The organism is Aeromonas sp. R5-1, assembly GCF_040908265.1.
GTDB classification, from domain to species: domain Bacteria; phylum Pseudomonadota; class Gammaproteobacteria; order Enterobacterales; family Aeromonadaceae; genus Aeromonas; species Aeromonas caviae.
Genome location: NZ_JBFODJ010000024.1, coordinates 1 through 57,671 on the forward strand (window position 1 = coordinate 1; position 57,671 = coordinate 57,671).

At 61.4% G+C, this 57,671-nt stretch carries 38 protein-coding genes and 1 tRNA gene (1 of these 39 running past the window's edge); 15 read left to right on the forward strand and 24 right to left on the reverse strand.

From position 1 onward, the window contains the following. The coding region (locus AB5Y64_RS03190; RefSeq protein ID WP_368203264.1) for a type I secretion C-terminal target domain-containing protein at positions 1 to 6,807 on the forward strand (6,807 nt) is incomplete at its 5' end. 316 nt (positions 6,808 to 7,123) lie between these two features. Here AB5Y64_RS03190 and glpC read toward each other — a convergent pair. From glpC to AB5Y64_RS03215, 5 genes are all read right to left on the reverse strand, one after another. Then, positions 7,124 to 8,326, reverse strand: coding sequence for an anaerobic glycerol-3-phosphate dehydrogenase subunit GlpC (glpC, locus tag AB5Y64_RS03195; protein WP_010674925.1), 1,203 nt, complete (start codon positions 8,324 to 8,326; stop codon positions 7,124 to 7,126). Positions 8,327 to 8,377: 51 nt separating this feature from the next. Further along, positions 8,378 to 8,515 carry a hypothetical protein gene (locus tag AB5Y64_RS03200; protein ID WP_158657322.1) on the reverse strand — a complete coding sequence of 46 codons (138 nt, stop codon included), beginning with the start codon at positions 8,513 to 8,515 and terminating at the stop codon, positions 8,378 to 8,380. A 1-nt stretch (position 8,516) separates the two neighbouring features. Beyond that, positions 8,517 to 9,794, reverse strand: a complete 1,278-nt coding sequence (glpB, locus tag AB5Y64_RS03205) for a glycerol-3-phosphate dehydrogenase subunit GlpB (protein ID WP_319894515.1) — start codon at positions 9,792 to 9,794, stop codon at positions 8,517 to 8,519. Continuing rightward, positions 9,784 to 11,463, reverse strand: coding sequence for an anaerobic glycerol-3-phosphate dehydrogenase subunit A (glpA, locus tag AB5Y64_RS03210; protein WP_041215061.1), 1,680 nt, complete (start codon positions 11,461 to 11,463; stop codon positions 9,784 to 9,786). Before glpA ends, glpB begins: the two co-directional genes overlap by 11 nt. Positions 11,464 to 11,684: 221 nt before the next feature. Further along, a complete protein-coding gene (locus tag AB5Y64_RS03215) occupies positions 11,685 to 12,140 on the reverse strand; it encodes a YchJ family protein (RefSeq protein ID WP_081844109.1) in 456 nt (151 codons plus the stop codon). 128 nt (positions 12,141 to 12,268) lie between these two features. Here AB5Y64_RS03215 and AB5Y64_RS03220 point away from each other — a divergent pair, with 128 nt between their 5' ends. The 4 genes from AB5Y64_RS03220 to AB5Y64_RS03235 all read left to right on the forward strand — a co-directional run bounded on the left by AB5Y64_RS03220 (position 12,269) and on the right by AB5Y64_RS03235 (position 17,498). Next, entirely contained in the window at positions 12,269 to 13,936 is a 1,668-nt protein-coding gene (locus AB5Y64_RS03220) for a methyl-accepting chemotaxis protein (protein ID WP_161469887.1), read from the forward strand. 104 nt (positions 13,937 to 14,040) lie between these two features. After that, positions 14,041 to 15,252 (forward strand): ROK family transcriptional regulator, encoded by a 1,212-nt coding sequence (locus tag AB5Y64_RS03225; RefSeq protein WP_029314606.1) that lies wholly within the window; start codon positions 14,041 to 14,043, stop codon positions 15,250 to 15,252. After that, a complete protein-coding gene (locus tag AB5Y64_RS03230; protein WP_161469886.1) occupies positions 15,249 to 16,832 on the forward strand; it encodes a sensor histidine kinase in 1,584 nt (527 codons plus the stop codon). The genes AB5Y64_RS03225 and AB5Y64_RS03230 overlap by 4 nt, the downstream gene beginning before the upstream one ends. After that, positions 16,833 to 17,498 carry a response regulator gene (locus tag AB5Y64_RS03235; RefSeq protein WP_161469885.1) on the forward strand — a complete coding sequence of 222 codons (666 nt, stop codon included), beginning with the start codon at positions 16,833 to 16,835 and terminating at the stop codon, positions 17,496 to 17,498. A 137-nt stretch (positions 17,499 to 17,635) separates the two neighbouring features. Here the strand turns inward: AB5Y64_RS03235 and AB5Y64_RS03240 are convergent, their stop codons facing one another. From AB5Y64_RS03240 to AB5Y64_RS03265, 6 genes are all read right to left on the reverse strand, one after another. Continuing rightward, positions 17,636 to 19,165, reverse strand: coding sequence for a tripartite tricarboxylate transporter permease (locus AB5Y64_RS03240; protein WP_045524545.1), 1,530 nt, complete (start codon positions 19,163 to 19,165; stop codon positions 17,636 to 17,638). A 9-nt stretch (positions 19,166 to 19,174) separates the two neighbouring features. Beyond that, on the reverse strand, positions 19,175 to 19,636 hold the full coding sequence (locus AB5Y64_RS03245) for a tripartite tricarboxylate transporter TctB family protein (protein ID WP_368203268.1): 462 nt from the start codon (positions 19,634 to 19,636) through the stop codon (positions 19,175 to 19,177). Positions 19,637 to 19,693: 57 nt separating this feature from the next. Then, positions 19,694 to 20,659, reverse strand: a complete 966-nt coding sequence (locus tag AB5Y64_RS03250; RefSeq protein ID WP_010674916.1) for a tripartite tricarboxylate transporter substrate binding protein — start codon at positions 20,657 to 20,659, stop codon at positions 19,694 to 19,696. Between the two features lie 171 nt (positions 20,660 to 20,830). Then, positions 20,831 to 22,363, reverse strand: coding sequence for a lytic transglycosylase F (locus AB5Y64_RS03255; RefSeq protein WP_201957004.1), 1,533 nt, complete (start codon positions 22,361 to 22,363; stop codon positions 20,831 to 20,833). 176 nt (positions 22,364 to 22,539) lie between these two features. Then, positions 22,540 to 24,225: an aspartate:alanine antiporter gene (locus AB5Y64_RS03260; RefSeq protein WP_029314601.1), complete on the reverse strand. Its 1,686-nt coding sequence runs from the start codon at positions 24,223 to 24,225 to the stop codon at positions 22,540 to 22,542. A gap of 772 nt (positions 24,226 to 24,997) precedes the next feature. Further along, positions 24,998 to 25,073: transfer RNA gene (locus AB5Y64_RS03265), tRNA-Asn, on the reverse strand. Positions 25,074 to 25,205: 132 nt separating this feature from the next. On the opposite strand from AB5Y64_RS03265, the gene uvrB reads away from it, so the two are divergent. From uvrB to AB5Y64_RS03280, 3 genes are all read left to right on the forward strand, one after another. Next, positions 25,206 to 27,218 carry an excinuclease ABC subunit UvrB gene (gene uvrB / locus AB5Y64_RS03270; protein WP_052814371.1) on the forward strand — a complete coding sequence of 671 codons (2,013 nt, stop codon included), beginning with the start codon at positions 25,206 to 25,208 and terminating at the stop codon, positions 27,216 to 27,218. Continuing rightward, positions 27,215 to 27,472 carry a DUF1232 domain-containing protein gene (locus tag AB5Y64_RS03275; RefSeq protein WP_041215068.1) on the forward strand — a complete coding sequence of 86 codons (258 nt, stop codon included), beginning with the start codon at positions 27,215 to 27,217 and terminating at the stop codon, positions 27,470 to 27,472. The genes uvrB and AB5Y64_RS03275 overlap by 4 nt, the downstream gene beginning before the upstream one ends. A 147-nt stretch (positions 27,473 to 27,619) precedes the next feature. Further along, positions 27,620 to 28,282 (forward strand): DedA family protein, encoded by a 663-nt coding sequence (locus AB5Y64_RS03280; protein ID WP_010674909.1) that lies wholly within the window; start codon positions 27,620 to 27,622, stop codon positions 28,280 to 28,282. Positions 28,283 to 28,526: 244 nt separating this feature from the next. Here AB5Y64_RS03280 and dsbB read toward each other — a convergent pair whose 3' ends face one another. Beyond that, positions 28,527 to 29,048, reverse strand: a complete 522-nt coding sequence (gene dsbB, locus AB5Y64_RS03285) for a disulfide bond formation protein DsbB (RefSeq protein WP_010674908.1) — start codon at positions 29,046 to 29,048, stop codon at positions 28,527 to 28,529. A gap of 86 nt (positions 29,049 to 29,134) precedes the next feature. Continuing rightward, positions 29,135 to 30,709: a Na(+)/H(+) antiporter NhaB gene (nhaB, locus tag AB5Y64_RS03290; protein WP_010674907.1), complete on the reverse strand. Its 1,575-nt coding sequence runs from the start codon at positions 30,707 to 30,709 to the stop codon at positions 29,135 to 29,137. Between the two features lie 333 nt (positions 30,710 to 31,042). Here nhaB and fadR point away from each other — a divergent pair, with 333 nt between their 5' ends. Further along, on the forward strand, positions 31,043 to 31,756 hold the full coding sequence (fadR, locus tag AB5Y64_RS03295; RefSeq protein WP_010674906.1) for a fatty acid metabolism transcriptional regulator FadR: 714 nt from the start codon (positions 31,043 to 31,045) through the stop codon (positions 31,754 to 31,756). A gap of 59 nt (positions 31,757 to 31,815) precedes the next feature. Here the strand turns inward: fadR and AB5Y64_RS03300 are convergent, their stop codons facing one another. The 4 genes from AB5Y64_RS03300 to AB5Y64_RS03315 all read right to left on the reverse strand — a co-directional run bounded on the left by AB5Y64_RS03300 (position 31,816) and on the right by AB5Y64_RS03315 (position 39,060). Then, the gene (locus AB5Y64_RS03300) at positions 31,816 to 33,336 is read right to left on the reverse strand and encodes a SpoVR family protein (protein ID WP_039040868.1); all 1,521 of its coding nucleotides are present in this window, start codon (positions 33,334 to 33,336) and stop codon (positions 31,816 to 31,818) included. Positions 33,337 to 33,346: 10 nt separating this feature from the next. Then, positions 33,347 to 34,618 (reverse strand): YeaH/YhbH family protein, encoded by a 1,272-nt coding sequence (locus tag AB5Y64_RS03305; RefSeq protein WP_010674904.1) that lies wholly within the window; start codon positions 34,616 to 34,618, stop codon positions 33,347 to 33,349. A gap of 24 nt (positions 34,619 to 34,642) precedes the next feature. Then, on the reverse strand, positions 34,643 to 36,565 hold the full coding sequence (locus AB5Y64_RS03310) for a PrkA family serine protein kinase (protein ID WP_010674903.1): 1,923 nt from the start codon (positions 36,563 to 36,565) through the stop codon (positions 34,643 to 34,645). A gap of 572 nt (positions 36,566 to 37,137) precedes the next feature. Continuing rightward, positions 37,138 to 39,060: an ATP-dependent DNA helicase RecQ gene (locus tag AB5Y64_RS03315; RefSeq protein ID WP_161469929.1), complete on the reverse strand. Its 1,923-nt coding sequence runs from the start codon at positions 39,058 to 39,060 to the stop codon at positions 37,138 to 37,140. Positions 39,061 to 39,392: 332 nt separating this feature from the next. Between AB5Y64_RS03315 and sstT the strand changes: the two genes are divergently transcribed. After that, entirely contained in the window at positions 39,393 to 40,643 is a 1,251-nt protein-coding gene (gene sstT / locus AB5Y64_RS03320; RefSeq protein WP_161469930.1) for a serine/threonine transporter SstT, read from the forward strand. Positions 40,644 to 41,377: 734 nt separating this feature from the next. On the opposite strand, the gene AB5Y64_RS03325 is transcribed toward sstT, so the two are convergent. The 3 genes from AB5Y64_RS03325 to pabB all read right to left on the reverse strand — a co-directional run bounded on the left by AB5Y64_RS03325 (position 41,378) and on the right by pabB (position 44,872). Next, the gene (locus tag AB5Y64_RS03325) at positions 41,378 to 42,676 is read right to left on the reverse strand and encodes a serine/threonine transporter (RefSeq protein ID WP_161469931.1); all 1,299 of its coding nucleotides are present in this window, start codon (positions 42,674 to 42,676) and stop codon (positions 41,378 to 41,380) included. Between the two features lie 215 nt (positions 42,677 to 42,891). Next, positions 42,892 to 43,458: a CoA pyrophosphatase gene (locus AB5Y64_RS03330; RefSeq protein WP_161469939.1), complete on the reverse strand. Its 567-nt coding sequence runs from the start codon at positions 43,456 to 43,458 to the stop codon at positions 42,892 to 42,894. A gap of 43 nt (positions 43,459 to 43,501) precedes the next feature. Beyond that, complete coding sequence (gene pabB / locus AB5Y64_RS03335) at positions 43,502 to 44,872, reverse strand: aminodeoxychorismate synthase component I (protein WP_161469932.1); 1,371 nt, start codon at positions 44,870 to 44,872, stop codon at positions 43,502 to 43,504. A 210-nt stretch (positions 44,873 to 45,082) separates the two neighbouring features. On the opposite strand from pabB, the gene AB5Y64_RS03340 reads away from it, so the two are divergent. Continuing rightward, positions 45,083 to 46,606 (forward strand): fumarate hydratase, encoded by a 1,524-nt coding sequence (locus AB5Y64_RS03340; protein WP_010674897.1) that lies wholly within the window; start codon positions 45,083 to 45,085, stop codon positions 46,604 to 46,606. A gap of 291 nt (positions 46,607 to 46,897) precedes the next feature. Here the strand turns inward: AB5Y64_RS03340 and AB5Y64_RS03345 are convergent, their stop codons facing one another. Then, positions 46,898 to 47,377 (reverse strand): cell division inhibitor, encoded by a 480-nt coding sequence (locus tag AB5Y64_RS03345; protein ID WP_010674896.1) that lies wholly within the window; start codon positions 47,375 to 47,377, stop codon positions 46,898 to 46,900. Positions 47,378 to 47,611: 234 nt separating this feature from the next. Between AB5Y64_RS03345 and AB5Y64_RS03350 the strand changes: the two genes are divergently transcribed. Then, positions 47,612 to 47,809 (forward strand): DUF4250 domain-containing protein, encoded by a 198-nt coding sequence (locus AB5Y64_RS03350; protein ID WP_005323525.1) that lies wholly within the window; start codon positions 47,612 to 47,614, stop codon positions 47,807 to 47,809. A gap of 393 nt (positions 47,810 to 48,202) precedes the next feature. Next, on the forward strand, positions 48,203 to 50,677 hold the full coding sequence (locus AB5Y64_RS03355; RefSeq protein ID WP_043155186.1) for a glycogen/starch/alpha-glucan phosphorylase: 2,475 nt from the start codon (positions 48,203 to 48,205) through the stop codon (positions 50,675 to 50,677). Positions 50,678 to 50,741: 64 nt separating this feature from the next. Here AB5Y64_RS03355 and AB5Y64_RS03360 read toward each other — a convergent pair whose 3' ends face one another. The 3 genes from AB5Y64_RS03360 to trxC all read right to left on the reverse strand — a co-directional run bounded on the left by AB5Y64_RS03360 (position 50,742) and on the right by trxC (position 53,493). Then, entirely contained in the window at positions 50,742 to 51,308 is a 567-nt protein-coding gene (locus AB5Y64_RS03360) for a cytochrome b/b6 domain-containing protein (RefSeq protein ID WP_081844077.1), read from the reverse strand. Positions 51,309 to 51,509: 201 nt separating this feature from the next. Continuing rightward, positions 51,510 to 52,898, reverse strand: coding sequence for a DASS family sodium-coupled anion symporter (locus AB5Y64_RS03365; RefSeq protein ID WP_043155181.1), 1,389 nt, complete (start codon positions 52,896 to 52,898; stop codon positions 51,510 to 51,512). Positions 52,899 to 53,052: 154 nt separating this feature from the next. Next, on the reverse strand, positions 53,053 to 53,493 hold the full coding sequence (trxC, locus tag AB5Y64_RS03370; RefSeq protein WP_010674892.1) for a thioredoxin TrxC: 441 nt from the start codon (positions 53,491 to 53,493) through the stop codon (positions 53,053 to 53,055). 153 nt (positions 53,494 to 53,646) lie between these two features. Between trxC and AB5Y64_RS03375 the strand changes: the two genes are divergently transcribed. Next, positions 53,647 to 56,445 carry a response regulator gene (locus tag AB5Y64_RS03375; protein ID WP_045524566.1) on the forward strand — a complete coding sequence of 933 codons (2,799 nt, stop codon included), beginning with the start codon at positions 53,647 to 53,649 and terminating at the stop codon, positions 56,443 to 56,445. A gap of 139 nt (positions 56,446 to 56,584) precedes the next feature. Next, a protein-coding gene (locus tag AB5Y64_RS03380) for an ABC transporter transmembrane domain-containing protein (protein ID WP_041211502.1) crosses the window boundary here: on the forward strand, positions 56,585 to 57,671 show its 5' portion. Its footprint extends 650 nt past the window's final position; the window shows 1,087 of its 1,737 coding nt (coding positions 1-1,087); it begins with the start codon at positions 56,585 to 56,587; its stop codon lies beyond the right edge, outside the window.

Genomic DNA, 57,671 nt, shown 5'->3' on the forward strand with positions numbered 1-57,671 from the left:
CACGGGGCTGACGACAAGCTCAACCTGAGCCTGCCGGTCAAGGTGACCGACAGCGACGGCAGTGTGATCACCGGCAGCACCACGGCGGTGATCACCGATGCGGCGGATCCCGTGATCACCGCCATCGAGGGGGTGACCGTCAAGGAGTCGGACCTCAACGGGGGCAGTGGCCAGCATGGGGGTACCAGCCCGTCAGGCACGGGAGAGGTTGCCATCGGCCAGGTGACGATCGCCGCCGGGAGTGACCGGGTGGTTTCCCTGCAACTGGATGTAGCCCGCTTCAACGCCCTCAATACCCTGACGTCGGGGGGCAAGGCGGTCACCATAGGGGCAGACAGCCAGCCGGGTGTCTACCTTGGCAAGGACAGCGCAGGCAAGCTCATCTTCAAGCTGACCCTGGATGTGTCCGGCCGCTACACCTTCGAGCTGACCGGCAATCTGGATCACAGCGTCCAGGGCAAGGATCTGCTGGATATCCAGCTGCCATTGCAGGCACGGGATAGTGACGGGGATCTGAGCGCCGAAGTGATCGGTCATGTGAGCGTGCAGGACGACGTGCCGGTGGCCGTGGACGCGAGCAAGACCCTGAATGAAGGGGCGAAAGTGACCGGCGATCTGCTGGCCACTGCCAGCGAGGGGGCGGACGATGCGGTGGTGAGATCGGTGACCATCAATGGCACCGAGCACCCCATCGCCGCCAGCGGCAACACCAGCATTGCAGTCACCGACAGCACGGGACAAGTGATCGGCACCCTGGTGATCAGTGCCGAGGGCAACTACAGCTTCACGGCGACATCCGGCGTTAATCACAGCAACAATACCCTGGTGCAGACCATCGACTTCCACCTGGTGGACGGGGATGGGGACACCGATGACGGTGTCTTGACCCTGACCATATGGGACGAGGCGGGCAAGCTCACCGTGAGCGCAGTCACCGGCGCCGAGGATGCGGGGGCCAGTGATCCCACTCATGGCATCCCCATCACCATGGCCCTGGACATCGGCGACTACGATCGGGGCGAGTTCGTCGAGAAATTGCTGATCCAGGCGCCGGCCAATGCTCACGGCACCTTCTATTTCAACGGCGTCGCACTGACCACCATCACCCAGGGGGGCAAGACCTGGTATGAGGTGCCGCCCGCGGCCATGGTGGCGGTGGCCAACACCGATGACAAGTTCCAGCTCACCGGTGTCACTTTTGTGCCAAACCACGACTACTCGAGCTACAACAACGGAGGTGCTCCGCTGCGCTTCCCGGTGCAGTTGCAGGTGGGGGTCACCGAGGGGAGCAAGCCCCCGGTGCTGACCGGCAATCTGGACATCACGGTGCAGGGCATTGCCGACAAACCCCTGTGGGATGCGGGCAGCACGCACCAGCACTACACCACGGACGAGGACAGCAGCGGCATCGCCCTCAACGTCAAGGCGGGTCTCACCGATACGGACGGCTCCGAGACCCTGAGCTACCAGATCAAATGGGCGTCCGGCCAGGGCTCGCTGACCCTGAACGGCAAGGTGCTCACCCCGGGGGCGAACGGCCTCTATACGGTGGCCGGTGGCGACATCAACAAGGTGACGGTGGTGCCCGGCAAGGACTACAGCGGTGACATCAAGCTCATTGTGACCCCGGTGAGCACGGAGAAGACCCCGGTGGTGACCGGCAAGGAGACGGCCCTCGGCGATCCGCTGGAGGTGATTGTCAACGTGAACCCGCTGGCGGACGACGCCAAGCTGACGGTGCGCGAGATCCAGGGCAAGGAAGATACCCTGATCGATCTGGGCAGCAAGATTGGGCTCGCCCATCTGGGAGACACCACAGATGGCTCCGAGCAGCTGTTCGTGCGCATCAGCGGCCTGCCCGCCGGTGCCACCCTGCTGCTGGGTGGGGTGGCGGTCACCCTGGATGCCAACGGTTACTACGAGGTGCCCTATGACCGCATCAATGACCTCAAGCTGCTGCCGCCCAAAAACAGCAACGTCGATTTCGATCTCACCATCAAGGGGGTGGTGAAGGACACCGCCATTCTGACCGATGCCAGCGGCCAGACCCACACCGTGGTGAACGAGAAGGAGACCGGCAGCCAGAGCCTGCACGTGGATCTGGTGGGGGTGGTGGATGAACCCCATTTCGATCTCAATACCACCGACTGGACCCAGGATGGCAACGGCTACAGCATCACCATCCAGGAGGATGGCCGGGCGCCCCTTGACTTCAAGCTCACCTCGGGGGAGTGGACGGATACCCCGCTCGATCACTCGGAAACCCTCAACCTGGTGCTGGAAGGGCTGCCGGAAGGGGCCAAGGTATTCGACGGCAGTGGCAAGGAGCTGACCCTGACCTTCGCCGGGCTCGATGGCAAGGGCAATCCTCTCTATCAGGTGGATGTGACCAGCCTTGGCAACCTGGAGATCCAGCCACCCCCCAACAGCACCGCCGATCTGCACCTGGTCGGCCACGTGGTGGTGACCGAAAATGACGGCGACCACAAGAGTTTCGACGTGCCCCTCACCATCAAGGTGGAGCCGGCCATCGACGCTACCGACTACGCCAAGACCAGCCATGGCCTGGAGGATCAGTTCACCGTCCTCGACTGGCAGCCTGACCTGACCGACGGCGCCGAGAAGGTGACCCACCTCAGCCTCTCCGGTATCGAACCCGGGTATGAAGTCTGGATCCGCGTGGGTGGGGTCGAGACCCAGCTGACCGTGAGCGGCGGCGCCGTGGACTTGAGCGACGCCGAGCTGCAAAGCCTGCTCGGCGGTGGCCAGCTGCTGGTGAAAGGGCCCGAAGACAGCGACAGGGACACCACCCTCCAGAGCCATGTCACGGTGACACAAGTGGATGTGGACTCCAGCGCCACTGCCCAGAAGGTGATCGACGGCACCCTGCATGTGGATATCCAGGCGGTGGTGGAGCCCGATGGCAACCTGGTGCAGACCGGTCAGCTGGAGAGCCCGGACGGGCACGACATCCCGCTGGACGGCGTCTTCGTGTTCGAGGATCTGGACCCCAGCAGCGATGAGGTCATCGACTACCTGGTGATCAGCGATCTGCCCCCCGGCTTCGTGGTGGTGGGCGGCATCAACGATGGCAAGGGCAACTGGACGGTTCCCCACGACGCCCTCGGCAGTTATGCCTTGCGCTCGCCGGATGGCTTCACCGGCACCGTCACCTTCAAGGTGAGCGCCAGGGTGGTCGACCTTGGTGACAACAACGAGGGGGATGTGAGCGCCCCGGCCTATCGGGAGATCACCGCCAGCGCCGACTTCCATGGCGCGACCCACTCGGGTCAGGTGGCCGCCGATGTCGATTTTGACAACAGTACCCCCATCACCGGGGTGGAGGATCACGGCGTCAACTTCGGCAGCCAGCTCAAGCAGATGGTGACCCTGGGCACGGCGGACATCGGGGACGACGAGCTCAGCATCGTCATCACTGGTCTCCCTCCGGGCGTCAACGTACAGGGGCTCACCTATGACTTCGTCAACGGCGAGTACCTCATCAAGTTGCCGGGCGGCCTCGATGATCTCGACCGCCTGACCCTGACCCTGACCCTGCCGCAAGACTATGCCGGTGACGGCCTGCACTTCAATGTGCGCCTGGTCAACACCGACACCGTGAGCGGTGACACCAAGATGGTGGAGAAGGACGTCACCCTCTCCATCACCCCGGAGGTGGACATCAACGGCGGGGCGGACGGCCTGCCGGAGCTGCAACTGAACGTGAAGGACGTAAACGGCGACGGCCAGCCTGACAACCTGGAAGACACCGACATTCATCTCGATCTCTCGGTCAAGCTCGCCGACATCAGCCCCTCGGTGGCCGATGGCGGTCTCGAGACCGTGGAGCAGGTGGTCGTGACCGTGGATCCCCAATATGGTCACTTCCTCGACAAGAACGGCCAGCCGGTCTCCACCCTCACGGTGAACAACCCGGCGGATCTCAAGGATCTGGTGTTCGTGCCCAAAGAACACTTCAGCGGCAAGGTGCCGCTGGCGGTGACGGTGGATATTCTCGATACCGCCACCACGGGCACGGTTCGGGGGAGCTGGAGCGGCAACGTGAGCTTCGAGGTGCTGCCGGTGAACGATCCGGCCAACCTCACGGTCCAGAACGTCACGGGCCAGGAAGATGGCAGCGTGAGTCTGGGGGGGCTGGGGGCCAGCCTCATCGACAACGATGGCTCCGAGCAGATCGTCGGGCTGCAGATCAAGGGGGTGCCGGATGGCTTCACCCTGTCCGCCCCGGCGGTCAACAACGGCGGCGGGGTGTGGCAGGTGCCTGTGGGCACCGACTTCTCCAAGCTGACCCTGATCCCGCCTGCGGACTTCAGCGGCACCGTGGATCTGACCCTGAGCGCCTTCACCCTGGACAAGGGGCTGACCCTGCCCCTTGAAACCAGTGCGGGCTTCACCGTCACCGTCAATCCGGTGGGGGATGCAGTCATCACCGACATGCAGGAGCAGGCGAGCGGCACCGAAGGGGATGTGATCACCCTGAACCTGGGGGTGGAGACCCGGGATACCCATGCTACCGGCGGCAATGCCGGCAATGTGCACGAGAACGGGCCCGAGCAGGTGCGCGTCACCCTGGAAGGGGTGCCGGACGGGGCAGAAATCCGCCTGCCGAGCGGGGTGAGTGGCACCGTAGTGGATCTCGGCGGTGGCCGCTGGCAGGTCACCACGGATGGGGGCAAGCTCGACGCGGTGGAGCTCGTGACCAACGACGCCAACGGCGCCATGGCGATCAAGGTGACGGCCCAGAGCCTGGACAACGGCGCCCTCGGCCCGGAAGTGAACGGCACCATCCATCTCGATGTGAGCCCGGTCAACGACTCCCCCGTCAACGTGCTGCCCGATGATCCCCAGGTGGCCCAGGAGGACGAGCCGTTCGTCATCCAGGGTCTGCAGGTCAAGGACGTGGATGCGGGCAACGGCATCATGGAAGTGCGCCTCTCGGTGGAGCACGGCACCCTGACCCTGCCGGCCGGGAGCGGCGTGACCCTGACCGGCAACGGCACCGGCGATGTGGTGCTGACCGGCACCCTGGCGGATCTCAATGCCCTGCTCTCGGGCGGCGTCACCTATCAGGGCGACCCGGACTTCCATGGCAATGACGCCTTGACCATGGTGACGGACGATCGGGGCAATACCGGCAGCGGTGGCGCCCTGAGTGACACCGATGTGCTGCCCATCCTGGTACAACCGGTCAACGATGCCCCCGTCAACCAGCTGCCGACGACGCCCCAGGTGGCGCAGGAAGATCAGCCTTTCACCATTCACGGGCTGCAGGTGAGCGATGTGGATGCGGGCAACAGCCCCCTCTCTGTCACCCTCTCCGTGCTGCACGGCACCCTGGAACTGGCGGCGGGCAGTGGCGTGACGGTGAGCGGCAGCGGCAGCAACACCCTGGTGCTGAGCGGTTCCCAGGATGCCATCAATGCCTTGCTCGCAGGGGGCGTGACCTATCAGGGCGAGCAGGACTTCAATGGCCAGGATGCCCTGACCATGGTGACCAATGATCTTGGCAACACCGGCAGCGGTGGCCCCCTGAGCGATACCGACGTGCTGCCCATCGAGGTCGAGCCGGTCAATGATGCCCCTGTCACCCAGGTGCCGGGCTCATTGCAGGTGAAAGAGGATGGCTCCCTGTCGCTCACCGGGATCAGCGTGAAGGACGTGGATGCGGGCAGTGCGCCCATCTCCATGGTGCTGCGGGTGGAGCACGGTGTGCTGACCCTGCTGGGGGCGGCAGGCGCCGTCTCGGTGCAGGGGGCGGGGACCAGCGTGGTGACCCTGGTCGGGTCGCTCGATGATCTCAACGGCCTGCTGGCAGGCAACCTGCACTACGAGCCAGCCAGGGACTTCTGGGGTCAGGACAACCTGAGCATCACCACCTCGGATCAGGGCAATACCGGTGCCGGTGGCGTCCTGACCGACAGCGCCCAGATTGCCATCCAGGTGACGGCCGAGCCGGACGATCCCCAATTGGGGGTCGGTACCCACGATATCCTTGCGTTGCAAGGGGCCTGGGTGCCGCTCAACCTCAGCGCCAGCGTGGTCAATCCGGCCCCGGGTGAGCTGTCGGTGCGGATCCAGAACCTCGGCAGCGCCCAGGTGGTGGACGAGCACGGCCAGAGCGTCGGCCACGCGGATGGCAACGACTGGTTGCTGCCGATGGACCAGTCCGTGCCCATCTACCTCAAGGATCTGCCGGCGGGGGATCATGCCCTCACCCTGAGTGCCGAATCCAGCCTGGGTGGCGGCACCCTGAGCTCGGCCACGGAGACCATCACCATCCACAGCCAGAGCGGTCACGATCTGCTGGGCTCGGATCAGGGGGACTGGCTGTTCGGCTCCTCCGGCAATGATCGCCTCCTGGGCGGCATGGGAGATGATGTGCTGCGGGGCGGTCAGGGCAACGACATCCTGACCGGTGGCGCCGGCAGCGATCTCTTCGTGTGGGGCAGTGGTGACGAGGGGACGACGGCCTCTCCGGCGATAGACACCATCACCGACTTCCGTCCCCAGGAGGGGGACAGGATCGATCTGGCGGACCTGCTCAAGGGGGTGACCGACAACAGCGTGGATGGCCTGCTGGGTCATCTCCAGGCATCGGTGACCAGCACCGGCAATGGCCTGAGTGACGTGAGCCTGTCGGTCTCCCCGGCGGGGGATGGCAATGTCACCCAGCAGATCACCCTGAAGGACGTGGATCTGAGTGGCTGGAACCTGAGCGGCTCCTCCTCTCACGACATCCTGCAATCCATGCTGGATCAGCACAGCCTGATCATCCAGCACCCCTGATGGGGTGAGATGATGCAAAGAGCCGGCGAATGCCGGCTCTTTTGTTGGCTGAATATGCTGGCTTGATATTTCCCGGTGGTGGTAATGGGAGATGGATTTTAACGGGGTGGGTGTTGTTGCTGCTTTTTACTGTGTGGGTGGTTCAAACAACCAAAGGAATTTGCCGCCCGGGCCTCCCATCGGGCTGCCCGGGCGGCGTCAGGGCCTTGCCGCGCCGATCCCGGTCAATGCCGGCCAGAGGGGGCGCAGGTATTGACCGGGGCGTGTCGCTTCCAAGCCGGTGCCCGTGATGATGGGCGGACCGGGGGGATGGCGGTCAGGCCAGCGCCCGTGCCAGCAGGTGCACCGGGTGTTCGCAGCGAAACGCCGTGCTCATCTCGATCTGCCACTTGCAGGTCTCGCAGTCGGTGATGACCAGATCGGGTTTGAGCCGGTTTATCTGATCAAACAGCCCCTGACCGATGGCCTGGCTGGTGTCGTAGTTTTCCGACTTGAAGCCGTAGGTGCCGGCGATGCCGCAGCACTGGGAGTCCAGCACCGTCACCTTGACCCCGGGGATGGCCCGCAGCAGTTCGAGGGTATAGATGACCCCCCCCATCTTCTCCAGGTGGCAGGGGGTGTGGTAGGCGATGTGCAGATTGAGGGGCTTCATGGCCGGTTTGTTGCCCCGATCGAACTCGTTCCACAGGAAGCGGGTCACCAGGGAGATGCGATCGCGCACCTTGTGGTTGTCCTGCTCCAGCAGGTGGGGATATTCGTCCCGCAGGGTGAAGCCGCAGGTGGAAGAGGTGGCCAAGAGCGGCATCTCGTTGCCGAGCAGGGTGTTCTCCAGCTGCTGGATGTTGAAGGCCGCCTGCTGCCTGGCCTTGTCCATGAAGCCGTTGGCAATCAGCGGCACGCCGCAGCACTTCTCCCGCGCAAGCAATTGGACACCGATGTTCATGGCGTTGAGCACCTGCACCAGCTCCTTGCCAAGCTGCGGGTGGTTGTAGTTGACATAGCAACCGTGGAAGTAGGCGATCTGGCGCGCAAAGCGGGCCTGAGTCGTTTTCTGCTTCTTGTACCAGCCGCGGAAGGTGCCCTGGGAGTATTTGGGCAGGTCCCGGTGGGAGGAGACCCCCAGCGCCTTGTCCAGCACCTGCTTCATCGGCTTGAGGCCGGTGGTGAAGTTGACCACCGGGGCCATCAGGGTGGACATGCTGCCCATCAGATCCGTGTGGGAGAGCACGAACTCGCGGATCCCCGGTTTGAAGCCGCTGTACTGGTGCTTGGCCTTGGCGATGATGTCGCCGATGCGCACCCCGCTCGGGCAAGCCACTTCGCAGCGCTTGCAGTTGGTGCAGTACTTGAGGGCGCTGTCAAAGAGCTCGGGACTCTTGATGCGCAGCCGCTCCCCATCCGGGCCCGCCTGCTTGGGGCCGGGGTAGGCCGGGTTGGCCTTGGCCACCGGGCAGTAGGCGGTACAGACGGTGCATTTGATGCACTGATCGAAAGTCTGGTTGGCATGATCCAGTAGCATGTCAGTTCTCCTCCCGTTGGGTGTGAAGGCACGGGATATGGGGCGAAATCATCATTGGGCTGAACTCAAAATGTGACCGGCGGCCTGCCAGCCGGTGGCGACCGCGACACCTGAGCCAGAGCCCTCTTTGGATTGGGCATCGTCGTGGGCCAGCACGCCGTGTCGTTGGAGTGGGAATATGTGATTCATCTCAGCCCTCCGCCAGAATATGGCCAGCGGCTTGCCAGCCGGTGGCAACGGCCACGCCGGAGCCGGAACCTTCTTTAATGGGGTCATAGTGCGCCAGCACGCTGCCGGCGCCGTAAAGGTTGGTGAGGGGCCTGCCGCCGCGCAGCACCCGCAGCCGCTCGTCGGTCTTGACCCCGAAGCCCATGAAGGGGTGGTGGTCGAACAGGCGGCGGCCGGCCCAGGCGTCGCGCTCGGCAAGGCTCAGTACGTCGGCATCGAAGATGGGTTCACGAATGCCTCCGAGGCGCGACTCCAGCCCGCGGCTGAAGAAGCTGCCGGAGGCGAGCACGAAGTGGTCCGCCTCGAACAGCTGATCCTCCCCGTGCTGGCTGTGCACCCCGATCACCTTGTCGCCGTCATAGCGAGCGCCCAGCACCCGCTCGCTGGTGAGGAAGGTGCCGCCAAGGGCCATGAAGCGGCGCTTGAGGGCCTCCTGCATCCGCATGCCGATGAGGGACGGCGGCATGGTGGCCACCTCCTTGATGGTGCAGCCGGTGCGCCGTTCCAGCTCGCTCAGACGCGGGCCGACCAGCCCCAGCGACAGGCAGGCGGGCAGCACGATATGGCGACAGCCGGGCACGCCGCATCCCTGCACCATGCGGCTGATCTCGCGGGCCAGATCCGCCAGCAGGTCCTGCTGGCCAGGCCCCTGCTTGTCGAACAGGCGGGCGATGTCGGCGGAGCGAAACTCGTGGGGATTGCGGCTGAACTGGGCGAGCTGGGGCAGGCGAATTTCCCCGGTCAGGATGCGGCTGTGGGCAAAACGGGCGTGGGTCGCGAGATTCGCCGCCGCGAGCGCCGGGTGAAAATCGCGAAACCCTTCCAGGGTGGCGAGCAGGATGGCGTCCGGGGCGGGGGCATCGGTCACGCAGGCGCAAGTGTCGGGGGAGAGCCAGGTGGCTTTGAGGGTGCCGATGGGGGTCAGCCGCTGGTGGTTGTGCTCCTGGTGCATCAGGGGCAGCCCCTCTTCTGCGCAGTGGCGCTGTAGATCATCGAGGCTCGCCGCGATATGGGTCAGCCCCACCTTGCTGTAAGGGTGATCCGGATGGGCCGCCATGAAGGCGGGCAGGGCGGCGCGGGGATCCCCGTCGCTCTCCAGCAGATCCACCGAGCCGGAGGAGAAGTGCAGGGCGCTCTGGCCGGAGGCCATCAGCAGGGTCTTCTGGCCCGCCTCGGCGAGGCGCAGGGCTGCGGAGAGGCCCGCCATGCCGCCGCCGATCACGATGCTGTCAAATTTCATGGCTGCGCTCCTTGGTGGAATTGGCGGTGCTGGCATCGAGCGGGAAGGGGGGCTCGCTCACCAGGTGGGGGGCCGTCCACTCGCCAAGGCCGAACAGCCCTTCGTAGATCCAGTAGGTAAATTCCGCTTCCCGCAGGGCATCGCCCCACAGCACCGGCCGGGTGCCCTTGTAGCGCTCCTCCAGGAACTGGCGCAGCATGACGCAGGCCTGACGACCGTCCGCCTTGCCATACTCCTGCATCAGGCCGGCGGCGCGATAGGCGCACAGCTCCCCCTGACAAGGGCCCATACCCAGACGAGTGCGGCGGCGCAAGTCCACCAGGTTGTCCACGTCGAGCTCCCGCAGGGCGTATTCAATCTCGCCCGCGGTCACCATCTCGCACTCGCAGATGAGGGCGTTGGCCTTGGGATTGTCGCGGAAAAAGGCGATGACCCGCTCGCCGTGGCGGTACTGGGCCGAGCCTTCGGCGGGTACCGAGAGACCGGGGGCGGAGACCTTCTCCGGATCCCGCGAGCCGGGCAGGCTCAGCTCGGCGGTGCGGCAGGGCTTGCTGTTGCCAAGCTTTTTGGCAAGCAAGTCGGTGGCCCATTCGGCCATCAGCCGGTAGGTCATCAGCTTGCCGCCTGTGATGGTGTTGAACCCCTGGAGGCCATCTCGCTCGGCGTGATCCAGCAGCACGATGCCACGGCTGATGTTGCGGCCGGACTCGTCGCCATCCACTGCCACCAAAGGGCGAACGCCGGCGTAGGCGCGCAGCAATCGGGTGCGGGCCATGATGGGGGCCAGTTTTATCCCCTCGCGCAGCAGCACCTCCACCTCTTCGGGCTCGACGGTGAGCTGGTCAATCTTGTGGTAATCGATGCGACTCGATGTGGTGCCGATGAGGGAGATGGTATCGCCCGGCACCAGAATGTCCGCGTCCGCCGGTTTGCGGCAGCGGTTGAGCACCAGCTGGTTGAGGCGGTAATCCATGATGAGCAGGGAACCCTTGGCGGGGAACATGCGGATGCCGAGGTCGGCATACTCGCAGATTTGCTGGCCCCAGATGCCGGCGGCGTTGATCACCTCCTGGCACTCCACCTCGAACGCTTCGCCGGTGCGGGTGTTGATGGCCTTGACCCCGTGCACCCTATCCTGGGTGCGCAGAAGCCCCAGCACCTTGCTGTGAGTGAAGATGCGGGCGCCGTGCTCCTTGGCGTCCAGCACGTTGGCAGCGGCCAGGCGGAAGGGGTCGACCGTGCCGTCCGGCACCTGGATGGCACCGATCAGCGCCGGGTTGACGTTGGGTTCAAGGCGCAGCGCCTCGGCGGGATCCAGCTGGCGGGCGTCGATGCCCGCCAGGGCGCAGGCGTCCATGAAGGTATTTTGAAAATGGATGTCATCTTCCGGCAGGGTGATGAAGAGGCCGCCGGTGTCCTCGACGCAGTGGCTGGCGATCCGCTTGAGGATGCGGTTCTCCTGAATGCATTCGCGGGCGGACTCCTGATCCGTCACCGCGTAGCGGGCGCCGGAGTGGAGTAGGCCATGGTTGCGGCCCGTGGTGCCGGCGGCGATGTCGTCCCGCTCAAGCAGGATGCAGTCGATGCCGCGCAGCGCGCAATCGCGCATGATGCCGGCGCCGGTGGCGCCCCCCCCTATGATGACGACTTGTGTGGTGATTCTTTTCATTCGTGCCCGTCTCATCTCTTCCAGATGAGGCCAGTGTGGCGCCTCCACGACGTAAAATGTTTGATATGGGCCAAATTAATGTTCGTAAACGCTCATTAAGTGTGAGGCGATGAGCGAAATGTGATGAACCTCACGTCACCGTCGAGGCGGGCAGGGGAAAGCATGACGGGAGGGGAGAAGGCCAGCCCGGGGGCTGGCCAGAGGGCGGCGTGGGGGAAACCTCAGCCGCAGCACTTCTTGAACTTCTTGCCGCTGCCACAGGGGCAGGGGTCGTTTCGCCCGACCCGCAGCGGCGCCGGATCCTGCTCGCCGTCGGTGTAGACCCAGCGCCCCTGATGGCGCACGAAGCGGGAGCGCTCATGGAGGCAGTGACGTTCGTCCCCCTCCAGGAACCAGGCCTTGAATTCCACCATGCCGAGGGTGTCATCGGGGCCGCCCTGGCTGGCGATGATCTCGAGGCCATCCCAGCGGGTGTCGGTCGATGAGAGGTCGGCCGCGGTCAGTCCGTTCAGATAGTCCGGGTGCCAGCTGTGTACCAGATATTCTCCCAATCCCAGCATGAAGGCGCTGTAGCGGGATCGCATCAGCTGCTCCGGGGTGGCGGCGGGCTGGCCTGCGTGGAGTACACCGCAGCACTTGGCAAGAAAAAGAGAGGAACCGCAAGGACATAGGTTCATGAGTCAGCTCATCTGGTCGATAATTAAAGGTGGCGGGATTGTAGCGAACGCACTTCCCTTTCGGCCAGCTTCCCATGCCGTTTAGGCAGACATCATGCAGCAATGAACACAGCACAAAGGGTGACACAATGACACTTAAGCAGAAGATCCTGTTACTGGGGGCCATCCCCGTGCTGCTGATGGCCCTGGTGGTCAATCTCAGCAACTACCTGGTGGCCAGGAGCGATCTGGAATCGGATCTGGTGGTGGCGCGGGAGAGGGCAATCAAGGAGCGCAAGGCGCTGCTCAGCAGTTATCTGATGCTGGCCAAGACGGCCATCGAGAGCAGCTACGGCAAGCCTGACAGCCCCGAAGTGCGCCAGCAGGTGAAGGAGATATTGCGGCCGCTGCGCTATGGCAGCGACGGCTACTTCTTCGTCTACGACTATCAGGGCAATACCGTGCTGCTGCCGACCCGGCCCGAGATGGAGGGGAAGAACCGCTGGCAGGACAAGGATACCAAGGGTGCCTTCCTCATTCAGGGGATCATCAAGTCGGCGCGGGAAGGAGATGGCTTCTCGGAGTACTGGACCAACAAGCCCTCTATCGGGCGGGATGCCCCCAAGCTCTCCTTCAACCTGGTGCTCGACAAGTATCAGTGGGTCGTGGGCACGGGCTTCTACATCGACGACATCGACAATGAGCTTGCAACCCTGCGCAGCGAGCGGGAGGAGACCATGTATGGCTCCCTGAAAACCGGGGTGCTGTTCATCCTGGTGATCCTGGGGGTGACCCTGGCGGCCACCGTGGTGATCGGCAACCGGGTCACCCGCCCGCTGGCGGATGCGGTTGCCGCACTCAACGACATCGCCGACGGGGACGGGGATCTGACCCAGCGCCTCAAGGTGCAGAGCAAGGACGAGGTGGGGCAGCTGGCCGCCGCCTTCAACCGCTTCGTCGAGCGGATCCAGTCGGTGGTGAGCCAGGTGGGGGAGACCAGCCACCAGTTGCTGGGGGCCGTGGATCGGCTGCATAGCCTGAGCGAGCATGCGGACAGGCAGATGCAGGGCCACGGCAAGGAGACGGATCAGGTGGTGACCGCGGTGACCGAGATGAGCTCCACCGCCCAGGAGGTGGCGGCGAGCGCTTCCAACGCCGCCAGCGCCACCAGCGATGCGGCCCGCGAGTCCGATGCGGCCCGCGGCGTGGTGAACAGCGCCATCGGCAGCATCAACCGGCTGGTGGACGAAGTGCATGTGGCGGCCGGGGTCATCGAGCAGCTCGCCCACGAGACCGGCAAGATAGGCTCCGTGGTGGAGGTCATTCGCGGCATCGCCGATCAGACCAACCTGCTGGCCCTCAACGCCGCCATTGAGGCGGCCCGGGCGGGCGAGCAGGGGCGCGGCTTTGCGGTGGTGGCGGATGAGGTGCGATCCCTCGCGGGCCGTACCCAGCAGAGCACCAAGGAGATCAACGAGATGCTCCAGCGCCTGCAGGGCGGGGTGAAGCAGGCGGTGGAGGTGATGCAGGCCAGCGAGGCACGCAGCCAGGAGACGGTGCAGGAGGCGAGCCACATCGCCAGCTCCCTGGACAGCATGGTAGCGGCGGTCGGGACCATCAACGACATGAACATCCAGATCGCCACGGCCGCCGAGGAGCAGCACGCGGTCTCCGAGGAGATCAACAAGAACCTGGTGGCCATCCAGCAGATCGTCAGCGAGCTGACCGAGGCGTCCGGGGAGTCCAGCACCACCACCCGCGCCCTGGCAGGCACGGGTGACAAATTGCGCCAACTCGTCTCCCGCTTCCGTTACTAATCACATTTTTGCCGTCTGGACAGGATTTCCAGACGGCAAATTTGGGGATCGGCGCAGAATGTGTGAAAATCGCGCCATTCGTTCCTTTCGTTAGCCCCAACCCTATGAATGAGATCGTGAAAGGCAGTATCGATTTGATCCGTCAGCTCAACTACGGCCTGGTGTATGCCAGCCTGGAGGAGCACAAGGAGCTGTCCCGTACCGATCTGTCCCGTCTGACCGGCCTGTCGCCGGCCAGCATCACCAAGATCACCCGCGAGCTGCTGGACGGCGGCCTGGTGGTCACCTGCGGCGAGAGCTCGGTGGGGCGTGGCCGTCGCCAGACCCTGCTGCGCATCAACGAGCGCCGCTTCCAGTTTCTCTCCATGCGCCTGGGGCGCGGCTATGTGGACATGGCCCTGTTCGATCTCGCGGGTCACTCCCTGGCACGCCATCGCCATGTCTTCAACGAGGCGGAGCGTGCCGAGCTGCTGGCCAGCCTGGTGCGGGCCATCGAGGGCTTTTTGCCCAAGAAGGCGCTGCGTCTGGCCTGCATCGCCCTCTGCCTGCCCGGCCAGGTGGAGCGCCACTCCGGCATGGTCAAGCATTTTCCCTATTACGATCTGCGCAACTGGCCCCTCGGTCCCACCCTGCAGGAGGCCTTCTCGGTACCCGTGCTGGTGAGCGGCGACGTGCGCACCTGGATCCAGGCCGAGCGGGAGTGGGGCGCCGCCAGGAACTGCTCGGATGCGGTGCTGGTGTTCGTGCACAACGACATCGGGGTCGGCATGGTGGTCAATGGCCAGCTCATCGAGAGCGAGTCGGCTCTGCTCGGGGATCTCAGCCACCTGCAGCTCGAACCTTATGGCCAGCGCTGCTACTGCGGTGGCTTCGGTTGCGCCTGCACCCTCGTGACCAATCAGGCGCTGGAGGCGCAATATCGGGAGCTGCGCGAACGGATGCAGGAGTTCGATCTGCCCGAAAGCGTCACCATCCGCGAGCTGTGTGAGCTGGCGCTGGCGGGCAACAGCCTGTGTCAGGACATCCTGCACCAGGCGGCGGGCCGCCTCTCCCGGGTGCTGGCGAACCTCATCTGCTTGCTCAACCCGGGCAAGCTGCTGCTCGGGGGGGAGATCACCCGGGCCGATCGACTGCTCTTCCCCATGTTGCACCAGTCCCTGGCAAGCCAGTTGCCCGCCGAGTACCTGGTGCGCCTGCAGATTGAATCCACCCACTTCTACGAAGATCCCACCAAACCCACCTCGGTGCAGGTGCACAAGGCCCTGCGCGATGGCAGTCTGCTGCTCGACTTGTTGCGAGGCGACAAGGAGGCATGAGGCTCGGGTTGCAAGGACGCTTCCTGCTCATTCTCTGTCTGGTCAGTCTGTTGCAACTGGTGTTGCTGAGCGGGGCCAGCTACTACTATGTCGCCGAGCAGCGCTACCGTGAGGTGGGGGATCAGGCCCTGGATGTGGCACGGCTGGTGGCGCGGGAGTCCGGCGTCATCGCCGGGGTGAAGCGGGCGGATACGGTCCGCCTCAATGCCCTGGTGGAGCGGATCCGCGCCGAGGTCGGGGCCAGCTACATCGTCATCGGGGACAGGCAGGCACGCCGCCTGGTGCACCCCAATGCGGACCGGATTGGCAAAGCCATGGTGGGGGATGATCCCGAGCGTGCCCTGCAGGGAGAAGCCTATATCTCCAGGGCCCAAGGGTCCCTTGGGGTCTCGGTGCGCGGCAAGGGGCCCATCCGGGACGAGATGGGCAAGATCATCGGGGTGGTGTCGGTCGGCTATCTGGTGCGGGACATCGATGCGGATCTGCAGGGCTATTTGCGCTTTGGCCTGGCCATGACCTTGCTCATCGTGCTGCTCAACAGTGTCGCCGCCGCCTGGCTGGCCCGGCGCTACAAGAAGGCGATTTTCGGCTTTGAACCCGAGCAGATGGGGCGTCTCTATGCGGAGCTCGACTGTACCCTGCGCACGGTGCGCGAGGGGATCCTCACCATCGACGAGCAAGGGCGCCTCACCTCCCTGAACCCCAACGGCATCAAGTTGCTGCGCCTGGACGACACCACCGCCAGGAGCGCCATCGGACAGCCCATCGGTCACCTGCTGCCGGGCAGTCGCATGCTCTCCATCCTGCAAGAGCAGACCCCCCAGTTTGACGAGGAGATAGTGCTCAACGGCCAGTCCCTCATCGTCAACCGCTTGCCGCTGGTGCGCGAGGGCAAGCTGATCGGCGCCGTGTCGAGTTTTCGGCGCAAGGACGAGCTGGCGGAACTCAGTGCCCAGCTCTCCCAGGTGCAGGCCTACAGCGATCTGCTGCGGGTGCAGACCCACGAGCACAACAACCAGCTCGGGACCATCGCCGGCCTCATCGAACTCGGGGCCACCCGGGAGGCGCTCGCCTTCATCGGGCGGGAGGCGGCCACCGAGCAGACCCTGCTCGGCTTCCTGATGGGGGCCATCGCCAAACCCAAGGTGGCGGGGTTGCTGCTCGGCAAATACCACAGGGCCCACGAGCTCGGTCTTGAGCTCGTGATCGATCCCGATGCCTGTCTGCACGACATTCCTGCCCGTGTCAGCGGTTCCCAGCTGGTAACGGTGCTGGGCAATCTCATCGACAACGCCTTCGAGGCGACCCGCCGCCACGGTGCGCCCTATCAGCCCATCCGGGTTTCCCTGAGCGATCTGGGGCAGGATCTGGTGCTGGAGGTGGAGGATGGGGCTGGCGGCATCGACCCGCAGTTGGCGGACAGGTTGTTCGAACAGGGGGTCAGCAGCAAGCCCGAGCCAGGACACGGTATCGGGCTCTCCCTGGTGCGCAAGACCCTGGATGCCCTGCAGGGGGAGATCACCATCGAAGCCACGACGCAGGGAAGTTGCGTCGTCTGTTACATTCCCAAGGAGGTGTGAGTGATCAAGATCCTGATCGTCGAGGATGATCCCGCCATTGCCGAGATCCACCGCCGCTTCGTGCAGCGCCTCGCCGGTTTCGAGGTGCTGGGGGTAGCGTTGACCCTGTTCGATGCCAGGGAGCAGATAGGGATCCTCCGGCCCGATCTGGTGCTGCTGGATGTCTGGTTGCCCGATGGAGAGGGGTTCTCGCTATTGAGAGAGCTGCGCCAGGCGGGGGCGAGTCTGGATGTGATCCTGCTCACCGCGGCGCGGGAAGCTGCTGCCCTGCAGGAGGCGATGCGCCTCGGGGTGGTGGATTTCATCTTGAAGCCCGTGGTGTTCGAGCGGCTGCGCGGCACCCTGGAGAAGTACCGTCAGAGCATCGCCGCCCTGGCGGCGTTGGCCGACATCGACCAGCAGGCGGTGGACACCCTGTTCGGTACGCCGTTGCAGCAGGTGGCGGCAGAGGGCCTGCCCAAGGGCATCGATGCTCTCACCCTGCAGCGGGTGCTGACGGCCCTGACTCCGGAGGCCGCCAGTGCCGAGGAGATAGGCAGCCGGATAGGGGTGAGCCGGACCACGGCACGCCGCTATCTGGAATTTCTGGTGGGGCAGCAACTGGCGAGCCCCGAGCTCGAATATGGCACCGTCGGGCGGCCGGAGCGGCGTTACCGCAAGCCGTGATCCGGTCGCCCGGAACCTGTCGTCCAGACAAGAAAAGAGCGCCTTTCGGCGCTCTTTTTATCAGGGTTTGCTTCCCGTGGGCATCAAGGTCTCTGCGCGTGATGGTCAGGGTTCAGAGGTGGCAGAGGCTCATCGATTCAGTGGCTGGTGGCAGGCTCCCCCTTGGGGGCCCGGCGAGCCTGCCACCACTGCCAGACGGGCAGCAGCAACATGGTCAGGGTGATCACCGTGAAGGCGAGGGTGATGGGGCGCTCCCACAGGAAGCTCAGGCTGCCGTCGTTGATCACCAGGGCCCGGCGCAGGTTGTCCTCCAGCATGCCCCCCAGGATGAAACCGAGCAGCATGGGGGCCATGGGGAAGGTGAGCAGGCGCAGGCCGATGGCGATCAGTGCAACGATGGCCATCACATGGATGTCCATGGTGTTGAAGGAGACCAGATAGACCCCGGTCAGGGAGAACAGCAGCACCATGGGGATGAGCACGGGGCGCGGCACCGCCAGTACCCGGGCCAGGTAGGGGATGAGGGGGAGGTTCAGGATCAACAGCACCACGTTGCCCAGATACATGGAGATGATCACCGACCAGAAGACGTCCGGATGCTCCATGAACAGACGTGGGCCCGGCTGGATGCCGTAGGCCACCAGAGCGCCCAGGATGAGGGCCGTGGTGCCGGAGCCCGGGATCCCCAGGGTCAGCAGGGGCACGAAGGAGCCGGTGGAGGCGGCGTTGTTGGCCGCTTCCGGGGCGGCCAGGCCGCGCAGGCTGCCCTTGCCGAACTGCTCCTGGCGCTGCTTGCCGGCGATGTTGCGCTCGGCCCCATAGGCCATGAAGGCGGCGATGGTGGCACCGGCTCCCGGCAGCACGCCGATGAGAAAGCCCAGCACCGAGGAGCGGGCGATGGGAGGCGCGATTTCCCTGACCTCTTCCTTGCTCAGCTTGAGGCTGCCGAGCTGCTGCATCTGCCTTGCCTCTTCCTCGCTGTTGTCCTTGCCGGGGCGTAGCACCGCCATCAGGATCTCCGCGAGGGCAAAGGTGGCCATGGCCAGCAGCAGGAAGGAGAAGCCGTCACGCAGGTCCGGCAGGCCGAAGGTAAACCTGTCCACCCCGACGCTGCGGTCGATGCCGATGGTGGAGATCATGATGCCGAACAGCGCCATGATCAGCGCCTTGAGCACCTGCCCCTTGCCGGCAAAGGCCGCCACGGCGGAGAGCCCCAGCACCATGAGGGCGAAGTAGTCCGCCGACTGGAAGGAGAGGGAGACCTTGGCGAGCAGGGGCGCCGCCACCATCAGCATGATGGCGGAGAGGGTGCCGCCGGTGAAGGAGGCGTAGGCGGCGATGGCCAGCGCCTTGCCCGCCTGTCCCTTGCAGGCCAGGGGATAGCCGTCGAAGGCGGTGACCACGGTGGCGGAGCAGCCGGGGGCGTTGATCAGGATGGAGGAGGTGGAGCCCCCGAAGATGGCGCCGTAATAGACCCCCGCCATCAAGATGATGCCGGAGGCCGGATCCAGGCCATAGGTGATGGGGATCATCAAGGCGATGGCGGTGACCGGGCCAAGGCCCGGCAACATGCCGATAAAGGTGCCGATGAAGCAGCCAAGCACCACCATCATCAGGTTGACCGGCAGCAGTGCGGTGCCGAGTCCTTGCAAGATTCCGTCTAACATGGTGACTCCTTAGAAACCGAGCAGGGTGAACAGGCGACCCGGCTCCAGATAGACGTTGAGCCCCTTGGTGAGCAGGGCCCAGAAGCCGATGGAGAAGGGGACGCTGATCATCAGGCCGTAGCGCAGGCTGGGCTCACCGAGCACCCGGATGCTCACGCTCAGGAAGGCGATGGTCGAGAGCACGAAGCCAAACCAGGTGAGCCCCAGTCCGTAGATGACCATGAGCCCGAGCAGGATGAAGACCCGGCGCCAGTCCCCCTCTTCCCGGCGCAGGGGCTCGCCCCCGGGGAAGAGCACCAGCAGCAGGGAGAGCAGCGCCCCGATCCCGGCCAGGGCATAGGGCAGGGTGCTGGCGGTGAAGGGTTCGTATTCGTCGCCGGGGTAGCCCGGTATCTCGGTGGCGTAGTAGCCATAGGCGAGGGAGAGCAGCAGAAACAGCAGGCCCCCCAGTCGCTCCTTGGTAATGTTCATCTTTTGACTCCAACATGAGCGGCGGGCCTGCGCCCACCTGCGATGGGACAGCGAGGGTTATTTGATGAAGCCGAGCTCGCGCATCAGGCCGCCAATCTGTTGCTCCTGGCCGTCGAGGAAGGCGGTGAACTCGGGACCTGACTGGTAGAGGTTGGTCCAGCTATTACGGCTGCGGACCACTTCCCACTCCGGCTTGTCGTACATCTGCTTGAGCAGGGCGGCAAACTCGGCGGATTTCTCCGGGCTGATGGTGGGGGAGGCGAAGTAACCGCGCCAGTTGGCGAAGACGGTGGGGTTGTTCTGCTCGCTGAAGGTGGGGATCTGCTCCGCCCCCGGCAGGCGTTTGTCGGAAGTGACCCCGAGGATCCGCATCTGGCCCGACTTGACCGCTTCCATTGCCTCGCCAAAGCCGGTGGAGATGGCCTGGGTCTCTCCGGCCAGCACGGCGGCCATGGCGCTGCCACCGGCATCGTAGGCGACGTAGCGCAGCTTGCTGGCGTCGGCCCCGGCGTTCTTGAAGGTCAGGGCGGCGACCAGGTGATCCAGGCTGCCACGGGCGGAGCCTCCGGCGATCTTCACCTTGGCCGGGTTCTCCTCGTAGGCGGCCAGCAGCTGGGCCCAGTTCTGATAGGGGGAGTCCGCTTTCACCGCCAGGGCCTGGTAGTCGGCGATGATGGCGGCCACTGGCGTCAGGTCACGGAAGGACTGGGGCAGCTCCTTGGAGAGGGATTTGACGATGATGGGGGTGGAGTTGACCATCAGGGTCTTGTCGGACTGGGCCGAGGTCTCGATGAGGTGGGCGATGGCCTTGGCGCCGCCACCGGCGGACATGTTCTGGTAGGAGACGGTCTTGACCAGACCGGACTTGGCCAGCACTTCACCGGTGCCGCGGGCCGTGGTATCCCAGCCGCCGCCAGCGCCGCCCGGGATCAGGAAGTGGACTTCGTTGATCTGGGCGTGGGCGCCGACGCTCAGTGCGAGCAGGCTACCGATCAGGGTGCGTTTGAGGGTTCCTTGCAACATGGTGATCTCCTTGTGATTGTTGCAGGAAGGTTAATTAATCATGTCTGATTGGAAAACAATCTGACCGTAATGGCTATTAAGGCTGTTGTGCCCATTGTGTTCATTCTGGTCACGGGCCACAGAAGGATGTGCACAGAGACGAGGCGCCATGGGCGCCTCGTCCGGCAAGGATCACTGGGTCGGTTTCGCCGCCGATGTGCTGACGTCCTCCTTCGCCTCCTGTTTCAGGGCATCGCTCGCCTGCTGGCGAAGAGCCACCTGCTCCATCACCAGCTTGTAGGCGATGTAGTACTTATAGATGTTGCCCACATAGGTGACCGTCTCGGGGCCAATCTTCTCCGCCGCCACGTACTCGACATTGTGGAACCAGACGTTGGGATCCAGCCCCCGTTTCCTGGCCTCAGCGCGGAGCCGCGCCACCCTGGCGGGGCCGGCATTGTAGGAGGCGAACGAGAAGAGGGCCTTGTCGAGGGCGGTCATGGGCTCGTCCGCATAGTAGTGATCGATCATCCAGCGCATGTATTTGACGCCGCCGTGAATATTGGGCTCGAGCTGGCGTATGTCGCCGACCTTCAGCCCCTTGCCGGTGGCGGGCATGATCTGCATGATGCCGATGGCGCCCACATGGCTGCGGGCATGGTGGTTGAGGGCGGACTCCTGGTAGCCCTGAGCCGCCATCAGCAGCCAGTCCATGTCATAGCGTTCGCCATATTCACGGAACAGCTCGACTACCTGCAGGAATTTCTTGCGCTCCGCCTCGGCGGCGGCGCTTTTGACGAACTTGTTCTGCTTGAGATAACGGGCCAGGATCTCGTCTCCCGTCGCCTTGCCGCGCAGCGCCTTGAGCTGCTCGTTGAGCATGGCGAGCAACTGGGGGCTCTCCTTGCGCACCGCCCAGGCGATGACGCCCCCTTCCCGGAACACGGGGGCGTCGTGAATGGTGATCCCGGGGAAAATCTTTTGCCAGAAGCGGGCCTTGTGCTCGTCCATGACGATGAAGGGGAGCAGTCCTGCGTTAACCATCTCCACCAGATCTTCATCTTCGAGCACCTCCGAGGCGGGCTGGAGGTCGATGAGGGGCTCTCCCGCCGACTTGCGGGCCTGGTTGTAGGCGAGCAGGCTCTCGTAGTAGCTTGAGGAGGGGCGCACGAAGACGCGCTGGCCCCCGAGATCGGCGGCGCTTTCCACCTTGGGGGAGAGGGGGCCGGAGACGAGCAGCTCCCGCACGTTTTCAAGCAGGGGATCGGTGAAGGCGATACCCTGTTGCTTGCGCTTGTCCGTGATGGTGAGATTGGCGGCGGCGATGTCGCCTTTGCCCTCGATGAGGGAGCTCAGCAGGGCTTCCCGGGCCACGGGAATGAAGACGAAGTGCACCTTGAGGTGGCGTTTGATCGCCTTTTGCTTGCGCAACTGTTCGTTGAGGCGCTTTTCCACCTGCATGAAGGCATCGTAGGTGGCCCCCCGTTGCACGCCCTTGGTGATGAAAAATCCCGTCTTGTTGTAGGTGGTGAGCACTCGGATGGTGCGCTGCTCCAGCATGACGTCGAGATCTCCCAGCCTGGGTTTGGCAAGCTCGTCGTTTGCAAAGCTCAGGGCGCTTTTCTCCGTCTCTGCCTCGGGGGCCACCTGCTTGCCGGATTCGGCCCCCCAGGCTGGCGTCAGGGAGCAGAACCACCAGATCACAATCATCCATGCGCGTTTCATCACTTACACCTCACTCGTTTTATTGAGTGTAAGTGGCGACTTGTGGGGGATTTAGCTTATTGGGTTTGATAGACCCGTCCCCATAGCACGATTTTCACTATTCCATCCAGGAGTGCCCGCCCATGAAAACAGGAGCCCGAGGCTCCTCTTTTTCTGCGTGTTGCGGGCCCGTTTGGCTAGAACCAGAAGCCGATGATGAAGGAGCCCGCCAGGGTCAGCATCACGTTGGCCACCGCATAGGTGCCGGCGTAGCCGAGCGCCGGGATGGAGCTGTTGGCCGCCTCGTTCACCACGTCCATGGCCGGGGCGCAGGTACGAGCCCCGGTGATGGCGCCGAGCAGCAGGGCCGGGTTCATTTTGAGCACCCAGACACCGAACAGGTAGCCTACCAGCACCGGCAAGGTGGTCACCAGCATGCCGGAGAAGAGCACCACCATCCCCACTTCGCTCAGGTGATCGAGGATGCCGCCCCCCGCCTTGAGGCCGGTGCTCACCATGAAGACGGCAAGACCGAGATCCTTGGCAAGGCGCAGGGCCCCCGGCGGCACATAGCCCACCGTGGGGTGGTTGGCCCGCAGGTAGCCCATCAGGATCCCCGCCAGCAGCAGGCCGACGGCATTGCCGAGGCCGAACTCTATCTGGCCGAACACCAGGGAGACGGAGCCGATGAGCAGCCCCAGCACGAAGAAGGTGGCAAAGGCCACCAGATCCGTGGTCTGGCTGTGGATGCTGATGAAGCCGATCTTGTTGGCCAGCAGCTTGACCCGCTGCTTCTCGCCGCTGATCTGCAGCACGTCACCCTTTTGCAGCATGATATTGCGATCGAACGGCATCTCGATCTGGGAGCGCACCACCCGGTTCAGGAAGCACCCCTTCTCGGTGAGGTTGAGCTCCACCAGGTGGCGACCCACCACGGCATCGTTCTTCACCACGATCTCTTCGGTGACGATCTGGAGGTCAAGCAGGTTGCGATCGAACACCTCTTTGCCGTTGCGGTAGTTGACGTCGAGCTTCTCGTGGCTCTCGGGGTAGCCCACCAGAGCTATCTCGTCCCCTTCCTGAATGACGGCATCACCGTCGGGGCTCGCCAGAATGCCGTTGCGGCGAATGCGCTCCACATAGCAGCCGGTGTGGGGATAGATGCCGGTCTCCCGCAGGGTACGCCCCCCGATCCAGGCGGCGAGCTCTGGGCCGACCCGATAGGCGCGGATGATGGGCAGATAGGTCTTGCGGCTCTCGCTGTCGGAGAGCCCCCGCTCGCGGGCGATCTTCTGGGCCTCGGTGTTGAGATCCAGCCTGGCCAGGGAGGGGAGGTAGCGCACCACCAGCATCAGCCCCACCAGCCCCACCAGGTAGGTCAGGGCGTAGCCGATGCCCATGTTGTCCAGCACCGACTGCATGTCGGTCTGGTGGGGCAGGTTGAGCAATCCGCTTCGCAGGGCGTCCTGCGCCCCCACCAGGGCCGGCGTGGAGGTGAGGGAACCTGCCAGAATGCCGGCGGCCATGCCGGGCCCCAGATTAAAGAACTTGGCGAGCCCCACGGTCAGCAGCAGGGCCGACAGCAGGATCACCAGGGTCAGGGTGATGTAGTGGATGCCGTCGCGAAGGAAGACGCTGAAAAAGTGCGGCCCCGCTTCAATTCCCACACAGAAGATGAACAGCATGAAGCCGACGTTTTCAGTGGAGGTGGAAAACTGGAATCCCATCTGGCCAAACAGCAGGGCGGTGAAGAGCACGCCTATGGTGTTGCCTATCTGGAAGTTGCCGATGCGTACCTTGCCCAGCAGCAGCCCGAAGGCTAGTACCACGAACAGCAGCAGGGAGTCGCTTTGATGTAGCAGTGTCACGAAATCTATGGTCATGCCCGGAAAAACCGAGGATAAAAGTGAGGCCGATATTGTGCCGGATCCTGTATCAAGAAAGAAGCGCCAAAGCGGATTAACAGCCAGTTAAGTGCTGGTCTCTTCGATGAAGATAGGGATGCGAGGGGGGGGCTGGGGAAAACACCTCTATTTTACGCTGCAAGGCCCGCTGTCAATGAGTGAAATATGCTGTTGAGCAGAGAGGGGATGACGCTCCTGTGGACAATTTATTACCTGCTGCATGGGGAGCAAACGGGCATGTTTTTCAGCATTTTCCACTGAGGAAATTGAAGGGTAACAAAAGAGACTCATGACTCATCCGGCGAGGGCTGACCCGCAGGACGCGGCATAGCGAAAAAAAATCCCCCACAGGCAGCACCGCGAGTCGATTCATCCCATTTAGGGGGGAAGGGAAAAACAGCAGAAAATGGGGAAGAGCGGGGGCAGCCATCGCAAACCGGGGACAATGGCTGCCAGCCCAGATGAACCGTGGCTTTGGTCAAGTTACCCACAGAAACTGTGGATAACCCTGTTTATGAAACTTGGCGATCAGGCTGAAAGCCGCGCCAATACTGGGCTGCAAGGACTGTTCAAAAAATACCTGCAATAAATTGTTTCTATAAAAATCAAATAGTTATACGCAGCAGAACAAAACGCTGCTGGTCAGTAACGGGAGATCAAAAGGGAGTCAGGCCGCAGGGGAGGGCTTGTGCATTAAAATTGGAAGAGGAAAGCACTAAAGTGGATAACTTGCACCGAGATGGTGAGGAATTGGCTCCCCCGACTGGACTTGAACCAGTGACATACGGATTAACAGTCCGCCGTTCTACCGACTGAACTACGGGGGAACATCAGGCAAGGAGGTGCATCATACAGAGGTCGTATTTCAGGGTCAATAGCCATCAGGGAGGGTGAGCGGATACCCAGCTCCTTCAACTCGGGGTACACTGCTCCCTTGCCGTTTTTTGCCGGGAGTCGTCATGAGCAAGTTATTCCAGTTGGCCAGCCAGTTTCAACCCGCCGGGGATCAGCCGAGGGCCATCGCCCAGCTGCTCGATGGCATCGAGTCGGGACTGGCCCACCAGACCCTGCTCGGGGTGACCGGTTCGGGCAAGACCTTTACCATGGCCAACGTCATCGCGACTCTTAATCGTCCCACCATGATCCTGGCCCCCAACAAGACCCTGGCGGCCCAGCTCTATGGGGAGATGAAGGAGTTCTTCCCCGACAACGCGGTGGAGTATTTCGTCTCTTATTACGATTACTACCAGCCCGAAGCCTATGTGCCGACCACGGACACCTTCATCGAGAAGGATGCCTCCATCAACGATCACATCGAGCAGATGCGGCTGTCAGCCACCAAGGCGCTGCTGGAGCGGCGCGACGTGGTGATCGTCGCCTCGGTATCGGCCATCTATGGTCTGGGGGATCCCCAGGCCTACCTCAGCATGATGCTGCACCTCAAAGTGGGGGACGTGATCAATCAGCGGGATATCCTGCGCCGCCTCGCCGAACTGCAGTACACCCGCAACGACATGGCCTTCCAGCGCGGCACCTTCCGGGTGCGGGGGGAGGTGATCGACATCTACCCCGCCGAATCGGACAAGCTGGCCCTGCGGGTGGAGCTGTTTGATGAAGAGGTAGAACGCCTCTCCCTGTTCGATCCCTTGACCGGCGCCATCGAGCAGACGGTGGTGCGTTACACCATCTACCCCAAGACCCACTACGCCACCCCGCGGGAGACCATTCTGGGTGCCATCGAGCACATCAAGGAGGAGCTCAAGGGGCGGCGCGAGCAGCTGATGAACCTCAACAAGCTGGTGGAGGAGCAGCGCATCAGCCAACGCACCCAGTTCGACATGGAGATGATGCAGGAGCTGGGTTACTGCTCCGGTATAGAGAACTACAGCCGCTACCTCTCCGGCCGCGCACCGGGTGAGCCGCCGCCCACCCTGTTTGACTACCTGCCGGGGGACGGCCTGCTCATCATCGACGAATCCCACGTCACGGTGCCGCAGATCGGCGCCATGTTCAAAGGGGACAGATCCCGCAAGGAGACCCTGGTGGAGTACGGCTTCCGCCTTCCCTCGGCGCTGGACAACCGGCCCCTCAAGTTCGACGAGTTCGAGGCGCTGATGCCCCAGACGGTGTTCGTCTCGGCGACCCCCGGCCCCTACGAGCTGGAGAAGTCAGGCGGTGACGTGGTGCAGCAGGTGGTGCGTCCCACCGGCCTGCTCGATCCTGAGGTGGAAGTGCGGCCGGTCAGCACCCAGGTGGACGATCTGCTCTCCGAGATCCGCAAGCGGGTGGCGGTGGAGGAGCGGGTGCTGGTCACGACACTGACCAAGCGGATGGCGGAGGACTTGACCGAATACCTGGCGGATCACGAGGTACGGGTGCGCTATCTGCACTCGGATATTGATACCGTGGAGCGGGTGGAAATCATCCGCGACCTGCGCCTTGGCAAGTTCGACGTCTTGGTGGGCATCAACCTGCTGCGCGAAGGACTCGACATGCCGGAAGTCTCCCTGGTGGCCATTCTGGATGCGGATAAAGAGGGCTTCCTGCGTTCCACCCGCTCCCTCATCCAGACCATCGGCCGGGCAGCGCGCAACCTCAACGGCAAGGTGATCCTTTACGGGGATACCATCACCAACTCCATGAAGGTTGCGATCGAAGAGACCGAGCGGCGCCGCGCCCTGCAACACGCCCACAACCTGGAACACGGCATCGTGCCGAAGGGGCTCAACAAGGCCATCGGCGATGTGATGGACATGGGGGGCAGCCGCACGGCGGGCAAGGCGGGCAAGGGGAGTCGCAAGGCTGCCGAACCGCAAGGGGAGTACCATGCCCGCTCTGCCAGCGAGATCAGCAAGGAGATCAAGCGGATGGAAGAGCAGATGTTCCAGCATGCGCGGGATCTGGAGTTCGAACAGGCGGCGGCGCTGCGGGATCAGATCCAGCGGCTGCGCGGCGAGCTGATCGAGTCATGAGCACCAGACGCTGGCTCATCTGGCGGCGTTTGCGCCGCCTCTATCAAGGCTTTCGCCACCCAGGCACGCCCTGGTGGGCGAAGGGGCTGGTGATCCTTATTCTGCTCTATGGCATCAGCCCGGTGGACGTTGTCCCCGATGTGGTGCCTCTCCTTGGCTGGCTTGACGACGCTACCTTGTTGCTGCTCCTCTTGTGGGGCTGGGAGAAATGCTTGCCCGGCGAGGTGCTGGCCGCTCTGGACAAGGCCGAGTGAGCAGAAGCCTACGTTCAGGGAGAGGGGAAAAGAAGGGGGGACTGAATGACTCCCTTCATGGGATTCGAAAAAGGGGACCATGGGGAGATTGTGAGCCAGGTCTCATTGGCGTAGACTCCACGCCGTTCACTTCATGGGTACCAAAAAATGGATCTGATCCTCTTTGCCATCGACTTTATTCTGCACGTTGACGTGCATCTGAAAGAGCTGTTCGAGAACTATGGCGTCTGGGTATACGCCATCCTGTTTCTCATCATCTTCTGTGAAACCGGGCTGGTGGTGACTCCCTTCCTGCCGGGGGACTCCCTGTTGTTTGCTGCAGGTGCCCTCACCGTGGGCAGCGTGTTGGACGTGCACACCCTAGCCGCCGTGCTGATCATCGCCGCGGTGCTCGGCAACGTGGTGAACTACACCATAGGCCACTTCTTCGGTGAGCAGCTGTTTCGCAACCCCGATTCCAAAATCTTTCGCCGGGACTATCTGGTCAAGACCCATGCCTTCTATGCCAAGCATGGCGGCAAGACCATCATCATCACCCGCTTCCTGCCCATAGTGCGGACCTTCGCCCCCTTCGTGGCGGGCATGGGGGCCATGACCTATCCCCGCTTCCTGGCGTTCAACCTGGTGGGGGGGCTCTTGTGGGTGCTCTCCTTCGTCTATGCCGGCCACTTCTTTGGCAATCTGCCGGTAGTGCGCCACAATTTTACCCTGCTCATCTTCGGCATCATCGCGGTCTCCTTGTTGCCCATGGTGATCGGCATGGTGAAGGCTAGGAGAAGTGCCAGCAAGGCTACCTCCGAAGGCGCGTGACATCGCCGTGCACGACATGAAAGAAGGGAGCCGATGGCTCCCTTCTTGTTGGTTGGCTGAGTGGCAGGTCGCCGCTGCGCCCTTTGACCCGCTTGTGGTCTGTTACGATGATGCACACCCGCAGGCAGCCACTTCATTGGCAGAACAGGGAGAAGGGGAGCCGGCCCCCTGGGCATGGGGTCGTGAGGCGATAAGAGGAGATAAAAAGGGAGCCATGGGCTCCCTTTTATGGTCGATTGAACGACTAGTTGCAGCAGCGCCCTTTTATCAGGTTGCCAGCAGCCACGATGACGAACACCAGCAGGTAGGCGGCAAAGATGACCACGAGCCACTGCGGCATGGAGAAACCGAGGAACTGCCAGCTGATCTCGCTGCAGTCGCCGTCCGGGTAGAACATCCAGGGAACCCATTTATCCAGTGGTGCCCAGGCAGGGAAGTCAACAAACCCTTCGCATACGTTGAAGGGGGAGGGGTTCATCTGGTAATCCACGTGCTTGAGCGCCAGTTTCAGGCCCCAGAAGGCGCTGTAACCCCACAGGAGCATGGCACTCCAGCGCAGGTACCAGCGCTCTGGCGCGACCATGCCGAGGAGCCCGGCGGTGAGCACGCCGAGGAGGGCGATACGTTCATAGATGCACATCACGCAAGGGTGCAAACCCAGCACGTGCTGGAAGAAGAGGGCGCAGAGTTCCAGCGCGAAAGCGGAGGCTGCCAGCAATCCCCAGGCCAGGCGATGACTGGCAATGCGGCGAAGATACTCGATCATCTGATTGATCTCTCAGAGAAAAATAGTGGCTGAATTAGAGCAGAGCCCCATCTGAAAAGAAAGGGGCCGAACAGCCCCTTTCATGATCAGTGTGTGGACGGGGTGGGCAGTGGCAGTGCCCCATGATCCAGCAACCACCCTGCCTGATAGAACCATTCGGTTGCAGGACCGAGGAGCAGTTCCACGGAGAAAAAGCCGACAAGCCCCAGCACCAGGGTATAGGGCAGCGCCATCCAGACCATGCGGCCATAAGAGAGGCGCAGCAGGGGAGCGAGGGCCGAGGTGAGCATGAACAGGAATGCGGCCTGGCCATTGGGGGTGGCGACCGATGGCAGGTTGGTGCCGGTATTGATGGCCACGGCCAGCAGATCAAAATGCTCCCGGCTGATGGCGCCGTTGATCAGGGCGGTCTTCACCTCGTTGATGTAGACGGTGCCGACGAAGACGTTGTCACTGACCATGGAGAGCAGACCGTTTGCCAGGTAGAAGAGGGCAAGCTGATCCTCCGGCTTGGCCGCCAGTACCCACTGGATCACCGGCTTGAACAGCTGTTGATCGATGATGACGGCGACCACGCTGAAAAAGACGGTGAGCAGGGCGGTGAACGGCAAAGCCTCCTGGAATGCCTTGCCAAGCGCGTGTTCTTCGGTCACGCCGGTGAACGCCGTCGCGAGCACGATGACCGTCAGGCCGATTAGCCCAACAGCAGCCAGATGGAGGGCAAGACCCGTGATAAGCCAGGTGGCAATCAGCGCCTGGACGATCAGCTTGGCCTTGTCCTGCGGGGTACGTTGTGCGTCTTCGTCGCGCTCGTAGGATTCCATGATGTGACGCACGGGCTCGGGCAAGCGGGCGCCATAACCGAACCAGCGGAATTTTTCGACCAGGATGCAGGTCAGCAGGCCGCAAATGAAGACCGGAATGGTGACTGGCGCCATGCGAATGGCAAATTCACCGAAGTGCCACCCCGCCTGTTCACCGATGATGAGGTTCTGGGGTTCGCCGACCAGGGTGCAGACGCCCCCCAGGGCGGTACCGATGGCGGCGTGCATCATCAGGCTGCGCAGGAAGGCACGAAATTCGTTCAGATGCTGGCGGGAGAGCTCGTCAATCTCTTCGTCATCATGATGCAGATTGCCGGACTCATCCCGAGAGGCCACCTTGTGGTAGATGGCGTAGAAGCCGGTTGCGACGCTGATGACCACGGCGATCACGGTCAGGGCATCAAGGAACGCGGAGAGGAACGCAGACACCAGACAGAAGGCGAGAGAAAGCAACGTCTTGGAGTGAATGCGCACCAGCATCTTGGTAAAGACGTACAGTAGCAACTGCTTCATGAAGTAGATGCCGGCCACCATGAAGACCAGCAGCAGGAGTACTTCGATATTGGCCACCAGCTCATGCTTTATCTGGTTGGCGGAGGTCATGCCGATGAGCACGGCTTCGATGGCCAGGAGTCCGCCCGGTTGCAGCGGATAGCACTTGAGGGCCATGGCCAGGGTGAAAATAAACTCGACAACCAGCAGCCAGCCGGCCAGGAAGGGATCAACGTAGAAAATGATCGGGTTGATCAGCAGGAATAGAACGATGGCAATTTTGTACCATCGCGGAGCATTGCCCAAAAAGTTCTTTGTAAACGCGCGCCCTAGGCTGATTGGCATAATGATGGTTCTCTGTTCTGTTGTTGATATCTGCGTCTATGCAGTCGAGCCCGACCCGAGCCGAACATCCGGATATTCACCTGTATCAGATTGATTGCACATGATTTTAATCAAGGGAGCGATAACTATAAATAAGCTCGCTGAACTTGCCCAGCGAGCAAACGCTTATATTCCCATCATTTGGTGTTGGTTGACTCCCCACTTGTTGGCGCATACATATTTTTAACAAAAAGATCGGGGTAATGTGAGCAGAGGACCGACCTTCTGCTTGCCAGCATGACCGGCTTTGCTATTATTCGGGGGCCTTTTTACGCACTACAACAGAGTCATTACATGGTCATTAAAGCGCAAAGCCCTGCCGGGTTTGCCGAGGAATACATCATCGAGTCCATCTGGAACAATCGCTTTCCTCCTGGATCCATTCTGCCGGCGGAGCGCGAGCTGTCCGAATTGATCGGCGTGACTCGCACTACCTTGCGTGAAGTGTTGCAGCGCCTTGCCCGTGATGGCTGGCTCACCATCCAGCATGGCAAACCGACCAAGGTCAACAATTTCTGGGAAACCTCCGGTCTCAACATCCTGGAGACCCTGGCGCGTCTCGATCAGGACAAGGTGCCTGATCTGGTGGCACAGCTGCTCTCCGCCCGGACCAACATCTGCACCATCTTCATCCGTGGCGCCATTCGTAACAACCCGGAACAGGCCGCCGAGATACTGCGTGGTGCCGATGATGTGGAGAACACGGCCGAGGCCTATGCGGACTTCGACTACCGTTTGCATCACCAGCTTTCATTTGCCTCGGGCAACCCCATCTATGCCTTGATTCTCAACGGTTTCAAGGGCTTGTACAGCCGGGTTGGCCGCTACTACTTCTCGGACAAACAGGCGCGGGAAACCGCAGATGCCTACTACAAGACGCTGCGCAAGCTGGCCGAAACCAAGGATCACGAAGCCGTGTTCATGACGGTACGCCAGTACGGCATCGAGTCTGGCAAGCTTTGGACCCGTCTGCGTCAGGACATGCCAAGCAACCTGTGTGACAATTGATTGCCCTGATCCAAGAAAAACGCGCCTGATGGCGCGTTTTTTTATGCCCGGCACTGACGTCAGGTCATGCTCTTACGGTCCGGACAACGGCCGATGATATCTGCGGATAGCTCGCCATTGTCCTGCTCCAGCACCACATCGAAGCCCCACAGCTGATGCAGATGCTTGAGCACCTCGTGGCGTGACTCGCCAAGGGGGATGCGGTTGTGGGGAACATAGCGCAGGGTCAGGGAGCGATCGCCTTTCACTGCCACGTTGTAGACCTGAATGTTGGGCTCCAGGTTGCTCAGGTTGTATTGAGCGGACAGGGTGCTACGCACCAGCCGGTAGCCCTCTTCATTGTGAATGGCGGACACCTTGAGGTAGTTCTTCAGATCGTCATCATCGATGGCAAAGAGCTTCATGTCGCGCATCACCTTGGGACTGAGGAACTGGCTGATGAAGCTTTCGTCCTTGAAGTTCTGCATGGCGAAATGCAATGTCTCGACCCAGTTGGTGCCAGCGTAATCGGGGAACCAGTATCTGTCCTCCTCGGTCGGGTGTTCGCAGATGCGACGCAGGTCCGTGAACATGGCAAAGCCAAGGGCGTAGGGGTTGATCCCCGAGTAATACCGGCTGTTGTAGGGGGGCTGATAGACCACGTTGGTGTGGCTGTGCAGCACCTCCAGCATGAAGCGATCGCTGATTTTTCCCTCGTCATAGAGGTGGTTGAGAATGGTGTAGTGCCAGAAGGTGGCCCAGCCCTCGTTCATCACCTGCGTCTGCTTCTGCGGGTAGAAGTACTGACTGATCTTGCGCACGATACGTACCACCTCGCGCTGCCAGGGCTCGAGCAGGGGGGCATTCTTTTCGATGAAATAGAGGATGTTCTCCTGAGGCTCGGCAGGATAGCGCCTGTCTTCCACCCCGGCAATCTTGTGCTGCTTGGGCAGGGTACGCCACAGCTCATTGACCTGGGTTTGCAGATAATCTTCCCGCGCCTTCTGGCGTCGCTTCTCCTCGGCCAGAGAGATCTTCTGGGGCCGCTTGTAACGATCCACCCCGAAGTTCATCAGGGCATGGCAGGAGTCGAGCAGTTTCTCCACCGCATCAATGCCGTGTTTTTCCTCGCATTCGGTGATGTAGTTCTTGGCAAACAACAGGTAGTCGATGATGGAGGAGGCATCGGTCCAGGCCTTGAACAGATAGTTGTTCTTGAAGAAGGAGTTGTGACCATAGCAGGCGTGGGCCATGACCAGCGCCTGCATCGGCATGGTGTTCTCTTCCATCAGATAGGCGATGCAGGGGTCCGAGTTGATGACGATCTCGTAGGCGAGTCCCATCTGGCCGCGCTTGTAGTTGCGTTCGGTGTGGATAAAGCGCTTGCCGAATGACCAGTGTTGATAACCGATGGGCATGCCCACGCTGGAGTAGGCATCCATCATCTGCTCTGCAGTGATCACCTCGATCTGGTTGGGATAGGTGTCGAGCCGATAGAATTTGGCGACCCGGGCTATCTCCTGGTGATAAAGCTCCAGCAGATCGAAGTTCCAGTCAGGACCATCGTCCAGCGGCGCTATCTTTCTTGCGGTTTCTACCATATGTGATCCCTCAAGCCGCTTGCTTCTTGAACAATTCCCGGAACACCGGATAAATGTCCTCGACCTTGCGAATGTGCTCCATGGCGAAGTGGGCGTATTGCTCTGCCACCGCCTCATATTCGTGCCACAGGGTCTGGTGGGCGCGGGTAGTGATCTCGATGTAGGAGTAGTAGCGCACCCTTGGCATGATGTCGCGCATCAGGATCTCCCTGCACTGGGGTGAGTCATCGGCCCAGTTGTCACCATCAGAGGCCTGCGCCGCATAGATGTTCCACTGGTTGGCAGGATAACGTTCGTTGATGATGTCGTTCATCATCTTGAGCGCACTGGAGACGATGGTGCCGCCGGTCTCCTGGGAGTAGAAGAACTCGTGCTCGTCCACCTCCTTGGCCTGGGTGTGGTGGCGGATGTAGACCACCTCGACATTCTTGTAAGTCCGGCTCAGGAATAGATAAAGCAGGATATAGAAACGCTTGGCCATCTCCTTGGTAGCCTGATCCATGGAACCGGAGACGTCCATCAGGCAGAACATCACCGCCTGGCTCGAGGGGACGGGCCGTTTGACAAAGTTGTTGAATTTGAGGTCGAAGGTGTCGATAAAGGGGACCGCATCGATCCGCCGTTTCAGCTCCCTGATCTCTTTTTCAAGTTGCGCCATTTCGGCGAAATGGTCGTTGGGCTCGCAGGCCAGCTGGGCCAGGCGCTCCTCCAGTTCACGCAACTGACGTTTCTTGCCTGCCTGCAGCGCCATGCGCCGCGCCAGCGAATTTTGCAGGGAGCGCACCACGTTGATGTTGGCAGGCACCCCGTTGGAGGTGTAGCCGGCCCGGTAGGTCTTCATCTCCATCAGCTGGTTGAGCTGGGTCTTTTGCAGCCGCGGCAGTTCCAGATCCTCGAACAACAAGTCCAGATACTCGTCTTTGGAGATCTGGAAGACGAAATCATCGACGCCCTCTCCTTGATCCGAGGCCTGGCCCTCGCCACTCCCCTGGCCGCCGCCACCCCCTTTGGGCCGGTCAATCTTGTCACCGGAGACAAACTGGTCGTTGCCCGGATGCACCATCTCCCGTTTGCCGCCATGACCCTGATGAAAATGGGGTTCCCCGATGTCCTTGGTCGGGATGCTGATGCTCTCGCCCTTGTCCACGTCCTGAATGCTGCGCTTGGAGACAGCATCCGAGACCGCTTGTTTTATCTGCTTCTTGTAGCGGCGGATGAAGCGCTGCCGATTGACAGCGCTTTTGTTTTTGCCGTTGAGCCTGCGGTCGATAAAATGCGCCATAACTCCCCCTTGAACACGGCAGGGTCAGGATGACTTGCGTACCCTGAGATACCACTCGGAGAGCAGTCGCACCTGTTTGCGGGTGTAGCCTTTCTCCATCATCCGTTCGACAAAGTTATCGTGCTTCTTCTGCTCCTCGGCCGAGGTTTTGCTGTTGAAGGAGATAACCGGCAGCAGCTCTTCCGTGTTGGAGAACATCTTCTTCTCGATCACGGTGCGCAGCTTCTCGTAACTGGTCCAGTTGGGGTTACGGCCTGCATTGTTGGCCCGGGCACGCAGCACGAAGTTGACGATTTCGTTACGGAAATCTTTCGGGTTGCTGATCCCGGCAGGTTTTTCAATTTTCTCCAGCTCGCTGTTGAGAGATGCTCTGTCAAACAGCTGGCCGGTTTCGGGGTCACGATACTCCTGATCCTGGATCCAGAAGTCGGCGTAGGTGACGTAGCGATCGAAGATGTTCTGACCGTACTCTGAATACGACTCGAGGTAGGCGGTCTGGATCTCCTTGCCGATGAACTCGACGTAGCGCGGAGTCAGGTAACCCTTGATGAACTCCAGATAGCGATCGTGCAGCTCTTGCGGGAACTGCTCGCGCTCTATCTGCTGCTCCAGCACATAGAAGAGGTGCACCGGGTTGGCTGCCACTTCCGCGTGGTCGAAGTTGAAGACGCGGGAGAGGATCTTGAACGCGAATCGGGTGGAGAGGCCGTTCATGCCCTCGTCGACACCGGCATAGTCGCGATACTCCTGGTAGCTCTTCGCCTTGGGATCCGTGTCCTTGAGACTCTCGCCGTCATAGACCCGCATCTTGGAATAGAGGCTGGAGTTTTCCGGCTCTTTGAGTCGCGACAGCACCGAGAACTGGCCCAGCAGCTCCAGAGTACCCGGTGCGCATTTGGCCTCGGTCAGCTCGCTGTTGAACAGCAGTTTTTCGTAGATCTTCACCTCTTCCGACACCCGCAGGCAGTAGGGCACCTTGACGATGTAAACCCGGTCGAGGAAGGCTTCGTTGTTCTTGTTGTTGCGGAACTGCTGCCACTCGGATTCGTTGGAGTGGGCCAGCAGGATGCCGTCGAAAGGGAGGGCGGAGAGCCCCTCGGTACCGTTGTAGTTCCCCTCTTGTGTCGCTGTCAGCAGCGGGTGCAGCACCTTGATGGGCGCCTTGAACATCTCGACGAACTCCATCATCCCCTGGTTTGCCTTGCACAGCGCACCGGAGTAGGAGTAGGCATCGGCATCATCCTGGGCGAAATGTTCCAGCATGCGGATATCGACCTTGCCGACCAGGGAGGAGATGTCCTGGTTGTTGTCGTCCCCCGGTTCGGTCTTGGCGATGGCGATCTGATCGAGGATGGAGGGGTTTACCTTCTCCACCTTGAACTTGGTGATGTCGCCGCCAAACTCGTGAAGGCGCTTGGCGACCCAGGGAGACATGATGGGGCGCAGATAACGGCGAGGGATGCCGTACTCCTTCTCGAGGATTTCGCCATCTTCGTCGATGTCAAACAGGCAGAAGGGGTGATCGTTCACCGGTGAGCCCTTGATGCGATAGATGGGCACTTTTTGCATCAGGGATTTGAGTTTCTCTGCCAGCGAGGATTTACCGCCGCCAACCGGTCCGAGCAGATAGAGGATCTGTTTCTTCTCTTCCAGGCCCTGAGCGGAATGTTTGAGATAGGAGACAATCTGTTCGATGGCCTCTTCCATGCCATAGAAGTCTTTGAAAGCGGGATAACGCGCGACGACGCGGTTGGAAAAGAGACGGCTGAGACGTGGATTGGTCGAGGTGTCGATCATTTCCGGCTCGCCGATGGCGGTCAGCAGACGTTCGGCGGCAGAGGCGTAGCAGGATTTGTCCTGTTTGCACATATCCAGAAACTCCTGGATGCTGTACTCCTCCTCTCTGGCCTTCTCATACCGCTGTTGATAGTGCTCGAAGATGCCCATAACTTAGCCCTCGTTATAGTCGCTTGCCCTGAAAAAGAGTGGATCACTACTTTTGTTCTGTTTACCTCTTAAGCCTAGTCAACAGCCCCCAGTAATCCATCGCCATCATTGGTTTAAGTTTGTGCGGGAGCTTCCCGATCCTCATGCGGGAAGAAGCAGTAAGTGACATACCTATGTTACTGACTGTTAAATTATTTTTGCCACGACAGTGATGCAAATGTCAAAGACATAAAAAATAAATCTTTGTGTGCCAGAGGGAGAAAATGGTGACGCTCTGTTTTGTCAGGGGGCGGTGCCAGCAAGGGCAAGGGCGGCAGGGAATAGAGGGTGAAAAAACATGTCGCTTACGTCAACGTAATGCTATTTGTTTGGTGTTTTTGCTCTAATTTTTACATTGACGCTACATTCTGACTGCTCTAGATTGGCCCTGTGTCGAGCAGTCATCGCTTTAGCAAGAGAGTGGGTGATTGTGCAGATACTAAGCTCTGTTTAAGCACGTTTCCGTTGGCTTGACCCTCGCATCCGCGAGGGTCTTATTTTTTCAGCGCCTGAACGGCGCCAAACCTGCAAGCTCAGGATTCGGCGGGATAGAGGGCTGACACCGCCGCCAGCACCTCGGCGAAGGGATGGTTCGCCAACTGGCCAAAACCGGCCAGATCCCTGGCCTTGAGACGGGTGGTCAGCGGGGTGGCGATGCCACACAGGAAACGGGTCAGGATCCTGGGATGGCGCTGATGGCAGAGGGCGATCAGCGGGTCGCACCAGGTGCGCAGACCGTGCTCGTTGGGCAAGCCCGGTGATGGTAACGGCGGCAACACGGCGATCTCTCCCCGGCAGACGGAACAGTGCCCGCACCGCTCGGGGGCCGCGTCGTCGGCAAAATAGCGGGCAAGCTCATGGCTGAGGCAGGTGGTCGAGGTGAAAAAGGCCAGCAGCGCCTGAAGGCGGGCCAGTTCGCTCTGCTCTTTCTTTTCAAACAATCCATGCAGCTCTTCGGCCAGGGTCGCGGTATCGATTTGCTGGCTCAGCACCCGATAGACCTCGGTCATCTGCTTGCTTTCAAGCTCGATCCAACCCTGCTGCTGCAGGTAGTCCAGCGCCGCCGCGGCGCGCTGGCGTTCTCCCTGATATCCCTGCCACAGCGCTTCGAAGTCCATGGTGCACCAGGTGCGCGCCTGGGGGGCGCAGGCAAAGACCTGCTCCAGGAACTGGCGGCGTTCGGAATTGAAACGAGCGAGGATCGCCTGTTTTTCCAGTACGAACCTGAAACGGTACTCGGCAAAGTAGCTGTAGGCCGGTGCAATGACCCCCGCCATCTCCAGATAGACCAGCAGGGTCTTGAGGGGCAGTTGGCGAATGTTGGTCTCGTTGGAGAGGCGCAGCAGGCTGAATTCCCACTCGGCGCCGCTCTGGCGCACGATATCGAGTAAGTGCGCGATGGCGTCCCTGTCCGGTGTATCCCCATAGACGAAGTTTTCCAGTACCGGCAACTGGGCGCGGCTCGCCAGCACGGTGCAGCGGGAGGGAAGCCCGTCACGTCCGGCGCGGCCTATCTCCTGGCTGTAGTTCTCGATGGACTTGGGCAGGTCGTAGTGAATGACCCGGCGAATGTCGGCCTTGTCGATGCCCATGCCAAAGGCGATGGTGGCCACGATGCAGTCGAGTCTGCCAGCCATGAAGTCGCGCTGGATCTGGCTGCGCAGGGCGGGATCGAGCCCCGCATGGTAGGCGCATGCCCGGATGCCGCTGGCCTGTAGCTGCGCGGCGCACTGTTCTGCGCTGTGTTGCAGAGTCACGTAGACGATGGTGGGGGCGACCGGATCCCGGTGCAGCTCCTCGCGCAGCCAGGTATCGCGGGCACTGCCGGCCAGCGGGAGGACGGCCAGCTCCAGATTGGGTCTGTAGAAACCGGTGACCACCAGATCGTCCCGGTCGATGGCAAATTTTGCCTGCATGTCCGCCATGACGGCCGGGGTGGCGGTGGCGGTCAGCAACAGCACCTGGGGAATGGCCAGTTCACGGCGATGATCCGGCAGCTTAAGGTAGTCGGGGCGAAAGTTGTGGCCCCACTCCGAGATGCAGTGGGCCTCGTCCACTACCAGCAGTGACAGGGGGATGTGGGCGATGAAGCGGCGAAAGCGCTCATTTTTGAGGCGCTCCACCGAGATCATCAGGATCTTGAGCTGGCCATCGCTGGCCTGCTGCATCACGCGCCGGCTCTCTTCCGCTGTCTGGCTGGAATCCAGAGTGGCGGCGGCGATCCCCTTGCTGCGCAAAAAGGCGAGCTGATCGTGCATCAGGGCCAGCAGGGGAGAGATGACCAGGGTCAGGTGGGGCAGTGCGAGGGCGGGCAATTGATAACAGAGGGATTTCCCCGCGCCAGTCGGGAAGATGGCTGCGGCGCTCTTGCCGGCCAGCAGACGACTGATCACTGCTTCCTGCCCGGGCCGCAAGCGATCAAAGCCGAAGTGTCGGGTCAATAAAGAGGTGATCATGGCAAGGCTCCCTGAAAAAGGGCGTCATCATATCACTTCTGGCCCAGTGGTGGCCGATGATCGGGCTGGTTTGGTGACATTTTGACCGTGGTTGATATTGTGTTATCACATTGTTGTAGATTTTTTGTGAGGTAACCCTGATATTTTTCAGTGATTATGTGGAAAAAAACCATGGCAGATGGGATATTCCTGTCCGCAACCCCACGCGAACGGGACAGATCCACCAGAAGAGCTGCCCACGGCGTCACCGTCAACGGACCGGTGCCAATGCGCGGGGCTGGTTGCCAACAGGACTAATGATTCACGCACCATGAGTGCACAGGGACTACTTGATGACACAACAACACCCCCTCATTCGACTGGTCAACAGCACCAGTCTGGTTAGCCAGATCCTGGTCGGTCTGGTATTCGGTATCCTTCTTGCGATGTTCATGCCCGAGTGGGCCAAGGCGGCGGGTCTGCTCGGCAGCCTGTTCGTCGGCGCCCTGAAGGCCGTGGCGCCGCTGCTGGTCTTCGTGCTGGTGATGTCGGCGATCATCGGCCACAAGCAGGGCCAGAAGACCAACATGAAGCCGATCCTGCTGCTCTATGTGCTGGGTACCTTCCTGGCGGCTGCCGTGGCAGTGGTGGCGAGCTTCCTCTTCCCCTCCAACCTGCATCTGGTGGCAGGCGCTACCGAGATCACGCCGCCGGGGGGCATCACGGAAGTGTTGCAGACCCTGCTGTTCAACGTGGTGACCAACCCGGTGAAAGCACTGCTGGAAGCCAACTATATCGGCATCCTGGCCTGGGCCATCGGCCTTGGTATCGCCATGCGTCACGCCAATGAGAGCACCAAATCACTGATTTCCGATGTGTCTCACGGGGTTTCCGCCATCGTCAAGGCCGTGATCCGTTGCGCTCCGCTCGGCATCCTGGGTCTGGTTGCCTCCACCCTGGCTGAAACCGGCTTCGATGCGCTGTTTGGCTATGCCCAGCTGCTGGTGGTACTGATCGGCTGCATGCTGTTCATCGCCTTCGTGGTCAATCCGCTCATCGTCTTCTGGAAGATCAAGCGCAACCCCTATCCCCTGGTGCTGACCTGCCTGAAAGAGAGCGGTGTGACCGCCTTCTTCACCCGCAGCTCCGCCGCCAACATTCCGGTCAACATAGCTCTGGCCGAGAGGCTGCGCCTGCCGGAAGACACCTATGCGGTCTCCATCCCGCTGGGGGCCACCATCAACATGGCCGGCGCCGCCATCACCATTACCGTGCTCTCCATGGCGGCGGTGCATACCCTGGGGATGGAAGTGGACATGGCGACCGCCATTCTGCTCTCCGTCGTCGCCACCATCAGTGCCTGTGGCGCTTCCGGTGTGGCGGGCGGCTCCCTGCTGCTGATCCCGCTGGCGTGCAGCCTGTTCGGTATCAGCAACGACATCGCCATGCAGGTGGTGGCCGTTGGCTTCATCATCGGGGTGTTGCAGGATTCCGCCGAAACGGCCCTCAACAGCTCCACCGACGTGCTGTTCACTGCGGCGGCCTGCATGGCCGAGGATGAGAGCCTGCTGGATGCCGCCCCGGTCCCCAGCCGCGAAGCCTGATCCCCTCAGACGTTCCGCTCTGCACAGGCGCCCTCTTCGGAGGGCGCTTTTTATTTGCGCGCGCGTCAGGCGCCCTGCACCTTCTCGCCGTGTCATGGCACTGACAGTGCTCGGATCCCCCTGTGTGATTTCCCGGGAGGGGCCCGTTGGCCGCCTTACGTGTTCTCGCCACCGCCAACAAGCCATTCCCTGTACCCGCGTGCCCGGCACTGCATTAGGCAGGGCATATCGGGCTGTTTGTGCTGTCAGCATGGCGGCCTGTGGCATCCCCTCTGGTGACCGAAGGGGTCATCTGCTCTTCGGACGCTGTACGGGAAGCCCGGTCAAGGCCCTCTCGGCGGTTTGCCTGCGCCCTGTGGCCGGTACTTTCCCTGAGTGCCTCGAAGAAAGGCTCCATTGGGTGGGGGTGTCGGCTCTCTGGGCTAAACCCCGAAGAGCGGGCGTTCCTGGCAAGGACAAGGGCTCTGGTGTTCTGCCTGGCAAGGCCGATGGCGTGCGGCAGATGACGGGATAACGCAGCACGCCTTGGTCGTGTGCCATGGGGAAAGGAATATGAGCGGCAAGCTGTCACCAAGGGGAAAGAGAGTGGGTGAAAGGGCTGTCTCTGATCTGAGGACTCTGATCATCTGAGCTCAGTGCCTGATGATCATAACGAACACAGCCCGGCAGAGAAGATCTGCCGGGCTGTGGGAGGCGTCGGGCCAGATGCTGGTCCGACGGTATCGCAGGAAGGCTTAGCCGACCAGTTGATAGAGGATGGCGGAGATGGCGATGAGGCCCATGGTCGCCACGAAGATGTTGCTGATCTGGCCCTGGTATTTCGCCATGGCCGGAACGCGCTTGATGGCGTACATGGGCATGAGGAACAGGATGGTGGCGATGATGGGGCCACCCAGGGATTCGATCATCCCGAGGATGGAGGGGTTGATCACGGCCACGCCCCACAGGGTCAGGATGAAGAAGGCGATGATGAACAGCTCCACCTTCTTGTGGTTCGGTGCCTTGCCGGAGTTGCGCATGTTCTGGACGATCATCCCTTTCAGACCTTCACGGGCACCCAGATAGTGGCCGAAGAAGGAGGAGACGATGGCCACGAAGGCAACCAGCGGACCGAAGTAGGAGATGATGGGGCTCGCATGCTGGTTGGCCAGGTAGGAGAGCACGGCGATGTTCTGGGACTTGGCTTCTGCCAGCTGGGCCGGCGTCAGGCTCATCACGCAGGAGAAGACGAAGAACATCACGAAGCCCAGCAGAATGATGGCGGTGCGTTTGAGGATGGCGTCGGACTTGGCGACGGCATGCTCACCGTGATCACGGCGCTGAGCCAGGGCGAAGCTGGAGATGGCCGGGCTGTGGTTGAAGGAGAAGACCAGCACCGGGATGGTCAGCCACAGGGTGGTGGCGAAATCCTTGGTGCTCGGCATTTCATTCAGGGCCGCACCGGTCCAGTCCGGGATCAGGTACAGGGAGATGCCCGCCAGAATGGCGATGAGCGGATAGACCAGGAACTCGGTCACTTTCAGCATCAGCTTCTCGCCAGCCAGCATCACGGACATCATGGCCATGATGAGCACGATGGAGAGGATCCAGCGCGGGGGCGGCGTCATCTGCAACTGGTTTACGAGGAAGCTTTCCACCGTGTTGGTGATGCCCACGCCGTAGATCAGCACGATGGGGTAGATGGCGAAGAAATAGAGCAGGGTGATCAATTTACCGGCACCCACGCCGAAGTGCTCTTCCACCACCTGGGTGATGTCGGCATTGGGCTGCTTGGAGGAAAGCACGAAGCGCGCCAGACCACGGTGGGCCAGGTAGGTCATGGGGCCGACCAGCAGCGCCATCACCACCAGCGGCCAGAAGCCACCCATGCCAGCGTTGATGGGCAGGAACAGGATGCCTGCACCGACGGCGGTACCGAACAGGCTGATCACCCAGGTGGTGTCTTGTTTACTCCAACCGCGAGATTGGACCGAGCTGATTCCTTGCTCCTGTGCGGCTGCAACATCCTGTGCGCCAGTGACAGTATTGGACATGTGTCTCACCCCGAATGTGTGGTTTTAATTAGTCGGCGCAAGAATACTTTCTTTTTAATCAAAAATGTTGATCAAATTCACCTTTGTGCGGCTGAAACCCGTACTTTCTTGTAGAAATGTGATCAAAAGAATAAAAAATCAAAATTTATTTATCAAATGCAGTGTTATTTGAATGTTAACTGGATAATTTCCCACCTTATCATGTTGTCGAAATGTTATTTCGAGATGTGCTGGGCAAGCTGGCGTATCATGCTGGCAGTGGCTCCCCAGATGAAAGATTGCTCCCAAGGGATCCAATAGATGGTGTGACGTCCGTCCGCCCTTGGCAGGCTCAGGGCTATGTGCTGCCCCGGATCCAGCACGTGGGCGAGGGGGACTTCGAAGGCCTGGGCCACCTCGTCCTGGCTCAGGGTCAGCCCGTAGCCTGGGTCGAGCATGGCGAGGACCGGCAGCACATCGTAGCGCGAGACGGTATTGAGAGGGGTGAGGCTGCCGATGATCCGGATCTGGGAGGGGGGAATGCCAAGCTCCTCCTCGGTTTCCCTGAGCGCGGTGTGAATGAGGTCCCGGTCTTCCGGGTCCTGACGCCCGCCGGGAAAGCTGATCTGCCCCGGGTGGTGGCGCAGGGCGGCGCTGCGGCGCGTCAGCAGCAGGTGCAGGCCCTCGGGGCGCTCCACCAGGGGGATCAACACGGCGGCAGGTTTGAGCCCGGCCAGTGCCAGGCGATGGGCGGGGGCGGGGCGCTGCAGCAAAAAGCGGGTCAGCAGCTCGGCACTCGTCATCTCCATGGGTCTCCTTGTGTCGGCCCCGCAGGGCCGGATGGGATCAAAGGGCATCGAGCAGTGGCAGGATGCGGGCCACCTTGTCGTAGGTTTCCTGATATTCGGCGTCGGGATCGGAGTCGGCGATGATGCCGCCCCCCGCCCAGCAGTGCAGCTGACCGGCTTCGGCGATCAGGGTACGGATGCAGATGCTGGTATCCATCCTTCCGTGCTGACTCAGATAACCGATGCTGCCGCAGTAGGCATTGCGCCGCACCGGCTCCAGCTCCTCGATGATCTCCATCGCCCGGATCTTGGGAGCCCCTGTGATGGAGCCGCCGGGGAAGCAGGCCCGCAGCAGATCCACTTCTTGCCAGCGCGCATCCAGCTCTCCGTGAATGGTAGAGACCAGGTGATGCACCGCCGGGAAGGATTCCACGGCAAAGAGATGCGGCACAGTGACCGATCCCGGCCGGCTCACCCGGCCGATGTCGTTGCGCAGCAGATCGACGATCATCAGGTTCTCCGATCTGTCCTTGTCGGCGTTGGCGAGTGACTCGGCCACCCTGGCATCCTGGGCGGGATCCGGGTGGCGAGGCCGGGTGCCCTTGATGGGCTTGGTCTCGATATGGCGCTTGTCGAGCAGCAGGAAACGCTCCGGGGAGAGGCTCAGAATGGCGCTTTGCGGCAGGCGGACAAAGGCGGAGAACGGCGCCTTGTTGGCGGCGCTCAGGGCGAGATAGGCGGACCATTCATCCCCCTGATAAGGGGCGCTGAAGCGCTGGGTCAGGTTGATCTGGTAACAATCCCCCGCCGCCAGATAGGCCTGGATACGGGCAAACTTGTCTCCGTATTCGGCCCGCGTCATGTTGCTCTGCCAGGGGCCGGTCAGGCGAAGGGGGAGGGGGGGTCGTTCGCGCTGCGCCATCAGCCAGTCGAGCCTGCGGGCGAGGCCGGCTTCATCACCCCAGTGGGCCAGTTGCCAGTGTCCCGTCGCGACATTTCGCAGCAGCGCCCAGTCGTAGATCCCGACCGCCATGTCGGGCACCTGGATGTCCTGTTGCGCCACTGCGGGCAGACGCTCGAATCGTCGGCCCAGATCGTAGCCAAAGAGTCCCAGGGCTCCCCCGATGAACGGCAATCCCGAGTCATCCTCAACGCGCTCCCCAAGCAGGGCTTGCTGGGTCTTGGCGAGCAGGGCGAGGGGATCGCCGTCATGATGGTGCTGGTGGTTATCCTGGGTGAGGCAGGTGCTGGTACCCCGGGTTTCCAGGGTGGCAAGCGGATCGGCGCTGATGATGTCAAAACCGTTGTCAGCCCCCAGGGGGCCGGCGGATTCCAGCAGGATGGCCCAGGGTTGGTGTTGCAGGCAGGCAAACCAGGTGTGGAGCGAGGCCTGCGGGTCGAAATGGTGGATATGCAGTCTTGGTTTCATTTTTTGTTACATAGGCAACAGTTTGCGCCCGGCTCCCTAGCCGGTTCGGGTGGTCAAGCGTATCATGGCCGCCGGCATTTTTAAGAAAAACACCGTTATAAAAACACGCCGCAGTCTGCCGGCTCCAGGTGCATTTGCCACCTGCCGAAGGCCCGGCTCATATGGAAGCCCTTGCTCGCGCAAGCGATAACAAGGACCAGTGAGGATGATATGAGCATCATTAGAAAACAGGACTTTATCGATTCCATTGCTGACGCCCTGCAGTACATCTCCTTCTACCACCCCCTCGATTTCGTGCAGGCCGCCAAGGCCGCCTATGACCGCGAGATCAACCCGGCCGCCAAAGATGCCCTGGCCCAGATTCTGATCAACTCCCGCATGTCTGCCGAAGGTCATCGCCCGCTCTGTCAGGACACCGGTATCGTCACCTGCTTCGTCAAGATCGGCATGCAGGTACAGTGGGACAGCGACATGACGGTCCAGGAGATGGTGGATGAGGGCACCCGCCGCGCCTATACCAATCCGGACAACCCGCTGCGCGCCTCCGTGCTGGCGGATCCGGCCGGCAGCCGCAAGAACACCAAAGACAATGCCCCCGCTGTCGTGCACATCGACATGATCCCGGGCAACAAGGTGGAAGTGAGTATCGCGGCCAAGGGCGGCGGCTCCGAAAACAAATCGAAGATGGTGATGCTCAATCCCTCCGACGACATCGTGGAGTGGGTGCTCAAGACGGTGCCGACCATGGGGGCTGGCTGGTGCCCGCCCGGCATGCTCGGCATCGGCATCGGCGGCACCGCCGAGAAGGCGGCGGTGCTCGCCAAGGAAGCTCTGATGGAGCACATAGACATCCAGGAGCTGATTGCCCGTGGTCCCGAGACCACCGAAGAGAAGCTGAGGGTCGAGCTCTATGACAAGGTCAACAAGCTCGGGATCGGTGCCCAGGGGCTGGGCGGCCTGACCACGGTGCTGGATGTGAAGGTGAAATCCGCACCGACCCACGCCGCCTCCAAGCCCGTGGTGATGATCCCCAACTGCGCCGCCACCCGTCACGTGCATTTCGAACTCGATGGCTCCGGCCCGGCGGAGCTGACACCCCCCAGGCTGGAAGACTGGCCGGAGATCACCCGTGAGTCCGGTGGCAATGTGCGCCGGGTCAACGTGGATGGCATCACCAAGGCAGAGCTTGCCAGCTGGAAGAGCGGTGATACCGTGCTGCTCTCCGGCAAGATCCTGACCGGCCGCGACGCCGCCCACAAGCGCATCGCCGACATGCTGAAAAAAGGTGAAGGACTGCCGGAAGGGGTCGATTTCACCAACCGCTTCATCTATTACGTGGGCCCGGTCGATGCGGTGCGTGACGAGGTGGTCGGCCCGGCTGGCCCCACCACGTCCACCCGGATGGACAAATTCACCGACATGATGCTGGGAGAAACCGGCCTTATCGGCATGATCGGCAAGTCCGAGCGCGGCCCCAAGACGGTCGAGAGCATCAAGCAGCACCAGGCTGTCTACCTGATGGCGGTGGGCGGCGCCGCCTATCTGGTAGCGAAAGCCATCAAGAAGGCGCGCGTGGTGGCCTTTGCCGATCTGGGGATGGAGGCCATCTACGAGTTCGAGGTGGAAGACATGCCGGTCACCGTGGCGGTCGACTCCCAGGGCAACAACATCCACGAGACCGGCCCGGCCTACTGGTCCGCCAAAATTGCCGAGCTGGAGACCAAGCTGGCTTGATCAATCGGACTTCGATGCAAACGGAGGGCGATTAGCCCCCGTACAGCAGCATGTTGAAAGGCGACCCTCGGGTCGCCTTTTTTTGCGGGCCCCATTTGACGGTCTGGGCCTGAGCAAATTTACTGCTGCTGTGCTGCTGTGCTGCTGTGCTGCTGTGCTGCTGTGCTGCTGTGCTGCTGTGCTGCTGTGCTGCTGTGCTGCTTTGTCTTTGTCGCCATGGCATCCCGGGTCGGAAGCCTGGATAACCCGGTGGGCAATGCCGGCGCATTGGCTGTCACGCCGAAGGGGCGATCAGTGGTTCAGGTAGATATCCTGGCCGCCGTAGCTCAGTGCCCCACCCAGAGGGGTTGCGGGCTCGAAGAAGCGGGTCAGGACACCGGCACGCTGGCCCAGGGTGCTCAATGTGCTCCGGTCCAGGGCGACCTGTTCGGGCAGCCAGGTCAGCACGGCGGCGCAGTGACCATTGATCAGGCTCTGCTCCAGCAGGCGCTGCCAATTCTTGATCTTGGGGGCGTGCACGACAAGCACCCTGGCAGGATTGATCCCTCTGGCCTGCAATTGCGCGGCGGCGGGCAGACCGGGCGGGGCGACGAGCAGGATCCAGCCACTGTCAGACTGACTCAGTTGCCCCAGGGCATCCAGCAGCGGCGCTTCCTGATGGAGAGGGCCGCGCCGCTGCTCTTGTCCCATCTTGCTCTGATGACGAGTGGGCCAGGTGGTGATCAGACCGGCAGAGGAGGAGGGGGGGCAAAGATTCAGGGGCTGGCTCATATGTCGTTCCTGTATGAATAACCATGCTGTATGCGCATACAGTAGTTCTGTTCGCAAGGAGTGACAAGTCATTTGTGGCTAAAAGTGTGAGCCGATTAACAGGAGATGACTTTAACTACATGATTAAAAAGGATATTTATATCTTCCTTATACAGGGTGTTTTTTAACCTGTAGACAAACTTCGGGTCGGCGCTCATGGTTATACAGTCCTGTATAGGGAGAGGAGGGAGCGAGATGGACGTTAGTACCTTGCAACGACTGGATGCGAACATTCTGCTCGGGATCATCAACGAGAAGCTGCGGCTGGAGTGTGATGGTCTGGAAGAGCTGCTGGCTTACTACGACATGACAGAAGATCAGCTGGCTACCCGTCTGCAACAGATCGGGTATCACTACGACCCTATGAGCAATCAGTTCAAGGCACATGGTTAATTGAAATCAAAGGGTGCTCCGATTGGGGCATCCTTTTTATTACCTGACGAGGGGGTGTGAATTGAAAGCGCTTTCAATTTCTCCCTAGTCGGCGGTTATTTTCACGTATTTTCAGTCACAGGCAATCATTGAAAACCTATTCATGAAACTATCTTTTTTGTTTTCTTATATCACTATGATTTAAAACGAAATTTATATTTCATTCAGGCTGGCTCAAGGAAAGGGTTTTCATGGTGAAACTGTCATTTTTATGCGTTAAAGTGTGACTCACGTTAACTTTTAAACCCTTGGCTTTAGCTAGTATGCCCCCGCCGGAGCATATTCTGAGATAACAACAGCGCCGGTCCACCCGATGGGATGACATTTTTTATTTGTAACGAAGGAAAATGGTTTATGGCTACCAAGAAGAAGACAGACCAGGATCTCCAACTGGATAAAGATCAGCTCAAGGCGAGTATCGTGCGTCACCTGCGTTCTACCTTGGGTACAAGCGAACAGAAAGCCTCTCCGGATGCCTGGTGGAAAGCGACCGCTGCCGCCGTCAATGAACAGGTGTACGAGCGCCTGACCCGTACTCAGCAGGCTCACTTCAAGAAAGATACTCGTGCGATTCACTATCTCTCTGCTGAATTTTTGATGGGGCGTTTGACCTCCAACAACCTGCACAACCTCTCCCTCTACAAAGTCTGTGAAGAGGCGCTGGGTGAACTTGGTCTGGAACTGACCGATCTGTGTGAACAAGAGCCTGACATGGCCCTTGGCAACGGCGGCCTGGGTCGTCTGGCTGCCTGCTTCATCGATTCCCTGGCCACTCTGAACTACCCGGCGGTGGGCTATGGCATCCACTACGAGCACGGCCTGTTCCGTCAGGAAATTCAGGATGGCCGTCAGATCGAGCGTCCGGACTCCTGGCGCGAATATGGCAACCCCTGGGAGATCTGCCGCCCGGAATCGGTGCAGGAGATCCCGCTCTACGGCTACGTGGAGACCGTCTTTGGTGACAAGGGTGGCCTGAAGAAGGTGTGGCACGCCGGTCGCAAGATCAAAGGGGTGCCCTGGGACATTCCGGTGGTCGGCTTCGGTGGTCACACCGTCAACATCCTGCGTCTGTGGGAATCCCGCGCCTCCGAGTTCTTCGACTGGGACGTGTTCAACGCCGGTGGTTATATCGACTCCCAGGCCGAGAAGGCCCAGGCCGAGACCATCTCCAAGGTGCTCTACCCGAACGATGAGACCGACGCCGGCAAGGAGCTGCGCCTGATCCAGCAGTACTTCTTCTGCGCCTGCTCCATCAAGGACATCATGCGTCGCTACAAGCGGGTGCATGGCAGTGACTTCAGCAACTTTGCCGCGCAAATCGCCATCCAGCTCAACGATACCCACCCCACCGTGGCCATCCCCGAGCTGATGCGCGTGCTGGTGGACGAAGAGGGGCTGAACTGGGATACCGCCTGGGGCATCTGCTATCAGGTCTTCTCCTACACCAACCACACCCTGCTGCCGGAAGCGCTGGAGAAGTGGTCCGTCAGCCTGTTCGAGAAGGTACTGCCCCGTCACCTCGAGATCATTTATGAAATCAACGCCCGCTTCCTGAACGAGCTGGTGGAGCCCAAGTGGCCGGGCAACGATGCCATCAAGGCCAAGCTCTCCATCATCGAAGAGGGTGACGTGCGCAAGGTGCGTATGGGCAACCTGTGCGTCATCGGCTCCTCCAAGGTGAACGGCGTGGCCGAGATCCACTCCAAGCTGGTGAAGGAAGATCTCTTCCCCGAGTATGCCGAGCTGTGGCCCGAGAAGATGTGCAACGTCACCAATGGTGTGACTCCCCGTCGCTGGCTGCTGGCCTGCAACCCGGAACTGGCCGAACTCTACAACGAGGTGGTGGGCAAGGAGTGGCCGCTGCAACTGGACAAGCTGCGCAGCGTGGTGAAGTTTGCCGACGACAAGGCGTTCCAGCAGCAGTTCATGACCATCAAGCGCCACAACAAGGAGAAGCTGGTCAAGGTCATCAAGGCGGAAACCGGCATCGACGTGAGCGCGGAGGCGATCTTCGACGTCCAGATCAAGCGTCTGCACGAGTACAAGCGCCAGCAGCTGAACCTCATCCACATCATGGCGCTCTACCGTCGCCTGCTGGCGAACCCGGACTATGACATGCATCCGCGGGTGTTCATCTTCGGCTCCAAGGCGGCGCCCGGCTACAAGCTGGCCAAGGACATCATCTACGCCATCAACAAGCTGGCGGAGCGGGTCAACAACGACGCCCGTATCCAGGGCAAGCTGAAAGTGGTGTTCATGCCGAACTACCGCGTGAGCCTTGCCGAGAAGCTGATCCCGGCGGCGGATGTCTCCGAGCAGATCTCCACCGCAGGTTACGAAGCATCCGGTACCGGCAACATGAAGATGGCGCTGAACGGTGCCATCACCATCGGGACGCTGGATGGAGCCAACATCGAGATCGCCGAAGAGGCGGGTGCCGAAAACTGCGCCATCTTCGGTCTGAATGTGGACGAGGTGAAGTCCCTGAAGGCGCGCGGCTACAACCCGTATGACTTCTACTACGCCAACTCCGAACTGAAAGCCGTGCTGGACTGGTTTGATACCGACTACTTCACGCCGGGTCGCCCGGGGGAACTCTCCTCTATCAAGCGTTCCCTGCTGGAAGGGGGAGACCCTTACCTGACCCTGGCGGATTTCGAGTCCTACTCCGAGGCGCACAAGCTGATCGACGCCTGGTACCGGGATCCGGCCCTGTGGGCGAAGAAGGCCATCATCAACTCGGCCACCATGGGCAAGTTCAACTCCGACCGCTCCATCCAGGATTACGTAGACCGGATCTGGAAACTGACGAGCTGCAGCGTCGGCTGATGTCTGCTCCAGTGAAAAACCCCGCGATGCGGGGTTTTTTTTCATCTGTCGGGTTGAGAGAGGCTCAGGGCCTGTCGACCACCCGGGTGTCCGCCGGCACCCGTTTCTTGCCGGTGATCATCGCCCTGACGAGATCGCCCCGTACCAGGCGATCCAGGGCGATGACGGCCAGTACATGGACGAAGATGGTCACCTGCAGCCCCTTGGCAAAGAACTCGTGGATCTCTTCCATGCGATGGGTGCCGGAGAGCGGCCCGTATTCGGTCATGATCCCGCTGGCGGCGGTGCCGACAAGGCAGGTCAACAGCAGCAGTATCATCAAGGACCCCAAAGGATTGTGACCGGCATAGTAGGGGTGGCGCCCCTTGATCGTCTCCTTGAGATAGGTGATGACGCCGGTCGGTGTCGGCAGCCACTGGGCGAAGCGGGCATGATAGGAGCCGATGAATCCCCATACGATGCGCAGTGCCAGCAGTCCGGCCAGCGCATATCCCGCATAGCGGTGGTTGCGCGCCCCCTCTTCAAGGATGAAGAGATTCAGCACGCACAACAGCACAGTGGCCCAGTGAAATCCCCTGACCACCGGATCCCATACCATGATTTCACGGTTGTTCTGCATCGTCTTTCCCATGAGGTGATCCCCTTGTCGTGATGTCCATGATCATCGCCATCGTCAGCCATGGCTGCGTGATGGCCGTTGTCAGCATCATGGAGGTGATTTCTTAAGTGCGAGTTAATGTCGCCGTGATGTCACGGGTAGGGAGTGCGGTGGTTTCGGGGCGAGAAAAAGCCCCGGCGATGCGGGGCTTGGAGGGGCATTAGGGGGCGAACCTCAGTGGAGGATATCCCCCATGAAATAGGCCAGCATGGTCAGGATGACGGTGAACACCAGGTTCAGTACCAGGCCGGCCCGCATCATCTCCCGCTGCTGGATATGGCCGCTGGCGAAGACGATGGCGTTGGGGGGCGTGGCCACCGGCAGCATGAAGGCACAGGAGGCGCCGACGGCGATCAGCACGGAGACCACGATGGGGGAGACCCCCAGAGCCTCGGCCACCCCGGCGAACAGCGGCACCAGCAGCGCGGCGGTGGCGGTGTTGGAGACCAGCTCGGTCAGGAACACCACGAAGGCGGCCAGGCAGAGCAGGATCACGAAGATGGGCATGGAGGAGAGGCCGCTGGAGAGGTGCTCCGCCAGGAAGGCGTTGGCCCCGGTCTGCTTGAGGATGGCGCTCAAGGTGAGACCACCCCCGAACAGCAGCAGCACGCCCCAGTCGGTGTTCTGGTTGATGTCATCCCAGCTGGCGACCCGGCTGACGGCGATGGCCAGGATGGCGCCCATGGCGATCAGGGTATCGAACTGGGGAATGCCGCCCAGTGCCTTGGCAAGAGGCTGGGATCCAATCCACAGCAGCACCGTGGTCAGGAAGATGGCCAGGGTCACCTTGCGCTGGCCTGTCCACTCGATGGTGACCTGCTCGGTGCTGACCTGGTGGGAGAGATTAGGACGGGTGACCAGATAGAGCAGGCCGATGCCTACCGGCATGAAGATGATCACCACGGGGATGCCGAACTCCAGCCAGTCGGTGAAGCCCAAGCCCATCTGAGCGGCGGCGATGGCATTGGGGGGGCTGCCCACCAGTGTGCCGATGCCACCGATGCTGGCGCTATAGGCGACGCCAAGCAGCACGAAGACCAGGGTGCGGCGCTCCTTGTGAACGTCCAGCCCCTTCAGCATGCCGAGTGCCAGCGGCATCATCATGGCCGCGGTGGCGGTGTTGCTGATCCACATGGAGAGGGCGGCCGTGATGGTGAAGAGCACGATGGAAGCCCAGCCCAGGTGTCCCTTGGCGAGCTGCATCACCTTGCCGGCGATCTGGGTGTCGAGTCCCTGCTTGGAGAGGGCTGCCGCGAGGGCAAAGCCGCCAAAGAAGAGGAACAGGACGGGGTTGGCAAAGTCGGTCAGCGACTTGCTCATGTCGAACACCCCGAGCAGGGTGGCGAGCACCGGGATGGAGATGGCAGTGATGGTGATGTTCACTGCCTCGGTCAGCCAGAGGATGGCGATGAAGATCAGGATGGCCAGCCCCTTGTTGACCATGGGGTCAAACGGGAGCCATGCCAGCATGGCGCAGAGCAGGAGCAGATCCAGGATGACGATCCCGGACTTGATGTCCAGCCAGCGTGAGGGGGGAGTCGGAGGTACAGCCGATGTGTGCATAACGTTCTCTCGGTTAATTTATGGTTGTTGTTGTGATGCCGAGGTTACATATATCCCCCTGTTTGAAACAGGGGGATATGGTCAAATCATGTGGCGACTCACAGAGTCAAGTGAAAATGGATCTTCAATCAAACAGAAATGAAACATTTCATTTTCATTTGACGGGGGAGGTGAAGGAGAGCAGCCACTCCTTGAACAGGCTCTTGGGCAGGGAGCCGCTGCGCTGTGCCAGGATCTCCCCCCGCTGGAAGACCATCAGGGTAGGAATGCTGCGAATGCCATAGCGACCTGCGATGGCGGCCTCCTGCTCGGTATCGAGTTTCACGAAGCGAAGGCGGGGCTCAAGCTCCCGGGCGACCTCCTGAAAGACGGGGGCAAACTGCAGGCAGGGGCCACACCAGCTTGCCCAAAAGTCCACCACCACCGGGATGTCGGACTGGATCAGGGCATCGAAGCTGGCCTGACGCCCCGCCACCGGGGTTTGTTCGAAGAGGGCGTGACGACAGCGGCCACACTTCGCGTTTGAGTCTGCTTTTTCGACAGGCAGGCGGTTGCGGGTAAAGCATTGGCTACAATAGGTGGTGACAAGTGACATAATTGCTTCCTTATTTCATGGCCCGGCAACATCTTTATTGCAATCAGAGCGCCGACTAACGGTAACATAGCACTCAGTGGTTTTTCACAGTTGGCCTCCGGCCGTGACCTGATGTCACCGGATGGCCGACCATGACATGAGAATCGAGACGGGATGAAGAGTGTTGCACGGGGCAATCGTGTTGTCTTTGGCCTTATCATCGTATCGCTGGTGGGCTTTTCTGCCTATTGCTGGCAGTTGCTCAGCCAGCAGCAGCGTGCCTTCGATTTGAGCGTGGCGGCTGAGATGGTGCTCAATCGGGTCAATACCGATACCGTCTATCTGCTGGGGCGCGAGAAGGCCAGCGATGGCAGCGTACAGCAACGCCTGAGCCTGCTTTCCAGTCACCTGGACAGGTTCGTCAGGCTGGTGCACGAGGATCCGGAGTCGGTGGACGACCCCGGCTCCCAGGCGTTGCAGCGGGACATCGACGGTTATCTGCTGGATCTCGCCAGGCTCTACACCATGGAGATGACCATCGAGTATCTGGCTCCCCGCTTCCAGGGCCAGCTCAAGGCGTTGCAAGGCACCCTGCCGGTCGGTGAGGCGCAGTACCGCGACCTGACCGAACTCATGCGCCTGCACCACTACCTCAGACGTAGCTGGGATCAGAACGAGCAGCGACAACTGTTGCAACTCCAGCAGCACCTGCTTGACCGCTATGGCGAGCAGCCGAGGGTCGCGGCCCTCGTCCGGCTGGGCCAGGAGTTCAATCAGCAGGTGATGGAGTACCATCGCCTGCGCAATCAGGTGGTGGAGATGAAGGGGCTGAGCTCACTGCCCGCCTGGAAGCAGAGCAAGCTGGAGCGGGCCTCCTCCCTCAAGAGCCGCTTCTACCTGATGGTGCTGGGGGGGGCGCTGCTCTGCTTCTCGCTAGTGGCCGCGACCCTGTGGCGTCGCAACCAGAAGCTGAGCGAGCTCTCTCGCCATGCCGCGCTGCTGGCCCAGGCCAAGAGCGACTTCCTGGCCAACATGAGCCACGAGATCCGCACCCCCATGAATGCCATCATCGGCTTCAGCGCCCTGGCACTGCAAACCAGTCTGGATCCCCAGCAGCGGGACTATCTCAACAAGATCAAATCCTCGTCGGACACCTTGCTGCTGCTCATCAACGACATTCTGGATCTCACCAAGGTGGAGTCCGGCAAGTTGACCTTGGAGGAGATCGACTTCGATCTCAGCGAGCAGCTCGACTCCCTCGCCGCCATGTTCGCGGATCTGGCGGAGCGCAAGCACATCGAGGTCATCATCAACAAGTCTCCCGCCGTGCCCGACTTTCTGCGCGGGGATCCGCTGCGCCTCGGTCAGGTACTGGTCAACCTGGTGAACAATGCCATCAAGTTCACCGAGCGGGGCGAGGTGGAGGTGGCCATTACGCTCACCAGCCAGCATCCCATGCGGGTCTGCTTCAGCGTGCGGGATACCGGCATCGGCATCGCCCCGGAGAAGCAGGCCCAGCTGTTCCAGCCCTTTACCCAGCTGGAGGCGGGCAATACCCGTAAATATGGCGGCTCCGGGCTTGGCCTCAACATCTCCCAGCGCCTGGTGGGGCTGATGGGCGGGGAGATCACCGTGCAGAGCAAGCCCGGGGTGGGCTCCACCTTCCTGTTCGAGATCCCCATCTCCCAGGCGGTGTACGGGGTCTCGGGTCGCCGGGTCTTCTTCGATCACCAGCCCCTGATCCTGATGATGGATGACAACGAGCTGGTGCTGGAACTGGCCAAGGACATCCTGGGGCGGGCGGGGGCGTCCGTCATCACGGTCAACAGCCTCTCCCGCGCCCGTCAGGTGCTGCGGGAAGAGGGGCATCACATCCGCCTCGCCATCCTCGACTGGCGCATGGGTCAGGAGGATGGTCTGGACTTGGCCCTCGAGATGTACCAGCACAGCCAGTGGCGGCGCCTGCCTGTCCTGATGACCAGCGCCTGGTCCAGGGAGGGGCTGCACGGGCGGATGGAGAGCATGGGACTGACCCATTTCCTGGCCAAGCCCATGACCGAAAACGCCTTGCTGGCCAAGGTGGACGAACTGCTCAACGGCAGCTCCCATGACAGCAAGGTCCGCCAGGCGGAGGCCCAGGGGGATCAGCAGCAGTTCCGGGAGCTGCTGCGTGGTACCCGGGTGCTGCTGGCCGAGGACAACCGGGTCAACCAGCAGCTCATTCTGGAGTACCTGCGCCGGGTGGAGGCCAAGGTCACCGTGGTGGACAACGGCCGCGAGGCGGTGGAGCAGGTGGCGGAGCAGCCGTTTGACGTCATCCTGATGGATCTGCAGATGCCGGTGCTGGACGGGCTGGATGCCACCCGCCAGATCCGCAAGATGGTGGACAAGCACGATGTGCCCATCATCGCCCTCACCGCCAGCGCCATGCCGGGGGACAGGGAGCGCTGCCTTGGCGTCGGCATGAACGGCTATGTCACCAAGCCGGTGAGCAAGCTCGATCTCTACAACAACCTGCTGCAATGGGTGAAGAGCAGCGGCGGGGAGCCCAAGGTGCCCATCGAGGTCAAGCCGCCGGCCCTCATGGGCGTGCTGGATCTGGAGGATGCCCTGCGCCGGCTGGAGCATGACAGGGAGGCGCTGCAGATCCTCTTCAAGCTGTTCCTCTCCGAGCACAAGGACGATCTGTGGGACATCCGCACCGCCCTGCGTCGCCAGCAGCCCGAAGTGGCGTGCCGTTTGCTGCATACCCTGAAGGGGGTCTCGGCCAACATCTCCGCTTCCCGCCTGCAACTGCTGGCCGGGGAACTGGAGTGGCGGCTGCGGCTGCAGGAGGAGCTGAGCGAGGGGGAGCTCAACCAGTTGCAGCAGGTCTTTACCCAGACCCGGGAGGAGGTCTCCCACTTCCTGCTCACCGGAGAGCAGCAGGAGTCGGTCGCCTTCCCGTTCTCACCCCCCGACAAGCGGCTCTGAGGGAGGGCAAGATAGCAATCGTTCTCAAGTCACCCGCTTCAGGCTATGATGACCCACTCGTTCGCCCCCGCCAGGGGGCGATTGTATTGAGCTTCTCTTCACGATCACGCGGCAGCGCGCCGCGACCAAGGACTTCTCTGTGAGCGTATTTTTGCGGCTTGGCTGGTTTTTCAAGGATCAGTGGCGGCGTTATCTGGTGGCCATCTCCCTGCTGATGCTGGTGGCCCTGTTGACCGTGATCCCCCCCAAGGTGGTGGGCTGGGTGGTGGATGGCATCGCCAAGGGTGACCTGGACAGCGGCACCCTGACCGGCTATCTGGCGGGGCTTTTTGGCCTGGGACTGCTTATCTACCTGCTGCGCTATGTGTGGCGGGTCATGCTGTTCGGTGCCTCCTACCGGCTCGCCTACGTGCTGCGCAACCGGCTGTTCAGCCACTTCACCCGCATGAGCCCGGATTTCTACCAGCGCCACCGCACCGGTGATCTGATGGCCCACGCCACCAACGACATCCAGGCGGTGGAGATGACCGCAGGGGAAGGGGTGCTGACCCTGGTGGACTCCTTCATCGTCGGCATCCTGGTGCTCTCCATCATGTGCAGCCAGTACTCCTGGCAGCTGACCCTGCTCTCCCTGCTGCCCCTGCCGGTGATGGCTTTCTTCATGAACCGCTTCGGGACCCAGATCTACAAGGAGTTCAAGGCGGCGCAGGGGGCCTTCTCCCGCCTCAACAACAAGACCCAGGAGGCCCTCTCCGGGGTGCGGGTGCTCAAATCCTACGCGGTCGAATCCCTGGAGGACGAGGGCTTTGCCGAGCTGACCCGTCAGGCGGGGGAGCGCAACATGGCGGTGGCCCGCATCGACGCCAAGTTCGACCCCGTGATTTACCTGTGCATCGGCTGCTCCTATTTTCTGGCGGTCGCAGGGGGCAGCGCCCTGGTGCTGCAAGACAAGCTGACTCTGGGGGAGCTCACCAGCTTCACCATGTACCTCGGCCAGCTCATCTGGCCCATGTTCGCCATCGCCTGGCTGTTCAACATCATCGAGCGGGGCAGCGCCGCCTACTCGCGCATCGAAAGCCTGCTGGGGGAGCGCAGCGACATCGAGGAGCCGGCCCATCCCGTGGCGCTGGCCTCGGCGTTTCCCCTGCGGGTGCAGGGGCTGGGCTACCGGCTGGAGCAACGCACCCTGTTGCAGGGGGTGGATGTCACCCTGCAGGCTGGCGCCA

Excerpts from the sequence above, each read along its gene's own strand:
- AB5Y64_RS03220 (WP_161469887.1), top strand. The coding sequence starts at position 12,269 with ATGACACTTAAGCAGAAGATCCTGTTACTGGGGGCCATCCCCGTGCTG.
- AB5Y64_RS03360 (WP_081844077.1), bottom strand. The coding sequence starts at position 51,308 with ATGGGAAAGACGATGCAGAACAACCGTGAAATCATGGTATGGGATCCG.
- sstT (WP_161469930.1), top strand. The coding sequence starts at position 39,393 with ATGACACAACAACACCCCCTCATTCGACTGGTCAACAGCACCAGTCTG.
- nhaB (WP_010674907.1), bottom strand. The coding sequence starts at position 30,709 with ATGCCAATCAGCCTAGGGCGCGCGTTTACAAAGAACTTTTTGGGCAAT.
- AB5Y64_RS03305 (WP_010674904.1), bottom strand. The coding sequence starts at position 34,618 with ATGGCGCATTTTATCGACCGCAGGCTCAACGGCAAAAACAAAAGCGCT.
- AB5Y64_RS03345 (WP_010674896.1), bottom strand. The coding sequence starts at position 47,377 with ATGAGCCAGCCCCTGAATCTTTGCCCCCCCTCCTCCTCTGCCGGTCTG.
- AB5Y64_RS03355 (WP_043155186.1), top strand. The coding sequence starts at position 48,203 with ATGGCTACCAAGAAGAAGACAGACCAGGATCTCCAACTGGATAAAGAT.
- AB5Y64_RS03375 (WP_045524566.1), top strand. The coding sequence starts at position 53,647 with ATGAAGAGTGTTGCACGGGGCAATCGTGTTGTCTTTGGCCTTATCATC.
- fadR (WP_010674906.1), top strand. The coding sequence starts at position 31,043 with ATGGTCATTAAAGCGCAAAGCCCTGCCGGGTTTGCCGAGGAATACATC.
- AB5Y64_RS03250 (WP_010674916.1), bottom strand. The coding sequence starts at position 20,659 with ATGTTGCAAGGAACCCTCAAACGCACCCTGATCGGTAGCCTGCTCGCA.
- AB5Y64_RS03315 (WP_161469929.1), bottom strand. The coding sequence starts at position 39,060 with ATGATCACCTCTTTATTGACCCGACACTTCGGCTTTGATCGCTTGCGG.
- AB5Y64_RS03325 (WP_161469931.1), bottom strand. The coding sequence starts at position 42,676 with ATGTCCAATACTGTCACTGGCGCACAGGATGTTGCAGCCGCACAGGAG.
- AB5Y64_RS03300 (WP_039040868.1), bottom strand. The coding sequence starts at position 33,336 with ATGGTAGAAACCGCAAGAAAGATAGCGCCGCTGGACGATGGTCCTGAC.
- AB5Y64_RS03240 (WP_045524545.1), bottom strand. The coding sequence starts at position 19,165 with ATGTTAGACGGAATCTTGCAAGGACTCGGCACCGCACTGCTGCCGGTC.
- AB5Y64_RS03330 (WP_161469939.1), bottom strand. The coding sequence starts at position 43,458 with ATGACGAGTGCCGAGCTGCTGACCCGCTTTTTGCTGCAGCGCCCCGCC.
- glpB (WP_319894515.1), bottom strand. The coding sequence starts at position 9,794 with ATGAAATTTGACAGCATCGTGATCGGCGGCGGCATGGCGGGCCTCTCC.
- AB5Y64_RS03225 (WP_029314606.1), top strand. The coding sequence starts at position 14,041 with ATGAATGAGATCGTGAAAGGCAGTATCGATTTGATCCGTCAGCTCAAC.
- AB5Y64_RS03280 (WP_010674909.1), top strand. The coding sequence starts at position 27,620 with ATGGATCTGATCCTCTTTGCCATCGACTTTATTCTGCACGTTGACGTG.
- AB5Y64_RS03255 (WP_201957004.1), bottom strand. The coding sequence starts at position 22,363 with ATGAAACGCGCATGGATGATTGTGATCTGGTGGTTCTGCTCCCTGACG.
- glpA (WP_041215061.1), bottom strand. The coding sequence starts at position 11,463 with ATGAAAAGAATCACCACACAAGTCGTCATCATAGGGGGGGGCGCCACC.
- AB5Y64_RS03310 (WP_010674903.1), bottom strand. The coding sequence starts at position 36,565 with ATGGGCATCTTCGAGCACTATCAACAGCGGTATGAGAAGGCCAGAGAG.
- AB5Y64_RS03350 (WP_005323525.1), top strand. The coding sequence starts at position 47,612 with ATGGACGTTAGTACCTTGCAACGACTGGATGCGAACATTCTGCTCGGG.
- AB5Y64_RS03200 (WP_158657322.1), bottom strand. The coding sequence starts at position 8,515 with ATGAATCACATATTCCCACTCCAACGACACGGCGTGCTGGCCCACGAC.
- uvrB (WP_052814371.1), top strand. The coding sequence starts at position 25,206 with ATGAGCAAGTTATTCCAGTTGGCCAGCCAGTTTCAACCCGCCGGGGAT.
- AB5Y64_RS03230 (WP_161469886.1), top strand. The coding sequence starts at position 15,249 with ATGAGGCTCGGGTTGCAAGGACGCTTCCTGCTCATTCTCTGTCTGGTC.
- AB5Y64_RS03275 (WP_041215068.1), top strand. The coding sequence starts at position 27,215 with ATGAGCACCAGACGCTGGCTCATCTGGCGGCGTTTGCGCCGCCTCTAT.
- trxC (WP_010674892.1), bottom strand. The coding sequence starts at position 53,493 with ATGTCACTTGTCACCACCTATTGTAGCCAATGCTTTACCCGCAACCGC.
- glpC (WP_010674925.1), bottom strand. The coding sequence starts at position 8,326 with ATGCTACTGGATCATGCCAACCAGACTTTCGATCAGTGCATCAAATGC.
- pabB (WP_161469932.1), bottom strand. The coding sequence starts at position 44,872 with ATGAAACCAAGACTGCATATCCACCATTTCGACCCGCAGGCCTCGCTC.
- AB5Y64_RS03365 (WP_043155181.1), bottom strand. The coding sequence starts at position 52,898 with ATGCACACATCGGCTGTACCTCCGACTCCCCCCTCACGCTGGCTGGAC.
- dsbB (WP_010674908.1), bottom strand. The coding sequence starts at position 29,048 with ATGATCGAGTATCTTCGCCGCATTGCCAGTCATCGCCTGGCCTGGGGA.
- AB5Y64_RS03260 (WP_029314601.1), bottom strand. The coding sequence starts at position 24,225 with ATGACCATAGATTTCGTGACACTGCTACATCAAAGCGACTCCCTGCTG.
- AB5Y64_RS03245 (WP_368203268.1), bottom strand. The coding sequence starts at position 19,636 with ATGAACATTACCAAGGAGCGACTGGGGGGCCTGCTGTTTCTGCTGCTC.
- AB5Y64_RS03340 (WP_010674897.1), top strand. The coding sequence starts at position 45,083 with ATGAGCATCATTAGAAAACAGGACTTTATCGATTCCATTGCTGACGCC.
- AB5Y64_RS03215 (WP_081844109.1), bottom strand. The coding sequence starts at position 12,140 with ATGAACCTATGTCCTTGCGGTTCCTCTCTTTTTCTTGCCAAGTGCTGC.